48 protein-coding genes, 2 tRNA genes, 2 pseudogenes and 1 riboswitch (2 of these 53 cut by a window edge) are annotated in these 57,284 nt (G+C 61.2%); of the genes and pseudogenes, 36 read left to right on the top strand and 16 right to left on the bottom strand.

Annotation, left to right across the window (positions count from 1 at the left end; all coding sequences use genetic code 11):
* Together SLW74_RS18465 and SLW74_RS18460 are read left to right on the top strand one after the other, a co-directional pair.
* Positions 1 to 519, top strand: the 3' portion of a protein-coding gene (locus SLW74_RS18465) for a hypothetical protein (RefSeq protein ID WP_410929727.1). Its footprint begins 96 nt before the window's first position; the window shows 519 of its 615 coding nt (coding positions 97-615); its start codon lies off the left edge, out of view; it ends in the stop codon at positions 517 to 519.
* A gap of 67 nt (positions 520 to 586) precedes the next feature.
* Positions 587 to 1,399: a hypothetical protein gene (locus SLW74_RS18460; protein ID WP_410929722.1), complete on the top strand. Its 813-nt coding sequence runs from the start codon at positions 587 to 589 to the stop codon at positions 1,397 to 1,399.
* Positions 1,400 to 1,407: 8 nt separating this feature from the next.
* Here the strand turns inward: SLW74_RS18460 and SLW74_RS18455 are convergent, their stop codons facing one another.
* From SLW74_RS18455 to SLW74_RS18440, 4 genes are all read right to left on the bottom strand, one after another.
* The gene (locus SLW74_RS18455; protein ID WP_410929721.1) at positions 1,408 to 2,373 is read right to left on the bottom strand and encodes a metal ABC transporter ATPase; all 966 of its coding nucleotides are present in this window, start codon (positions 2,371 to 2,373) and stop codon (positions 1,408 to 1,410) included.
* A gap of 36 nt (positions 2,374 to 2,409) precedes the next feature.
* Positions 2,410 to 3,219, bottom strand: coding sequence for an aldo/keto reductase (locus SLW74_RS18450; protein ID WP_410929720.1), 810 nt, complete (start codon positions 3,217 to 3,219; stop codon positions 2,410 to 2,412).
* Positions 3,216 to 4,391: an NAD(P)/FAD-dependent oxidoreductase gene (locus SLW74_RS18445; RefSeq protein ID WP_410929719.1), complete on the bottom strand. Its 1,176-nt coding sequence runs from the start codon at positions 4,389 to 4,391 to the stop codon at positions 3,216 to 3,218. The genes SLW74_RS18450 and SLW74_RS18445 overlap by 4 nt, the downstream gene beginning before the upstream one ends.
* A 63-nt stretch (positions 4,392 to 4,454) precedes the next feature.
* Positions 4,455 to 4,787, bottom strand: a complete 333-nt coding sequence (locus tag SLW74_RS18440; RefSeq protein ID WP_065987835.1) for a DMT family transporter — start codon at positions 4,785 to 4,787, stop codon at positions 4,455 to 4,457.
* Positions 4,788 to 4,949: 162 nt separating this feature from the next.
* Between SLW74_RS18440 and waaA the strand changes: the two genes are divergently transcribed.
* Positions 4,950 to 6,224, top strand: a complete 1,275-nt coding sequence (gene waaA, locus SLW74_RS18435) for a lipid IV(A) 3-deoxy-D-manno-octulosonic acid transferase (RefSeq protein WP_410929718.1) — start codon at positions 4,950 to 4,952, stop codon at positions 6,222 to 6,224.
* A gap of 374 nt (positions 6,225 to 6,598) precedes the next feature.
* Here waaA and SLW74_RS18430 read toward each other — a convergent pair whose 3' ends face one another.
* Complete coding sequence (locus SLW74_RS18430; protein ID WP_065987833.1) at positions 6,599 to 8,038, bottom strand: TolC family outer membrane protein; 1,440 nt, start codon at positions 8,036 to 8,038, stop codon at positions 6,599 to 6,601.
* A gap of 182 nt (positions 8,039 to 8,220) precedes the next feature.
* A riboswitch (TPP riboswitch) is annotated at positions 8,221 to 8,325 on the top strand.
* A gap of 171 nt (positions 8,326 to 8,496) precedes the next feature.
* On the opposite strand from SLW74_RS18430, the gene thiC reads away from it, so the two are divergent.
* Positions 8,497 to 10,398 carry a phosphomethylpyrimidine synthase ThiC gene (gene thiC, locus SLW74_RS18425; protein ID WP_410929717.1) on the top strand — a complete coding sequence of 634 codons (1,902 nt, stop codon included), beginning with the start codon at positions 8,497 to 8,499 and terminating at the stop codon, positions 10,396 to 10,398.
* Positions 10,399 to 10,557: 159 nt separating this feature from the next.
* Positions 10,558 to 11,847 (top strand): putative hydroxymethylpyrimidine transporter CytX, encoded by a 1,290-nt coding sequence (gene cytX / locus SLW74_RS18420; RefSeq protein ID WP_410929716.1) that lies wholly within the window; start codon positions 10,558 to 10,560, stop codon positions 11,845 to 11,847.
* Here cytX and SLW74_RS18415 read toward each other — a convergent pair.
* A complete protein-coding gene (locus SLW74_RS18415; protein ID WP_192135369.1) occupies positions 11,816 to 12,562 on the bottom strand; it encodes an RsiV family protein in 747 nt (248 codons plus the stop codon). The genes cytX and SLW74_RS18415 overlap by 32 nt on opposite strands.
* A gap of 219 nt (positions 12,563 to 12,781) precedes the next feature.
* Here SLW74_RS18415 and SLW74_RS18410 point away from each other — a divergent pair, with 219 nt between their 5' ends.
* The 9 genes from SLW74_RS18410 (at position 12,782) to SLW74_RS18370 (ending at position 22,203) form a co-directional block, all read left to right on the top strand.
* Positions 12,782 to 13,399 carry an NUDIX domain-containing protein gene (locus SLW74_RS18410; protein ID WP_065987827.1) on the top strand — a complete coding sequence of 206 codons (618 nt, stop codon included), beginning with the start codon at positions 12,782 to 12,784 and terminating at the stop codon, positions 13,397 to 13,399.
* Positions 13,390 to 13,842 carry a DUF1249 domain-containing protein gene (locus SLW74_RS18405; protein ID WP_065987826.1) on the top strand — a complete coding sequence of 151 codons (453 nt, stop codon included), beginning with the start codon at positions 13,390 to 13,392 and terminating at the stop codon, positions 13,840 to 13,842. Before SLW74_RS18410 ends, SLW74_RS18405 begins: the two co-directional genes overlap by 10 nt.
* A gap of 121 nt (positions 13,843 to 13,963) precedes the next feature.
* Positions 13,964 to 14,773 carry a 3',5'-cyclic-AMP phosphodiesterase gene (gene cpdA, locus SLW74_RS18400; protein WP_410929715.1) on the top strand — a complete coding sequence of 270 codons (810 nt, stop codon included), beginning with the start codon at positions 13,964 to 13,966 and terminating at the stop codon, positions 14,771 to 14,773.
* Positions 14,774 to 14,916: 143 nt separating this feature from the next.
* Positions 14,917 to 15,534 (top strand): YqiA/YcfP family alpha/beta fold hydrolase, encoded by a 618-nt coding sequence (locus SLW74_RS18395; protein WP_410929714.1) that lies wholly within the window; start codon positions 14,917 to 14,919, stop codon positions 15,532 to 15,534.
* A 103-nt stretch (positions 15,535 to 15,637) separates the two neighbouring features.
* On the top strand, positions 15,638 to 17,542 hold the full coding sequence (gene parE, locus SLW74_RS18390; protein ID WP_065987823.1) for a DNA topoisomerase IV subunit B: 1,905 nt from the start codon (positions 15,638 to 15,640) through the stop codon (positions 17,540 to 17,542).
* Positions 17,542 to 18,519, top strand: coding sequence for an esterase-like activity of phytase family protein (locus SLW74_RS18385; protein WP_065987822.1), 978 nt, complete (start codon positions 17,542 to 17,544; stop codon positions 18,517 to 18,519). Before parE ends, SLW74_RS18385 begins: the two co-directional genes overlap by 1 nt.
* A 35-nt stretch (positions 18,520 to 18,554) precedes the next feature.
* Positions 18,555 to 19,037, top strand: coding sequence for a TIGR02281 family clan AA aspartic protease (locus tag SLW74_RS18380; protein WP_296310613.1), 483 nt, complete (start codon positions 18,555 to 18,557; stop codon positions 19,035 to 19,037).
* Between the two features lie 10 nt (positions 19,038 to 19,047).
* Positions 19,048 to 21,315, top strand: coding sequence for a DNA topoisomerase IV subunit A (parC, locus tag SLW74_RS18375; protein WP_410929713.1), 2,268 nt, complete (start codon positions 19,048 to 19,050; stop codon positions 21,313 to 21,315).
* A gap of 180 nt (positions 21,316 to 21,495) precedes the next feature.
* Positions 21,496 to 22,203, top strand: coding sequence for a membrane integrity-associated transporter subunit PqiC (locus SLW74_RS18370; protein WP_065987883.1), 708 nt, complete (start codon positions 21,496 to 21,498; stop codon positions 22,201 to 22,203).
* 54 nt (positions 22,204 to 22,257) lie between these two features.
* Here SLW74_RS18370 and SLW74_RS18365 read toward each other — a convergent pair.
* A pseudogene (locus SLW74_RS18365) lies at positions 22,258 to 22,962 on the bottom strand (histidine kinase); the annotation flags it as partial.
* Positions 22,963 to 23,064: 102 nt separating this feature from the next.
* Positions 23,065 to 23,787: pseudogene (locus tag SLW74_RS18360) on the bottom strand (AhpA/YtjB family protein); the annotation flags it as partial.
* 130 nt (positions 23,788 to 23,917) lie between these two features.
* Here SLW74_RS18360 and serB point away from each other — a divergent pair.
* A complete protein-coding gene (gene serB / locus SLW74_RS18355; protein WP_065987818.1) occupies positions 23,918 to 25,135 on the top strand; it encodes a phosphoserine phosphatase SerB in 1,218 nt (405 codons plus the stop codon).
* 43 nt (positions 25,136 to 25,178) lie between these two features.
* Here the strand turns inward: serB and SLW74_RS18350 are convergent, their stop codons facing one another.
* The 4 genes from SLW74_RS18350 to SLW74_RS18335 all read right to left on the bottom strand — a co-directional run bounded on the left by SLW74_RS18350 (position 25,179) and on the right by SLW74_RS18335 (position 30,568).
* Positions 25,179 to 26,963 carry a molecular chaperone gene (locus SLW74_RS18350; protein WP_369319092.1) on the bottom strand — a complete coding sequence of 595 codons (1,785 nt, stop codon included), beginning with the start codon at positions 26,961 to 26,963 and terminating at the stop codon, positions 25,179 to 25,181.
* A 284-nt stretch (positions 26,964 to 27,247) separates the two neighbouring features.
* Positions 27,248 to 28,117 (bottom strand): archaetidylserine decarboxylase, encoded by an 870-nt coding sequence (gene asd / locus SLW74_RS18345; protein ID WP_192135399.1) that lies wholly within the window; start codon positions 28,115 to 28,117, stop codon positions 27,248 to 27,250.
* Positions 28,118 to 28,170: 53 nt separating this feature from the next.
* A complete protein-coding gene (gene rhdA, locus SLW74_RS18340) occupies positions 28,171 to 28,986 on the bottom strand; it encodes a thiosulfate sulfurtransferase (protein ID WP_410929712.1) in 816 nt (271 codons plus the stop codon).
* A 46-nt stretch (positions 28,987 to 29,032) separates the two neighbouring features.
* Entirely contained in the window at positions 29,033 to 30,568 is a 1,536-nt protein-coding gene (locus SLW74_RS18335; protein WP_410929711.1) for an HDOD domain-containing protein, read from the bottom strand.
* 211 nt (positions 30,569 to 30,779) lie between these two features.
* Between SLW74_RS18335 and motA the strand changes: the two genes are divergently transcribed.
* Together motA and motB are read left to right on the top strand one after the other, a co-directional pair.
* On the top strand, positions 30,780 to 31,631 hold the full coding sequence (gene motA / locus SLW74_RS18330) for a flagellar motor stator protein MotA (protein WP_037015764.1): 852 nt from the start codon (positions 30,780 to 30,782) through the stop codon (positions 31,629 to 31,631).
* Between the two features lie 3 nt (positions 31,632 to 31,634).
* Positions 31,635 to 32,690 carry a flagellar motor protein MotB gene (motB, locus tag SLW74_RS18325; RefSeq protein WP_065987813.1) on the top strand — a complete coding sequence of 352 codons (1,056 nt, stop codon included), beginning with the start codon at positions 31,635 to 31,637 and terminating at the stop codon, positions 32,688 to 32,690.
* Positions 32,691 to 32,824: 134 nt separating this feature from the next.
* Here the strand turns inward: motB and rsgA are convergent, their stop codons facing one another.
* On the bottom strand, positions 32,825 to 33,856 hold the full coding sequence (gene rsgA, locus SLW74_RS18320; protein WP_065987812.1) for a small ribosomal subunit biogenesis GTPase RsgA: 1,032 nt from the start codon (positions 33,854 to 33,856) through the stop codon (positions 32,825 to 32,827).
* A gap of 113 nt (positions 33,857 to 33,969) precedes the next feature.
* On the opposite strand from rsgA, the gene orn reads away from it, so the two are divergent.
* Both orn and SLW74_RS18310 read left to right on the top strand, forming a co-directional pair.
* A complete protein-coding gene (gene orn / locus SLW74_RS18315; protein ID WP_065987811.1) occupies positions 33,970 to 34,506 on the top strand; it encodes an oligoribonuclease in 537 nt (178 codons plus the stop codon).
* Between the two features lie 117 nt (positions 34,507 to 34,623).
* A complete protein-coding gene (locus tag SLW74_RS18310) occupies positions 34,624 to 35,235 on the top strand; it encodes a trimeric intracellular cation channel family protein (RefSeq protein ID WP_065987810.1) in 612 nt (203 codons plus the stop codon).
* A gap of 12 nt (positions 35,236 to 35,247) precedes the next feature.
* Here the strand turns inward: SLW74_RS18310 and queG are convergent, their stop codons facing one another.
* Complete coding sequence (gene queG / locus SLW74_RS18305) at positions 35,248 to 36,366, bottom strand: tRNA epoxyqueuosine(34) reductase QueG (protein WP_410929710.1); 1,119 nt, start codon at positions 36,364 to 36,366, stop codon at positions 35,248 to 35,250.
* Positions 36,367 to 36,428: 62 nt separating this feature from the next.
* Between queG and SLW74_RS18300 the strand changes: the two genes are divergently transcribed.
* The 12 genes from SLW74_RS18300 to SLW74_RS18245 all read left to right on the top strand — a co-directional run bounded on the left by SLW74_RS18300 (position 36,429) and on the right by SLW74_RS18245 (position 51,528).
* The gene (locus SLW74_RS18300) at positions 36,429 to 37,925 is read left to right on the top strand and encodes an NAD(P)H-hydrate dehydratase (RefSeq protein ID WP_410929709.1); all 1,497 of its coding nucleotides are present in this window, start codon (positions 36,429 to 36,431) and stop codon (positions 37,923 to 37,925) included.
* The gene (gene tsaE, locus SLW74_RS18295; protein WP_065987807.1) at positions 37,913 to 38,383 is read left to right on the top strand and encodes a tRNA (adenosine(37)-N6)-threonylcarbamoyltransferase complex ATPase subunit type 1 TsaE; all 471 of its coding nucleotides are present in this window, start codon (positions 37,913 to 37,915) and stop codon (positions 38,381 to 38,383) included. The genes SLW74_RS18300 and tsaE overlap by 13 nt, the downstream gene beginning before the upstream one ends.
* Before the next feature lie 13 nt (positions 38,384 to 38,396).
* On the top strand, positions 38,397 to 39,839 hold the full coding sequence (locus SLW74_RS18290) for an N-acetylmuramoyl-L-alanine amidase (protein ID WP_208600739.1): 1,443 nt from the start codon (positions 38,397 to 38,399) through the stop codon (positions 39,837 to 39,839).
* 26 nt (positions 39,840 to 39,865) lie between these two features.
* Positions 39,866 to 41,821: a DNA mismatch repair endonuclease MutL gene (gene mutL, locus SLW74_RS18285; RefSeq protein ID WP_410929726.1), complete on the top strand. Its 1,956-nt coding sequence runs from the start codon at positions 39,866 to 39,868 to the stop codon at positions 41,819 to 41,821.
* Positions 41,821 to 42,792 (top strand): tRNA (adenosine(37)-N6)-dimethylallyltransferase MiaA, encoded by a 972-nt coding sequence (gene miaA / locus SLW74_RS18280; protein WP_410929708.1) that lies wholly within the window; start codon positions 41,821 to 41,823, stop codon positions 42,790 to 42,792. Before mutL ends, miaA begins: the two co-directional genes overlap by 1 nt.
* 104 nt (positions 42,793 to 42,896) lie before the next feature.
* The gene (gene hfq, locus SLW74_RS18275) at positions 42,897 to 43,157 is read left to right on the top strand and encodes an RNA chaperone Hfq (RefSeq protein ID WP_019691505.1); all 261 of its coding nucleotides are present in this window, start codon (positions 42,897 to 42,899) and stop codon (positions 43,155 to 43,157) included.
* 12 nt (positions 43,158 to 43,169) lie between these two features.
* Entirely contained in the window at positions 43,170 to 44,471 is a 1,302-nt protein-coding gene (gene hflX, locus SLW74_RS18270) for a ribosome rescue GTPase HflX (protein WP_065987803.1), read from the top strand.
* A gap of 96 nt (positions 44,472 to 44,567) precedes the next feature.
* Positions 44,568 to 45,749 carry an FtsH protease activity modulator HflK gene (gene hflK, locus SLW74_RS18265; RefSeq protein WP_410929707.1) on the top strand — a complete coding sequence of 394 codons (1,182 nt, stop codon included), beginning with the start codon at positions 44,568 to 44,570 and terminating at the stop codon, positions 45,747 to 45,749.
* Complete coding sequence (gene hflC / locus SLW74_RS18260; protein ID WP_065987801.1) at positions 45,749 to 46,618, top strand: protease modulator HflC; 870 nt, start codon at positions 45,749 to 45,751, stop codon at positions 46,616 to 46,618. Before hflK ends, hflC begins: the two co-directional genes overlap by 1 nt.
* A 290-nt stretch (positions 46,619 to 46,908) precedes the next feature.
* Entirely contained in the window at positions 46,909 to 48,096 is a 1,188-nt protein-coding gene (locus SLW74_RS18255; protein WP_410929706.1) for an ATP phosphoribosyltransferase regulatory subunit, read from the top strand.
* A gap of 54 nt (positions 48,097 to 48,150) precedes the next feature.
* Positions 48,151 to 49,443 (top strand): adenylosuccinate synthase, encoded by a 1,293-nt coding sequence (locus SLW74_RS18250; protein ID WP_065987799.1) that lies wholly within the window; start codon positions 48,151 to 48,153, stop codon positions 49,441 to 49,443.
* Positions 49,444 to 49,593: 150 nt separating this feature from the next.
* Positions 49,594 to 51,528: a methyl-accepting chemotaxis protein gene (locus SLW74_RS18245; RefSeq protein WP_410929705.1), complete on the top strand. Its 1,935-nt coding sequence runs from the start codon at positions 49,594 to 49,596 to the stop codon at positions 51,526 to 51,528.
* A gap of 73 nt (positions 51,529 to 51,601) precedes the next feature.
* Here the strand turns inward: SLW74_RS18245 and SLW74_RS18240 are convergent.
* Positions 51,602 to 51,688: transfer RNA gene (locus SLW74_RS18240), tRNA-Leu, on the bottom strand.
* 194 nt (positions 51,689 to 51,882) lie between these two features.
* A tRNA-Leu gene (locus tag SLW74_RS18235) sits at positions 51,883 to 51,969 on the bottom strand.
* Between the two features lie 213 nt (positions 51,970 to 52,182).
* On the opposite strand from SLW74_RS18235, the gene rnr reads away from it, so the two are divergent.
* The 5 genes from rnr to SLW74_RS18210 form a co-directional block, all read left to right on the top strand.
* A complete protein-coding gene (gene rnr, locus SLW74_RS18230; protein WP_410929704.1) occupies positions 52,183 to 54,801 on the top strand; it encodes a ribonuclease R in 2,619 nt (872 codons plus the stop codon).
* Positions 54,798 to 55,547: a 23S rRNA (guanosine(2251)-2'-O)-methyltransferase RlmB gene (gene rlmB / locus SLW74_RS18225; RefSeq protein ID WP_037015712.1), complete on the top strand. Its 750-nt coding sequence runs from the start codon at positions 54,798 to 54,800 to the stop codon at positions 55,545 to 55,547. The genes rnr and rlmB overlap by 4 nt, the downstream gene beginning before the upstream one ends.
* A 256-nt stretch (positions 55,548 to 55,803) precedes the next feature.
* The gene (gene rpsF / locus SLW74_RS18220) at positions 55,804 to 56,226 is read left to right on the top strand and encodes a 30S ribosomal protein S6 (protein WP_065987796.1); all 423 of its coding nucleotides are present in this window, start codon (positions 55,804 to 55,806) and stop codon (positions 56,224 to 56,226) included.
* Positions 56,227 to 56,254: 28 nt separating this feature from the next.
* A complete protein-coding gene (gene rpsR / locus SLW74_RS18215) occupies positions 56,255 to 56,485 on the top strand; it encodes a 30S ribosomal protein S18 (protein ID WP_037015707.1) in 231 nt (76 codons plus the stop codon).
* A 38-nt stretch (positions 56,486 to 56,523) separates the two neighbouring features.
* On the top strand, positions 56,524 to 57,284 hold the 5' portion of the coding sequence (locus tag SLW74_RS18210; RefSeq protein WP_065987795.1) for a hypothetical protein. 136 nt of this gene lie beyond the right edge of the window; 761 of the gene's 897 nt are visible here — the first part of the coding sequence; the start codon lies at positions 56,524 to 56,526; its stop codon lies off the right edge, out of view.

Below are 57,284 nucleotides of genomic sequence, written 5' to 3'. Positions count from 1 at the left end.
GACGATGTGGTGGTCAGCTTCAATCTGTGCGTCAAGGCCGCTCTGCTGAAGCCAGAAAGCGTCAACCTGTTTGTGCACGGCTTCAATGCGCCGGACTGTTATTTCTTCGGACTCCCCGCAACCGCTGAAGTACAAAAACTCGCCGCCCAACCGGGGTCACGCTGCTTCACACTGTTGGTGGGATGCGCCGTGCAGCTGTGCCCGCTGCCTGACGTTGCGCTCTATTGGGACCGCATTCCGTTGCCGGCACTGGCTGAGCACTATCCGGTTGATCGCCCCAACGGCAAGCGCTTCGTCGGGCCCTCCACAGGATTCAACGTGCTGGTGCTGCTCGACTGGCTACGCCCCCATGCCGGTTATCGCTACAGACTTTTGACCCTGGGTTTTTCCAATGAAGCCGGCAAGCTCTGGGGCGGCCACGCCTGGGACTATGAGCGCCACTGGCTGCTGGGCGCCGACGTCGAGGTGATCGCCCTCAAGCCCCGAAGCTGGTGGCGCAAGCTGCTATTTAGTAAATGAACGACCCCGTCCGCCGCTTGCGCGCGCGTGTCCAGGCGCATCGCCATTGATCCCGGAGAGTTTGTCAGTGCTGAACATTGCGGTCGCGTTTTTTGGTATCCCGCGCAACTCGGAAATCTGTTTTCCGTCCATCGAGGAAAATGTCCTTGGGCAGTTGCCGAAGGGCAGCAACGTCAAATGCTTTTACCACCTCTACAAGATCGACGAAGTGCACAACCAGCGCTCGGCGGAGAAGGGCGAGCTGAAGGCGCAGAACTACGACGTTTTCCAGTCGATGACGGGGGTTCTCGAATCCACCGACGGCGTGCTCGATCGCTGGGATTTCGAACGGGTCAAGGGGATGGGAGACACCTGGGGCGACGAGTACGTTTCCCTGCGCAACCTGATCTATCAGCTCAACTCCCTGCACACGGTCACGGGCATGATGGAGTCGTTCGATCCGGACTTCGTGGTGTTTGTGCGTCCGGACAACTTCTTCCATTCGCCGCTGCCGGGTTATGTCTTTCATTCGCCGCAGGCCCGGCGGCTGAACGCCTATATCCCGGACTGGCAGTGGTGGGGCGGGCTGAATGATCGTTTCGCCATTTGCGGCCGCGATGTTTACCGGGCCTACGGCAAGCGGATCGAACGCATCTTTGAATTCTGCGAAGCGACAGGCCGCAAACTGCACTCGGAGCGCTTGCTCAAGTACGCGCTGCTCAAGGCGGATGCCCGGGTGTGCACACTGCCAACGACCGCCTCGCGTGTGCGCATCACCGGCGCCTTCGCCGATGAGTCGTTCTCACCGAAGCGCGGGATGGGCAAACGCGAAAACCGCTATTTCCACTTCTTCGCCCGACTGCGCACCTGGCGTGACAAACACCTTGCCGAGAAGAGCTGAGCGGCGGCTTACTTGTGCAGGCCGCTGCGAACCAGCCTGACCAGGCGCCGCGCCTTGATGCGCAGCTTGGTCAGCCCTGACTTGGGCTTCTTCTTCGGCGTCATGCCCTGCTGCACCAGCCAGTCCTTCCAGCGAATCCGCTCCTCGCGCACCACCCAGCCTTCTTGCGGAGCGAAGCTCTCGGCCAGATAAAGACCCCGCGTACCGGCAGGCGAAAGCTTGTCGTTTTTCAGGGTGTAAAGCTTGGGCAGGGGCGAGCCGTTTTCCAGGGGCATCAGGTAGAGATCCGGCTTGCTGCGATTGAGGCGCGCCACCAGCTCGTTGTTTTCCAGGCTTTCATCGACGTGGAAAAGGCTCAGCGGTCGAGCCTCTTTCGGCACTTCCAGGCGCATGTCGTAAATCAGCTGCAACGAGGCGGTCGGTAAATGCACATAAGCGCGGGGCCGCTCGATCAGGGTCAGGCTGCCGCAACGTACAGGGCGTGCCGCCCCGGAAAGCGGTGTGAGGCGAAAGGGCATCGCTTCGCGGTAATGCAGCGCTGCCGCATAGGGCGCAGGCAGCCAGGTTTCATTGAAGCGTCCGCCGAGCCAGCCTTGGGGCGTCTCGATCAGGCATTCCTCAGCGACTTCCTGCACCGCGGTGTGCAACGGCAGGTTGAGCTCGTGGGCGGGAACGTAGCCCGAGATCAGCTTGAGCACCACATCGCCACGGTCCTGACGGCGCTGGCGAACCAGCACCCAGTAATCGCGGTTCTGCCAGCGCAGGGTCAGGCGCACCGAGACGCCGAGATTGGCCAGCTCGGTGGAAAACCGTTCGCTGTCCTCTACGTCGATCTTGCGACGCCGCGCCAGGGTCTGGGTGAAATTCAGCGGCATCCCGACGCTCTGGTAGGTCAGGCCTTCCGGGGTGGCTTCGACGAATATCGGCAGGGTCTTGAAGTTACTGGGGTTCTTTCGGATCAGGGTTCGCGGCATATCGGCTCCTTCTTGCGTTGGGGTCGGCCGTGCGTCTCAGGGCTGACGACGGATCACGGCAGCGGCGGTTGCCACGTTATGGGCCAGATGCAGCGGGTTGATGGTGCCGACGATAGCACCGGTGACGCCGGGATGTTCAAACAGCAACTCGAAACTGGCACGCACAGGATCGACACCGGGGCTCAGGCAAACGTGCCCGCTGGCCAGTGCTTTTTTGACCAGCACCCCTTTGCCGTGTGCAGCAGCGTAGTCGAGGACCGGCTGTTCGCCCTGTTCGTTGAGGTTGTACGTGACCATCGCGCAGTCGCCGCCCTGCAAGGCCAGCAACCCGCCTTCGACGGTCTTGCCGGAGAAGCCGAACCCGCGAATCTTGCCTTCGCGCTTGAGCTCGGCCAGGGTCTGATACACGGCGCATTCGTTGAGCACGTGCAGGTCGTTGCCGTCGGAATGCACCAGCACCAAGTCGATGAAATCCGTTTCCAGGCGCTGCAGGCTGCGTTCCACCGACAGCCGCGTATGTTCGGCGCTGAAATCGTGCCGAGACTGGCCGGCTTCAAATTCCTCACCCACCTTGCTGACGATTACCCAGTCCTGGCGTTGCCCGCGCAGCAGCGGGCCGAGGCGCTCTTCGCTGCGACCGTAGGCCGGGGCGGTGTCGATCAGGTTGATGCCCAGATCCCGCGCCAGCTTAAGCAGCATCTGCGCTTCGCCGTCGTCGGGAATCTTGAAGCCATTGGGGTATTTGACGCCCTGATCGCGGCCCAGCTTCACCGTGCCCAGCCCCAGGGGGGAAACGTTGATGCCGAGGGTGCCGAGCGGTCGATGCAGATCGTGCAGGGTCTTCATGGCAGCAGTTGATCCCAGACAGGCATGGCGAGGGGCGGCTTGGGGAAGTCGGTGTGCGGCGGTTGTGGGGTGGGGTGAATGTCATCCCGGGACAACGAGGCCAGTACGCGATCGGCGAAGTCGGGAGCCAGCGCCAGCTTGGTCGGCCAGCCAACCAGCAAGCGGCCTTGCACGTCGAGAAAGGCGTTGTCGGGGCGAACCAGACCGCTTTGCTGCGGCTCGGCGCGGTCCACGCGCAGGGTGGCGAAACGCGCCTGACTGAGGTCGACCCACGGCAGCAGATTCCCGAGTTCTTTTTTTGCGGCGGCGATCTGCTCGGCGGGGTTGCGGGCAACGCCTTCGGCCTCGGCAATGTTGCCGCCCAGGTACCAGACCCACTGACCGTCGGCCGCCGGATGCGTCGTCACCGTGATCCTTGGTTTCGGCCCGCCACCCAGGCAATGGGCGTACAGCGGTTTAAGCGTCGGGCCTTTGACCAGCACCATGTGCAGCGGCCGGCGTTGCATGGCCGGCTGGCTCACGTTCAGCGCCTTGAGCAGATCAGCCATGCCTTCACCGGCGCTGAGCACCACCCGCTGGGCGTGGATGTCGCGGCCGTCGACGCGCAGTCCGACCAGTTCGCCATCAACCCGCAGCGGCTCGATGTCCTGACCCGCCAGCAGGCTGTCGCCCGCCAGCTCCGTCAGTTTTTTCACCAGGCTGGGGATGTCGATGACCAGCTCGGCCAGGCGGTACACCTTGCCTTTGAAGCGCGGATCCTGAAGCGCAGGCGGCAGGTCGCTGCCCTTGACCTGATCGACGCGCCCGCGCACGGCCTTGCTGGCGAAGAAACTGGTGAGATTGCCGGCGATGGTGCCGGGCGACCACAGGTAGTGGGCTTCCGACAGCAGGCGCACGCCCGACAGGTTCAGCTCGCCTTTGCCTTCCAGCGCTTCGCGCCAGCGGCGGGGCATGTCGGCGATCGCTTCGGAAGCGCCGGACAGCGCGCCGTGCAGGGCGTATTTGGCGCCGCCGTGAATGATCCCCTGGGATTTGAGTGTCTGGCCGCCACCCAGGCTGGCCTTTTCCACCACCACCGTCGAAAAGCCCTGATGCCGCAGTCGCGCGTTGAGCCAGAGACCGGCAACGCCCGCGCCGACAATCAGGACGTCAGTGGAAATAGCAGATGACATGGGCACCTCAAATGGCGAAACGAATGCCGGCATTATAGGGGAAGGCTGTTTTCAGTAACCCCCTTAATGACCGGCCGTCTTCGAGAACAGCTGGATGACCACAACGCCTGCGACGATCAGACCCATGCCGGCAATGGCAGGCAGATCCAGTTTCTGCCCATAAATAAACAACGCGGCGATGCTGACCATGACGATGCCCATGCCCGCCCACACGGCGTATGCCACGCCAACCGGGATGGTGCGCACCACCAGCGTGAGCATCCAGAACGCAATGCCGTAACCGACGATCACCAGCAGCAGCGGGATCGGCGTGCTCAGGCCTTTGACGGCTTTCATGGACACGGTGCCGATGACCTCGGCACAGATGGCGATGGCCAGCAGGTAGTACGCAGGCATGGTGTTACTCCTTTTCGATGGCCGTCATTAAAGCGGCTTACCCGGCACCGAACAACCTGGCGTTTTGGGGAGGCGCGGTGGTCTCAGGTGGACTGTGCCGGGCAAGATATGTGCGAAGCTCGATGGAAATCTGACAGCAATTGGCTGATAAACTCCGCGCCCATGAATAGAACCCTCTACAGCATCCTGTTTCACCTCGGCCTCCCATTGATCGCCCTGCGCCTGTGGCTGCGTTCGCGCAAGGCTCCGGCCTACGCGCAACGGGTCGGTGAGCGCTTCGCCCTGGGGCTGCCTGCCATGCAGCGTGGCGGGATATGGGTGCATGCGGTGTCGGTGGGCGAGAGCATTGCCGCCGCGCCAATGATTCGCGCGTTGCTGGCTCGCTATCCGCAATTGCCCATCACCATCACCTGCATGACGCCGACCGGCTCGGAGCGCATTCAGTCGCTGTTTGCCCACGAGCCGCGCGTCCAGCATTGCTATCTACCCTATGACTTTCCGTGGGCCGCCGGGCGCTTTCTCGATCACATCCAGCCGAAGATCGGCGTGATCATGGAAACCGAGCTGTGGCCCAATCACATTCATCAGTGTGCGAAGCGCGGCATTCCGACGGTGCTGGCGAATGCGCGGTTGTCAGAGCGTTCCGCCTGTGGCTACGGACGCTTCGCCGGGCTGACTCGGCCGATGCTCGCCGAGATGAGCCTGTTTGCCGTACAGACCGAAACCGAGGCCCAGCGTTTTCGTGACCTGGGCGCTCGGCCCGAATGCGTCACGGTGACAGGCTCGATCAAGTTTGACCTGACCATCGATCCGCAATTGCTTGAGCGTGCCGTTCAGCAGCGTGAGCAATGGCAGACCCTGCAGCGTCCGGTCTGGATTGCCGCCAGTACCCATGCGGGCGAAGACGAGGTGGTGTTGGCGGCCCATCGCACGTTGATGGAAACCCATGCCGATGCGCTGTTGATCCTTGTGCCCCGTCACCCCGAGCGGTTCAACAGCGTGTTTGAGCTGAGCCAGCAGCAGGGGTTTGCCAGCGTTCGTCGGTCTACGGCCGAGGCGGTGACGCCGGAAACGTCGGTTCTGGTGGGCGACACCATGGGCGAGTTGCTGTTTCTGTACGCGCTGGCCGACATCGCCTTCGTCGGCGGCAGCCTCGTGCCCAACGGCGGCCATAACCTGCTGGAACCTGCGGCGCTGGATAAACCCGTTCTAAGCGGCCCGCACCTGTTCAACTTCCTCGAAATCGCCGCCATGCTGCGCAGTGCCGGCGCGTTGGAAGAGGTCAGTGACTCGCCCGCACTGGCCGTAGCGGTGAGGGGCTTGATCGACCAGCCCGAGAAAGCAAAGGCAATGGCCGATGCCGGATTGGCCGTGATGAAGGCCAATCAAGGTGCGTTGCAGAGGTTGCTGGATGGGATTGGGCGGTTGTTGAACTGATTGCGCCTGAAATGCCGCCTTCGTGAGCAAGGTGGAGCGCCACCCCGGTCACTCCCACAGGTGCGCTAGTTACCGCACGGCATCGGAGTGTCAGGGCGCCACCAATCCGACTAGTAAAGCTGGCCAACTCCGCAGCTCTGCCTGCTGACTGAGTACCTGTGGGACCGACCGGGGTGGCGCTCCACCTTGCTCGGGAAGAGGCAGGTACATCCGCCAAATCTTCAGCGGCTGGAATATCGTCTTCGTGAGCAAGCTCACTCCCACAAGTACGTCATTCACCACGCTACTGCGCGGTTTCAGGGCACAGGTCACTGACTACGAATCAAGCGCAGTGATTCCCGTTTCAATGCATTACATCCTTTCAGTGAAGCCGCTCACCGCTCCGTCGGCCGTTCGAAGTTCTTCGCCGCTTCTTTCGCCAGATCAGGCGGCAGGAAGTCTTTGTCAGGGTTGTAATCGGCCTTCAGGAAGCGCGACAGATCCTGCAGATCCCCCGGGCTCAGCGTGCCGGCTGCCTGCTTCAGACGCAGGTTGTCGAGGATGTAGTCGTAGCGGGTGTTGTTGTAATCGCGCACCGATGCATACAACTGGCGCTGTGCATCCAGCACGTCGACGATGTTGCGCGTACCCACCTGATAGCCGATTTCCGTGGCCTCCAGGGCGCTCTGGTTGGAGATGATCGACTGTTTGCGCGCCTGGACCTGCTCGACATCGGTGTTCACCGCGCGGTGCAGGTTTCGGGTGTTTTCCACCACCTGGCGGCGCAGACCTTCGCGCTGTTGTTCGCTCTGGCCGAGGCGGGCATAGGCCTCGCGGACTTGAGAACTGGTCAGCCCGCCGCTGTAGATGGGGATATTCACCTGCAGGCCGATGGTGCGTTGCTCGACGCTGCCGTGGAAACTCTGACCGGTGTAATTGGGGTTGGTGAAGCCCAGCGGGTCGTTGTCGCCCTTCTCGTACTGCGCTACCGCATCGACGGTAGGCGCGTGGCCTGCCTTGCGTTGACGCAGGGTTTCTTCAGCGGCGCTGACGGCGTAGTTGCTGGCCAGCAGATTCAGGTTCTGCTGCGTCGCGGTGTCGACCCAGGCTTTCGCGTCGTTGGGCGTAGGTGCGAGCACAGGCAGGGTGTGCACGATGCCTTCGATGGAGTTGTAATCGCGGTTGGTCAGGGTGATCAGCGCCTGAAACGCGTCATCGACCTGGCGTTTGGCGACGATCCGCGCAGCGCGTGCGGTGTCGTAGCTGGCTTGCGCCTGAAGCACGTCGGTCTTGTCCGACAGACCGACGTCGAAGCGTTCATTGGCCTGATCGAGCTGGCGCTTGAGCGCCGCTTCCTCCGCCTTGGTCGAGGCGAGATTGTCCTGTGCGCGAAGCACCGCAAAGTAGTCCTCGGCGCTTTGCAGAATCAGGTTTTGCTCGGTGGCCGAGAGCTGCAGGATGGCCTGCTCGTTGACGTCCTTCGCAGCCTTGAGCTGGAACCAGCGGTCGGCACGGAAGATCGGCTGACTCAGGGTCGCGCGATAGACCGTTCCGCTGCGGCTGATGACGGCGGAGGGTTGGTCAATCGATGTGCGGGTGTCATTGATGTCAGCACCACCGGAGATGTTCGGCAGCAGGCCGGCGCGAGCCTGAGGCACGATTTCCTTCTGCGCGTCATAGCTGGCGCGGGCCGCCGCGAGATCAGCGTTGTTGTTCACCGCTTCCTGATACACGCTGACCAACCCGGTCCTGGTTGGCAGCGGCACGTCTGCTGCCCCGGCCATCGCACTCGAAGCACACGACACGGCAATGGCCAGTGAAAATTTGCGCAGCATAGACATTCCCTAGTAATTCAAGCGGTATGAAGACATTGACGTTGCGTCCGATCCAGATGGCTTTGGCGCCGCGTAGCGAGTGTAGTTCCAGAGGGTAGGGACAACAATCGGGCAAATCAGCCATTTAACGCGCGTTTGAATTCCGCGCTTGGCGTTTGGCCTGCGCCGCGACTAGACTGACGCCGTTCTTGTCGGGGTGCCTTGATATGAGGCTGAGATCGGATAATCCGGATCCCGTTGAACCTGATCAGGTTAGCGCCTGCGTAGGGAACAAGATTTCTCGTCTCCCGGCGAGTCCTCTTGAGCGTCGTCCGGGGTCGTCTTTGTTCAATTTCTGAACAGTCCGCGCCTCTTCGATTCTCAGCATCCATGTCGTCTCAGGGTGCATCCGTCCGTGTTCATCAGGCTCAAGCTCCGACAATTCATTCCGCCGCTGGATGATGTCTGGAGAGCCCGTGATGAGTACAACACTAAAAAACGCCAATCTGAGTGAATCCGCCCAAGTCGATTCGGGGTCGGTTCAACCGTTTACCCGCTCGCAGAAAATCTACGTCCAGGGCTCGCGTCCGGACATCCGTGTGCCCATGCGCGAGATCAGCCTGGACGTTACGCCCACCGGCTTCTCCGGAACAGACAGCGGCGGCGAGATCAACGCGCCGGTCTGTGTGTACGACACTTCCGGCCCCTACACCGACCCCAACGTCATCATCGACGTGCGCAAAGGCCTGGCCGACGTGCGTTCGGCATGGATCGAGTCCCGCGCCGACACCGAACGCCTGCCGGGACTGACCTCCAACTTCGGCCAGCAGCGTCTGGCCGATGCCGAGCTGACCAGGCTGCGTTTCGCCCACGTGCGCAATCCGCGTCGGGCAAAGTCGGGAGCTAACGTCAGCCAGATGCACTACGCGCGTCAGGGCATCATCACCGCCGAGATGGAATACGTCGCCATCCGCGAAAACATGAAGCTGCAGGAAGCCCGCGCCGCCGGCCTGCTCACCCAGCAGCACCCAGGCCAGAGCTTCGGTGCGAGCATTCCGAAAGAGATCACCCCCGAGTTCGTGCGCGAGGAAATCGCCCGCGGTCGCGCGATCATTCCGGCCAACATCAACCACGTTGAGCTGGAACCGATGATCATCGGGCGCAACTTTCTGGTGAAGATCAACGGCAACATCGGCAACAGCGCGCTGGGCTCGTCCATCGAAGAGGAAGTGGCGAAACTGACTTGGGGGATTCGGTGGGGGTCGGACACGGTCATGGACCTGTCCACCGGCAAGCATATTCATGAGACCCGCGAGTGGATCATTCGCAATTCGCCCGTGCCCATCGGCACCGTGCCGATTTATCAGGCGCTGGAAAAAGTCGGTGGCGCCGCCGAAGACCTGACCTGGGAGCTGTTCCGTGACACGCTGATCGAGCAGGCGGAGCAGGGCGTGGACTATTTCACTATTCACGCCGGTGTACTGCTGCGCTACGTGCCGCTGACCGCCAAGCGCGTGACCGGGATCGTCAGCCGTGGCGGCTCGATCATGGCCAAATGGTGCCTGGCCCATCACAAGGAAAACTTCCTTTACACCCACTTCGACGACATCTGCGAAATCATGAAGGCCTACGACGTCAGCTTCTCCCTGGGTGACGGCCTGCGCCCGGGGTCGATTGCCGACGCCAACGACGAGGCGCAGTTCGGTGAGCTGGAGACACTCGGCGAACTGACCAAGATCGCCTGGAAACACAACGTGCAATGCATGATCGAAGGCCCTGGCCACGTGCCGATGCAGTTGATCAAGGAGAACATGGACAAGCAGCTGGAGTGCTGCGACGAGGCGCCGTTCTACACCCTCGGCCCACTGACCACCGACATTGCACCGGGTTACGACCACATCACGTCGGGCATCGGCGCGGCCATGATCGGCTGGTTCGGCTGCGCGATGCTGTGCTACGTCACGCCCAAGGAACACTTGGGGTTGCCGAACAAGGACGACGTGAAGACCGGGATCATTACCTACAAGATCGCTGCCCATGCCGCGGATCTTGCGAAGGGGCATCCCGGTGCGCAGATTCGTGACAACGCCCTGAGCAAGGCGCGTTTTGAATTCCGCTGGGAAGACCAGTTCAACCTCGGGCTGGACCCGGATACCGCGCGCGCCTATCACGACGAGACGCTGCCGAAAGACTCGGCGAAGGTCGCGCATTTCTGCTCCATGTGCGGGCCGAAATTCTGCTCGATGAAGATCACCCAGGAAGTGCGTGAGTACGCCGCCAACCAGAAGATCAGCGCGGTGGACGTGTCGGTGGACGAAGGCATGCGCGAGCAGGCGGCGCGGTTCAGGCAGGAAGGCAGTCAGCTTTATAAAAAGGTTTGATCTGCATGCGCTTAGTCAGCGCCGCGTGATCGTTCCCACGCTCCGCGTGGTAATGCCGCCTCTGACGCTCTGCGTCATTCAGGACGCAGAGCGTCCCGGTAGGCGTGCCCACGCAGAGCGTGGGAACGATCAACTATTAGTTTCTTCGGGACAACAAACGTGAACACACCCGGCACCTATTCCCCCGACGCCCCCGTACCCGCCGCCAAGCGGGTTTTTGGCGGGCGCGATCTATTCTCTCTGTGGTTTTCCCTCGGCATCGGCCTCATGGTCCTGCAAACCGGCGCATTGCTGGCGCCGGGGCTGGGCATGTCCGGCTCGATGCTGGCGATTCTCCTCGGCACGCTGGTCGGCGTCTTGCTGCTCGCTGCTGTTGGCGTCGTTGGCAGTGACACCGGGCTGTCGTCGATGGCGGCGCTCAAGCTCAGCCTGGGCAGCAAGGGAGCAGGCGTTCCGGCGATTCTCAATCTGCTGCAACTGGTAGGCTGGGGCTCGTTTGAAATCATCGTCATGCGCGACGCCGCCAGCCTGCTGGGCGCGGGGGCTTTCTCCGAAGGGAGCCTTTGGGCGAGTCCGATGCCCTGGACCTTCGTGTTCGGCGCCCTCGCGACCTTGCTCGCCGTGAGCGGTCCGTTGGCCTTCGTCCGGCAGATCCTGCGCAAATGGGGCATCTGGCTGCTCTTGGCGGCGTGCGCCTGGCTGACCTTCAACTTGTTCAGCAAGGCTGATTTGACGGCGCTGTGGTCACGCGCGGGCGACAATTCGATGCCATTTGCCGTCGGCTTCGACATTGCCATCGCCATGCCGCTGTCGTGGCTGCCGCTGATTGCGGACTACTCACGGTTCGGCAAGCGCGCCACCGGTGTGTTCGGTGGCACATCGCTGGGCTTCTTCATCGGCAATTTCTGGCTGATGTCCCTTGGCGTGGCGTACACCCTGGCCTTCGCGCCAAGTGGTGAAGCCAACGCGCTGCTGCTGGCGCTGGCGGGCGCGGGGATGGGCATTCCGTTGCTGCTTATCCTGCTGGACGAATCGGAAAACGCATTCGCCGACATTCACAGTGCAGCCGTGTCGAGCGGCCTTCTGCTCAAGGCCAAAGTCGAACACCTGTCGCTGGCGATCGGCATCATCTGCACACTGATCGCCTGCTTTGCGCCACTCGCCCAATACCAGAACTTCCTGCTGATGATCGCTTCGGTGTTCGCGCCACTGTTCGGCGTGGTACTGGTGGATCACTTCATCCTGCGCCGCCGCTCTCACGGAGTTGCGACAGCGGGCTTGCGCTGGATGACGCTACTGGCGTGGATCGGCGGGATCTGCACCTACCATCTGCTGGCGAATCTGTATCCGGACATCGGCGCGACGCTGCCCGCGCTCGTTGTCGCCGGCATGCTGCAGCTGGTACTTAGTAAAGCGATCAGCTCCGGCCAGGAAACAGCTCAGGCTTGATGATGCCGTTCAACTGCGGATACGGAATCTTCAGCTCGATGTGGCCCATGGCATAGGGGGCGATGGTTGTCACCGGGTACTTGAGGATCACCGCACCGTACGTCAGAGCAATGTTGGAAGTTTGCTTGAATGCCCACATGTTCTGGAACTCGGTGTCCTTGTCCAGCTTGCTGCTGATCAGCCAGGCCTGATGAGCGAGGCGGGCCTTGTCCCAGAAGGCAGCTTCCTGACCCGGCACCAGCATGTCCGCGAGTGTCAGCACGCGGTGCTGCTGGCGAGAATAGTTGATGAACGCGCGGCCCGGATTACCCTGGCCGCTGCCGGAATCGACGTAGCTGGACAGCTCCACGACCACGATTCCGTCATGCTGCTCACGTACCTTGGCTTGCAGGTAGCTGCTGTTGCGCGCCGGCGCGCGGCTCAGGTATTGCTCCTGATACGCCTTCAGCGTCGGCGGCACCGGACCATCGCTGTCGCTGCGGGTCAGTTGCAGCAGCGTGCGCTGGACGATCTCGTCAAGTTTCGGCTCATCGGGGAAATGCACGGTGTCGATGTTCACCAGCGGGCAATCATCGGTGGTGCAGCCGGGCTTCATCAGCTCGGAGGCGTCGCGCTGAACGGTCAGCGGACTGCGCAGATTGGGTTGGAACAGGCTTTGGCAGGCGCCCAAAATCAGGGCCACGCAGGCCAGTGAAATGATCTTCAGAAAAGACATGTTGATCCTTGGCATCGGCATAAGGGGGCGTCACGTGGTAGGTAACGGCAAGGTCCTTCGACTGTGGGTGGCGCAATCAGTTCGCCATCGGGCGGATTAGAGTGCTTTCCCCGGCAGTCGTCTACCCCGGTGACCGGTTTTGCGAATTCAAAGGGCTGCATCCCGCACCACAGCGCGTTAGGATGGGCCCGGACACAGTGCTCAAGCAGTGAGAAATGTATGACGGATAGCAACAGATCGACACCGACAAAGCACGAAATTACACACCGTGAGACCTGCTTCAAAGGGTTTTACCAGCTCGACCGTCTTCAATTGCGCCACGAGTTGTTCGCGGGCGGCATGGGCCCGGAAATCAAACGTGAGCTGTTCGTTCGCCACGATGCAGTGTGCGTGCTGCCCTACGACGCCAAACGCGATGAAGTCGTGCTCATCGAGCAGTTCCGCGTCGGCGTCATTGGCAAGCATGAGAACCCCTGGCTGATCGAAATGGTCGCCGGCCTGATCGATAAAAAAGAGGAGCCCGAAGAGGTTGCTCACCGCGAGGCACAAGAGGAAGCTGGGCTGACGTTCAACGCCCTTTGGCCGATCACCAAATACTTTCCATCGCCGGGCGGCAGCAACGAGTTCGTGCATCTGTACCTGGGCAAATGCGACAGCGAGGGGGCAGGTGGGCTGCACGGGCTGGTAGAAGAGGCCGAAGACATCCGGGTTTCGGTCTGGTCATTCGACGACGCGATGCAAGCCGTCAGGGACGGGCGCATCGTCAACGCCGCAACTATTATTGCAATGCAATGGCTGGCGCTTAACCGCGCCGAAGTAAGGGGGCTATGGTCGTGAATCTTCTGCGCGAGCGCTATCGTGTTGACCTCGCCGGGCTGCAAGCCGCCTGCGAGGCGAACTACGCGCGCTTGATGCGTTTGCTGCCCGATATGCGCAATCAACAGCGCTCACGCCGGGTCGCCGTGACCCAGGGCGATCAAATGCTGGGCGTGCTGGCGGTCGAGGTCATCCTCGATTGCCCGTACACCACCACGCTCCAAGTCCGTCAGGAACACAGCCTGCCGTGGTTGCCGGTGCCCGTCCTCGAAGTGCAGGTCTACCACGACGCGCGCATGGCCGAAGTCATCGGCGCCGAGCACGCGCGTCGTTTCCAGGGTATCTATCCCTATCCCAATGCCGACATGCACCAGCCTGACGAAAAGGCCCAGCTCAACGTGTTTCTGGGTGAATGGCTGAGCCATTGCCTGGCGTGCGGGCATGAGTTTGAGGCGGTACGCTGAGACGGCGCGACTTATCGGCTGGACCTTCTGCACGCAGATGAGAACCAGGCCCTCTTTCCAGGTTTGCCGCCGCACCGATCTCACACCATAATCCGGCCACATCCGCTTAAGGAGATGGCCATTGTCGAGCCCATCCTCTCATTCCTCATCCGTGCTGGTCGTCCAATTGACCGACAGCCATCTGTTCGCCGAAGCGGACGGCACGCTGCTGGGCATGCCCACGCGCGCCAGTCTCGATGCGGTGGTCGAGCGTGTCCTCATCGAGCAGCCGGCGATTGATCTGGTGCTGGCGACGGGGGACTTGTCTCAGGACGGCACGGTTGAGTCGTATCAGGCATTCCGCGAGGCAAGTGAGCGCCTGAATGCGCCCGCGCGCTGGATTCCGGGGAATCACGACGAGCTGAGGGAGATGGCGATTGCCGCGCAGAACAGCGACTTTCTCGAACCGGTCGTCGACGTCGGCAACTGGCGGGTCACGATGCTGGATTCTGCTGTTTCCGGGTCCGTCCCCGGTTATCTGCAAGACGGCCAGCTTCAGTTGCTCGCCCAGGCCTTGAGCGAGGCGCCGGAGCGGCATCATCTGGTGTGTCTGCATCATCATCCGCTGCCCATCGGGGCGGCATGGATGGAACCCATCGGTTTGCGCAATCCCGAGGCGCTTTTTTCGGTCCTGGATCGATTTCCTCAGGTGCGTGCGGTGCTGTGGGGTCATGTGCATCAGGAATTCGATCAGCTTCGTGACGGCGTGCGGCTAATGGCTTCGCCATCGACCTGCATTCAATTCGCGCCGAACAGCGTGGATTTCGGTCTTGATGACCTTGCGCCCGGCTATCGCTGGCTGCGCCTGCACGAGGATGGGCGGGTCGAAACCGGTGTTTCGCGTATCGAGCCCGACCTGTTCGACGTCGACATCAACGGCGCGGGCTACTGAAAGACATTTCCTCAATTTGCCGCGATTCGTCAACAGGTGAGTCATCGCGCAGTTGACCCTGTAAACTGCGTGGCTTTGCCTTGATGGGCGGCGACAGGCCAGCCCGTCCGGGATGTATCGATTGCCGTTTGGGAGGCAACTGCGTGAACCAGGATCAATCGACGCTTCTTTATATTCACGGCCTGAACAGCTCGGCCAGGTCGCAGAAAGCCACACAGCTGACGACGCTGATGGCGCGTCTGGGTTTGAGCGATTACGTGCGCGTGCCCGAACTGCATCATCATCCGCGTCAGGCGCTGACCCAGTTGGAGGCCGCAATCAAGGAGCTCGGTCGGCCGCTGCTGGTCGGCAGCTCGCTCGGCGGCTACTATGCGACTCACTTGGCTGAGCGCCACGGCCTCAAGGCTGTGCTGATCAACCCGGCGGTCAATCCGCATCAGCTCTTCGATGGTTTTCTCGGCACCCAACAAAACCTTTATACCGGCGAGAGCTGGGAGCTGACGCACGACCACGTGAAGGCGCTGGCCGAGCTGGAAGTGCCTGCTCCGCAGGACCCGCAGCGTATTCAGGTGTGGCTGCAGACGGGCGACGAGACGCTGGATTACCGCCGCGCCCAAAGTTTCTATCGGGCTTGTGCATTGCGCATCGAAGCGGGTGGCGACCATGGGTTTCAGGGTTTCGCTGCAAAGATGCCAGCGCTGTTGAGCTTCGCCGGGTTCGCTCCAGCGCTGCTGCAGGGCGTCGATCTGAGCGGGCTCTGACCTGAGCCGTCGCTGCGACACACGTGTAGAACAGTCTTGTAAAAACATTCTTGTAAAACAGTAGCACTCCGAAATTTCATGAACGACTTGATGACGAGACCCCATGGCCAATCCCAGCGCTAGCTCTTATAACGCAGACGCCATCGAAGTCCTCTCGGGCCTCGACCCGGTCCGCAAACGGCCGGGCATGTACACCGACACCTCACGCCCCAACCACCTGGCGCAGGAAGTCATCGACAACAGCGTCGACGAAGCGCTGGCAGGTCACGCCCGGTCCGTGCAGGTCATTCTGCACGCCGACAATTCGCTGGAAGTCTCCGACGATGGTCGCGGCATGCCCGTGGACATCCACCCCGAAGAAGGCGTGTCGGGCGTCGAGCTAATCCTCACCAAGCTCCACGCCGGCGGCAAGTTCTCCAACAAGAACTACCAGTTCTCCGGCGGCCTGCACGGCGTCGGGATTTCCGTGGTCAACGCGCTCTCGACCGAGGTACGGGTACGGGTCAAGCGCGATGGCAACGAATATGAAATGACCTTTGCCGATGGCTACAAAGCCAGCGAACTGGCGGTGATTGGCACCGTTGGCAAGCGAAACACCGGCACCAGCGTGTATTTCGCGCCGGACCCCAAATACTTCGACACCCCGAAATTTTCTGTCAGCCGCCTCAAGCACGTGCTCAAGGCCAAGGCCGTTCTGTGCCCGGGCCTGCTGGTCAGCTTCGAGGACAAAGGCACCGGCGAGAAGGTCGAGTGGCATTACGAGGATGGGCTGCGCTCGTATCTGCAGGATTCGGTGTCCGACTTTCTGCGCCTGCCCGACGAGCCGTTCTGCGGCGTATTCGCAGGCAATAAAGAGGCTGTCGACTGGGCGCTGCTGTGGTTGCCCGAGGGCGGCGACAGCGTTCAGGAGAGTTACGTCAACCTGATTCCGACGGCTCAGGGCGGCACCCACGTTAACGGCCTGCGGCAGGGCCTGCTGGACGCGATGCGTGACTTCTGCGAGTTCCGTAATCTGCTGCCCCGCGGCGTGAAGCTGGCACCCGAAGACGTCTGGGAGCGCATCGCTTTCGTGCTGTCGATGAAGATGCAAGAGCCGCAATTCTCCGGCCAGACCAAAGAGCGGCTGTCGTCCCGTGAGGCGGCGGCGTTTGTTGCCGGTGTGGTCAAGGATGCTTTCAGCCTGTGGCTCAATGCGCACCCGGAAATGGGAATGCAGCTGGCCGAACTGGCGATCAACAATGCCGGTCGTCGTCTCAAAGCGAGCAAGAAGGTCGAGCGCAAACGCATCACCTCAGGCCCTGCACTGCCGGGCAAACTGGCCGATTGCGCGGGGCAGGATCCGATGCGCTCCGAGCTGTTTCTGGTCGAGGGTGACTCCGCCGGCGGCTCCGCCAAACAGGCCCGGGACAAGGAATTTCAGGCCATCCTGCCGTTGCGCGGGAAGATCCTGAACACTTGGGAAGTCGACGGCGGCGAAGTGCTCGCCAGCCAGGAAGTGCACAACATTGCCGTGGCGATCGGGGTTGATCCGGGCGCTGCGGACATGAGCCAGCTGCGCTACGGCAAAATCTGCATCCTCGCCGACGCCGACTCCGACGGTTTGCACATCGCCACGCTGCTGTGCGCCTTGTTCGTCCAGCATTTCCGCCCGCTGGTGGATGCAGGTCACGTCTACGTCGCCATGCCGCCGCTGTACCGTATCGACTTGGGTAAAGACATTTATTACGCCCTGGACGAAGCCGAGCGCGACGGCATTCTCGACCGGCTCGTGGCTGAGAAGAAACGCGGCAAGCCGCAGGTCACCCGATTCAAAGGCCTGGGTGAAATGAACCCGCCGCAGCTGCGCGAAACCACCATGGACCCGAATACCCGCCGACTGGTGCAGCTGACCCTGGATGACTTTGAGGCGACGTCGGAAATGATGGACATGCTGCTGGCCAAGAAACGCGCAGGCGACCGCAAGAGCTGGCTCGAATCCAAAGGCAATCTGGCCGAGGTGCTGGTCTGATGCGGGGCTGGTTTGCAGCGCTGTTATTGATCGCCACGCCCGTTTTCGCCGCGCCATTGCCCGAGCTCAAGCTGCTGTCAGAGCATCCGGTGGACGACATGATCGGCGGCAACCTGTCCGGGCTCGCGTCCTGCAACGGCGTGCTGTGGACCGTTTCGGACCGCGACGACACCCTGCTTTACAGCCTTGACACCTCGGCAACGGTCTGGAAAGCCAAGGCCCAGACGCTGGAAATCCCACCGATTCCGGACAGCGGGCTGTCTGCGACCCTGCGTGGCATGGCCAAGGCTTCGGCGCTGATCCGTGGCGGCGACCTGGATTTTGAAGGCGTGAGTTGCGACGCAGCGGGCAACCGTTACCTCGTCAGTGAAGCCTACGCCGCCGTGCTGAAAGTGCCGGTTGACGGTGCGCCGGTCTGGCTGGAGCTGCCCAGGAAGGTCGTCGAAGAAGCGCAGTCGGCCGGGATGCTGCAGCATTTCAACGCCATATTCGAAGGGATCGCGGTCAATCCGGCAGGCGATCAACTATGGCTCGCCGCCGAGCGTGACAAGCGCGGCCTGTTGACCGCAAAGCTCGGCAAGGACGGCTGGGCCTGTGACGCCAGCTGCATTCTGCGAGTCGAGTCCGGCAACGATATTTTGCCGCCCGAGCTGGGTGGCAAGGCCGTCTCCAAGGACTTTTCCGACATCTCGCTGTACAAGGGCAAGCTGTTCACCCTGGAGCGCGCGGCTTACCGAATCTGCCGTCGGACCTTGACGACAGGTCAGTTGGAAACGTGCTGGTCGTTCGCCAAAGAGGCGCTCCAGCCCAACCGGCTGTATGACCAGAAATACGGCCTGACCGAAGCGCTGATCGTCGACGAAAAAGGCGCTTGGGTCGGCACCGACAACAACTTCGGTGTCCGCGCCGATGGCGAAAAACGTCCCGTCGTCTGGCGCTTTGCCGCGCCCGAGGGTGGCTGGAGCGGCAAGCCTTGACCCAGTCACCCCCCGGCAAACGCGCCGGGCGGCTGATGCTGATCATCGCCTGGGCGGCGGCGCTGTTTCTGGCGACGCGGTTTTTTGGCGAGTGGGAGCAGCGTCAGGAAAATCCGAATACCATCGTCGCCTCCGAGCATGGAGACGGCTATGTCGAGGTGAAGCTGGTGGGTAATCGTGACGGCCATTTTGTCATGACCGGGCAGATCAATACCCGTCCGGTGCAGTTCATGCTCGACACCGGCGCAACCAACGTCGCCGTGCCGGAGAACGTCGCGCAGGCGCTGCGCCTCGAGCGGGGCGAGCGCGTACAGGTGAGTACGGCCAACGGACGCACCGACGCGTTCCGGACCACGCTGCAACGGTTACAGATTGGCGACATCGTCCTGAACAACGTGCGCGCCCTGGTGGTGCCCGGTCTGGACGGTGAACAGGTGCTGCTGGGCATGAGCGCCGTGAAACAACTCGAATTCACACAGCGCGGCGGCACATTGCTGCTGCGCCAGACGACAAAATGATGAGGCCCGCATGAGCGACTCCCTTGACCTCAGCCTGGATGGCGTAGAACGCCGATCGCTGGCTGACTTCACCGAACAGGCCTATCTCAACTATTCCATGTACGTGATCATGGACCGGGCGCTGCCGCACATCGGCGACGGCCTGAAGCCTGTGCAGCGACGCATCGTCTACGCGATGAGCGAGCTGGGCCTGGACGCTGACGCCAAGCACAAAAAATCGGCGCGTACCGTCGGTGACGTGCTCGGCAAGTTTCACCCCCACGGCGACTCGGCCTGCTACGAAGCCATGGTGCTGATGGCACAACCCTTCAGCTATCGCTACACACTCGTCGACGGCCAGGGTAACTGGGGTGCGCCGGACGATCCCAAGTCGTTCGCCGCCATGCGCTACACCGAAGCGCGTCTGTCCCGTTACTCCGAAGTGCTGCTCAGTGAATTGGGTCAGGGCACGGCGGATTGGGGACCGAATTTCGACGGCACCCTCGACGAGCCGCTGGTGTTGCCGGCGCGTTTGCCGAACATTCTGCTCAACGGCACCACCGGCATCGCTGTCGGCATGGCCACCGACGTACCGCCGCACAACCTGCGGGAGGTCGCGACAGCCTGCGTGCGGTTGCTCGATGAGCCGAAAGCCACGGTCGAGCAGCTGTGTGAGCACATTCAGGGCCCGGACTACCCGACCGAAGCGGAAATCATCACGCCCCGCGCCGACCTGCTGAAAATGTACGAAACCGGCAAGGGCTCGGTGCGTATGCGCGCCGTGTACCACATCGAAGACGGCGACATCATCGTTACCGCGCTGCCGCATCAGGTGTCCGGTGCCAAGGTGCTGGAGCAGATCGCGGCGATGATGCAGGCCAAACCGTCCAAAGCGCCGCAGATCGCTGACCTGCGTGACGAATCCGACCACGAAAACCCGTGCCGGATCGTGATCATCCCGGGCGCCCGTAAGAACTTCGACCACGATGCGCTGATGCAGCACCTGTTCGCGACCACCGAGCTGGAGTCGAGCTACAGGGTCAACATCAACATCATTGGCCTGGACGGCAAGCCGCAGCTGAAAAACCTGCGCGCATTGCTGGTCGAGTGGTTGGAGTTCCGGGTACAGACCGTGCGTCGTCGCCTGCAATTCCGCCTCGACAAGGTTGAGCGTCGCTTGCACCTGTTGGATGGTTTGTTGATCGCTTATCTCAATCTGGATGAAGTGATTCACATCATCCGCACCGAGGAGCACCCGAAAGCCGCGCTGATCGCGCGTTTCGCCCTGAGCGAAATCCAGGCCGATTACATTCTCGACACCCGTTTGCGTCAGTTGGCGCGACTGGAAGAAATGAAGTTGCGTGCCGAGCAGGATGAATTGCTCAAGGAACAAGCCAAGCTGCAAGCCCTGTTGGGCAGCGAGGCCAAGCTGAAGAAACTGGTACGCACCGAGCTGATCAAGGATGCCGAAACCTATGGCGACGACCGTCGTTCGCCTATCGTCGAGCGCACCGAAGCCAAAGCCCTGACCGAACACGATCTGCTGCCGAACGAGAAAGTGACGGTCGTGCTGTCGGAAAAAGGCTGGGTTCGTTCCGCCAAAGGTCATGAAATCGATGCCACCGGGCTCTCTTATAAGGCCGGGGATGGCTTCAAGGCCCTGGCGCCGGGTCGTTCCAACCAGTTTGCGGTGTTTATCGACTCCACTGGTCGCAGTTATTCGGTGCCGTCGCACACCTTGCCATCGGCCCGTGGGCAAGGCGAACCGCTGACCGGGCGTCTGACGCCGCCGCCCGGTGCGACATTCGAATGCGTGCTGTTACCCGAGGATGACGCGCTGTACGTGGTTGCGTCCGATGCCGGCTACGGTTTCGTGGTCAAGGGTGAAGACCTGCAGGCCAAGAACAAAGCAGGCAAGGCGCTGTTGAGCTTGCCGGCCGGGGCCAAGGTGATCCTGCCGCGTCCGGTGCCGGATCGTGAGCACAACTGGCTCGCCGCCGTGACCACCGAAGGTCGCTTGCTGGTGTTCAAAATCAGCGATCTGCCGCAATTGGGCAAGGGCAAAGGCAACAAGATCATTGGCATTCCGGGCGAGCGCGTTGCCAGTCGGGAAGAGTTTGTGACCGACCTGGCCGTCGTCCCGGACGGCGCCACGCTGGTGCTGCAGGCGGGCAAGCGCAATCTGTCGCTCAAGCCCGACGATCTGGAGCACTACAAAGGCGAACGCGGACGACGGGGCAACAAGCTGCCGCGGGGATTCCAGCGCGTCGATGCGCTATTGGTAGAAACCGCTGGCTAAGGCGGTTGGTTCGGCGGTCGCTCTTCGTTTCGTCACGAGAGCGACGCAGAATCGCTGGAGTCAACGCGCATATTCACGGATGATATGACGTCCTCCGGCGCCGCTATGGCGGAATGCCTTCATGTTTTCAAAGTATTCAACAGCGTGGACGCGTTACACGGCGTTCACTTGGACGGGATGATGAATTTTCTACGTGTTCCCTGTGTTCTGTTGTTGACCGGCGTTCTGGGTTTGGCCGGTTGCAGCGTTCATCAGCCCACGTCGCTCTATCAGCTGGACAGCGGCGACCCTGGGCAACCGAAACACACCAACGGGGTCGCAGTCTTGCTGGGCCCTGTGGCGATTGCTGACTATCTGCAACGTGAAACATTACTGCAGCGTCAGCCGGATGGCAGCCTCAAGGCCTCCACCGACGGTCGCTGGGCCGGCAGCCTGTCTGCCGATATCGATCAACTGCTTCTGCGCCAGTTGGCCTGGAAGCTCGACAGCCAACGCGTAGTGATGGCGCCTGCCGCGGCCAATTTCACGCCCGATGTGCAGGTGGTGCTGTCCATCACTCGTTTGGATTCCGGCGAGAAGCAGCCGGCGGTACTGGATGCCCAGTGGCGCTTGCTCGACCGCCGCGGCAATGTGCGCGACAGCAAGCTGGTTCACCTGGAAGAGCCCCATGCAGGCTCATCAGCTGCGCAGGTCAAGGCTCAAGGGATTTTGCTGCAGCGCCTGGCGGATAAGCTGAGTGTCGCGGTCAAGCCCATCGCGAGTCAGCCCTATGTGGCGGACGTGCCCAAAAAGGCCTCGGCGCCGGCGAAAACCCGCACTGATCAGGACAAGCCGAAGATCCCGATGGCATCACCCATCCGCACCGATCTGGAAGTGTTCCGCTTCTGAGAGTGACGGCCACAAAAAAGCCCGCAGCGATGCGGGCTTTTTTGTGGGTGACGCTTAGACCTTGCGTGCCTCGTGCATGCGCGCCAGTTGGCGCTCCAGCATCGATGGATACGGCTCCATCAGACGCTCCACACAGCTGGCACCTTCAGGGCTCGCAATCGGGCGAATACGCGCACGCTGGCGGATGGTCGGGTCTTCGCTGATCTTGCGCTCCACCAGCAGCAGATTGCGGCTGTGCTGCGACAGCGCCAAGGCGTCCTGCGCGGTTTCGGTCAGCAGCAGATCGATCTGGTTCATGCCATGCAGGCCTTCGCCCAGCGTCAGGCCCAGCTGCAGTTGCAGGGTGATGCCGCTGTCGGCGACTTCGATCTGCAACGCATGGCTCAACGCACGCAGCAACTCGCCGCAGCAGATCGCATTGGTCAGGTAGTCATCGCCGCTGTCCTGGGTGCTGAAAACCATCAGCGAACTGCCGTCGTTCAGGGTGTGTAGCTCGCTGTCGTAGAGCGAAGCGGCCTGATCGATGCAGTCTCGGTAGCGCTCGAGCAGCTCGGTCAGGCGCGTTCGCGGCAGACGGCGCAGCTGCTCCTGTGAACCCAGCTGTACCGCGAGCACTGCGCTGTATTGCGGTTGCGATGGCACGACCGGAAGGATCGGACGCGGGGCGGGTTTTGGCGTGGCGGGAGAGTGATCACGAAGGTCCGCAAACGGATCCTCCTCATCTTCTTCATCTTCCTCGGCAGCGATACGTCGTGCCGGAATCACTGTGGCGCGCGGTTTGGGTGTGTCGTCGAAGTCAGGGTCGCTCAGGTCGCTGCTGTCGAACTCCGGCGAAGCGTCTTCCTCGTCCTCGACCTGTGCAGGCTCGGGAATGGGCGCCGGTTCCGGTTCTGGCGGCGCGTACGAAGTCTTCAACTGACGCGCCAGATCGCCGATCTCATCCTGACGATCAGTGGCCGGCGTGTACGGATCGATGTAGCGCAACCACATGCGCAGTTGCAGCATTGGCGTGGAAATATGCCGCCCAAGGCGCAGGCTCAAGGCCAACGCGAGTGCCAGCAGGATACCGGCCAGAATCGCCATGCTCTGCAAGCTGATGGTCAGCGGCTGTTGGAACTGCGCCATGTCCAGGCTAATGCGCAGCGTGCCGGCGACCACGTCCTGAAAGGTGATCTTGATCTCGTAGAGACCTTCAGCCTCGCCCAGCAAGCCGTTTTTCGGACGCTGCCCGGCTTCGGCAAGGATGCGGTTGTCGGGGCTATAGATAGCCGCGTGGGCCACCAGCGGGTTTTTCACCAGGTTGCCCAGCAGCACATTGAGGCTGAGGATGTCGTTGGACACCAGCAGTTCGGTGGCGGACGTGGCGGTCTGCGTGGTCAGGGCTTGCCCCAGTGCGTCAGCCTGCTCGTGCATGGCTTGCTTGAATTGCAAACCCATGACGCAGGCGTAGATCACCAGAGCCAGCGCGACGAGGATCACGTTGTGGCTGGCGATACGCAAAGCAATCGGTACACGTCGATGACGCAATGCCCGGAAGATCAGCACGAAGAAATTATCGGTTTTTACAGGCGTGGGCCGGTTCACTGAGCACGGCTCTCTTGGTGAAGTTGGGGCGCAGTATAGCGAGCGACCCTGTGGCGGCAAAGCGCTGGCTGTGCCCGGCGGTCACTGAAAGTGCGTAGAATGCGGTTTTTTTCAACTGCGGGGGTGCGCCTTGCGCGAAATCGTCCTGATAAACATCACCGGTGAAGACCGTCCGGGCCTCACTGCGGCTATCACCGGTGTGCTGGCCCAAGGCGGCGTGAACATTCTCGACATCGGTCAGGCGGTGATTCACGACGCGCTGTCGTTCGGCCTTCTGGTCGAGATTCCCGACACAGAAGCAGGCGCGGCCGTGCGCCAGAACGTGCAGGCGACAGTCGACCAGTTGGGGCAGCACGTGCGTTTCACTGACGTGTCCGAAGCTGACTATCAGCACTGGGTCGACGGTCAGGGCAAGGCGCGGCACATCGTGACGCTGTTGACGCGCAAGGTCACCGCCGAGCAGCTGCAAACGGTCAGTGCGATCACTGCCAAATATGGCTTGAATATCGACCGCATCGATCGCCTTTCCGGGCGCATGCCGCTCGACATGCCCACCGAGAAGAGTAAAGGCTGCATCGAGTTTTCCGTGCGCGGCGAGCCGGTCGATCCTCAGCAGATGCAGGCTGAATTTCTTCATGTTGCTCAGGAGCTGAACGTCGATATCGCGTTCCAGCAGGACTCACTGTTCCGCCGCAACCGCCGTCTGGCGGTGTTCGACATGGATTCCACGCTGATCGAAGCCGAGGTCATCGATGAACTGGCCAAAGCCCACGGCGTCGGCGAGCGCGTGTCGGAGATCACCGAGCGCGCCATGCGTGGCGAACTGGACTTCCGCGCCAGCTTCAAAGAGCGGCTTGCGCTGCTTCAAGGTCTGGATGTGAAGGTGCTGGATGAGATCGGCGCTTCACTGCGTTTGACGGAAGGCGCTGAAACGCTGTTTGCCGAACTCAAGCGGCTGGGCTACAAGACGGCGATCCTGTCGGGCGGCTTCACGTATTTTGCGCGTCAGCTGCAGGCCAAACTGGGCATTGACTACATCTTCGCCAACGAGCTGGAAGTGGTGGACGGCAAGTGCACGGGTAATGCGATCGAGCCAATCGTCGACGCCCAACGCAAGGCCGATCTGCTGCGCGAACTCGCCAGCAAGGAAGGGTTGAGTCTGGAGCAGACCATTGCAGTGGGCGACGGCGCCAACGACCTCCCAATGCTCGCCATCGCCGGCCTGGGTGTGGCGTTCCGCGCCAAACCGCTGGTCAAGCAATCGGCGAAGCAGGCCATCTCGACGCTGGGTCTGGATGGCGTACTGTATTTGCTGGGGTTCCGCGACCGGGAAGGGCGCAGCGCTTAACACGCATGGACGTTGAGGCATCTGCAACGGATGCCTCGATGGCTCAGAGTACTGTCCACAGCGAGTCGAATTCCTGCTCCGGGCCGTCGTCGTCTGGCGTCGCAGCCTTTTTCGGTCCTTCAATAATCTGATATTCAAACTGGTTGTAGCTGCCCGTCGTCGCCCGACGATTGCTCAGGCTCGCGCGTCGCTGTTCGCCGCTGGTATTGATCAGCACCTTGGAACCGTCCTCGAACGGCAGGCGCGGAGCGATGACCGTCGCGGGTACGTCAATCGCACGAACTTCCGGCAGCAGCAGGGCGCGCAGAAACTGACTGCTCTGTTCGGCGCGCGTGAGCTGCATGCCGCACGCCTGGGCAAAGGGCGCAATCAGTTCCACGCCCATCTGCATGCCACCGCCACGAACCTGCCGCACCCAGCGCACCACTGCGATGCTCCAGCCGTGACCGTGGTCCTGGATGCCAATCATCTCGCCGGCCTGCAACTGGTCCGGCACTTCTTTCGGCCAGGCCAGGCAGTAGCCGCCCGGGCTGTGATTGACAATGTGCAGCGCGTAAGTAGGGAAGCTCTTTTGCCCGTCGGACGCCGCATTGGTTTCAGCGTCGTCACGTTTGTATTCGATTTCCTCGAACGGCAGCATGCTGTTCGAGGTGCCATCGCGTTGCGCGTCTGCAGTCTGCGCCCACGGATCATGCTTGACCGGCTTCAAAGGCTGCAGCGTGTAGTCGACGACTCTGGACAGCGTCGACATTTGCAGCAGGTCGCTGAAGGACTGCTGACCGCCGACGTAATAATGCAGAGCGCTCATGCCCACGCAGACGGTCAGGGTGCCTTGCCCCGGGGTGCGCTGAAACGCACGTTCCGACACGTCGCCCCACGCGGCTGCCAGGTGCTGCAGGACGTCGATGGACAAACCCGCCGGCACTTTCAGGGCTGACTTCGAACGTTCTTCAACCGGTGTTTCGGTGTAGCGCTCCAGGGCAGCCGACAAACCACGGGGGTCGATGCCGAGCAAATTTGGCCGCTGATCTTCGTCGTACAGTGCGGCATAGCGTGGCGCTGTGTCCGTACCTGGAGACACCGCGTACAGGCTGTTGCTGTCCAGCGGCTGCTGCAGGGTGACCATCGCGCTCCACGCATCCAGCGCCTCGGCGAGTTTGCCGATGTTGTGCTGGCGCATCTGATTGCAGCGCGAACACCCCATCAGCAGCGCAACGATGTACGTCTGTTCAACGCTCATCGCCTGAGTGTTGTGGGCGAGGCTGTCGGCAACCGGCACGTTCTGCAATTGATGCTGGCGGGCGATCTGATAAATCTGATGCATCTCCAGCCACAAGCCGTCCTGCACCGGGCAGTAAAGTTGGTTGGCGCGGATAAGCGGGCCGTTCAGGCAGCTGAGCGCGCGCTGAAGGGCGGTGGTCAGCAGGCCGATGCGGTCTTTTCCGAGCTTGACCGCGACCCGCGCGATGATCTGTTTGTAACCAATGGCCAAGTGGTTTTGCAGGGCCTGGCACAGGTTGGCAACCTTGCGCGGACGCTCTTCGAGAACAACCGACTGGTTCAGGAAGTGACGCTCCAGATGCTTGCACACGAAAAAGACTTCCGGGCGAAGCAATTCGAGGAGCTGCATGCGGTTGTCGCTTGGGGTGAGCAACTGGTTCAGCTCGCCCAGCCCCTGATAGAGCTGGCGCGCCATTTCGCCGAGATTGGCCTTGGGCAGGGTGGCGATCCAGCGCTTCATGTCTTTGGGCGTCGCGTCACAGAACGACAGGCTCGACTGCGTCGGCACAGGTGCGCGCAACAACAGTGGGAGACTTAAATTACTCATGTGACAGGCAAACTCCGACAACTACAGGCCTGAACGGCGGCGTCCAACTCCGGGGCAAGCACCCTCGCCGGGCGAAAAGAGCACGTTTACGTCGATTGAAAGCGACGTTTCCTAAAGCGCTGACAACTGGACTCTAGCAGCATCCTGCAACGTCGCAGCCTGGGCCCAGGGTCATGCGGCCTGGCTCAACCATCCCTGACGAAGCGTAATGCTGCGCGACGCCTTGGTGCCGTTAGCGCCAGAAAAACAGCATCACGCTCTCAGGGGACTAGCTTACGCAAGAATCAGGCCTGCAATGGCAAAGCGAGGCCCTGACCCATTTGCACCGGCGAACCGGCCGCCAGCAGTTCGGACCATTTCACCTGATTTGGGCCAAACAGCACGATGGCCGTGGAGCCCAGCTTGAACCGACCCAGCTCGGCGCCTTTTTCCAGATGAATGGGCGCGCGCGCGGCTTCGTCGTAACGAAAAGTCTTGAGCTCGCGCTTGGGCGGCGTTACCAGACCTGCCCAGACGGTTTCGATCGAGGCGACGATCATGGCGCCCACCAGCACGACGGCCATCGGACCGCGCTCGGTGTCGAAGAGGCAAACAACGCGCTCGTTACGGGCGAACAGCTCCGGCACGTTTTCCGCCGTCGTCTGGTTCACCGAGAACAGCCGGCCCGGTACGTAAACCATTTCGCGCAGGGTGCCGGCGAGCGGCATGTGAACGCGGTGATAGTCCTTCGGCGACAGGTAAACGGTCGCGAACTCGCCACCCATGAAGGGCGCGGACAGGCGCGCATCGCCGCCCAGCAATTCAAGCACGCTGTAGCTGTGGCCCTTGGCCTGGAAAATCCGGCCGTGTTCGATTGGGCCCAGTTGACTGACCGCGCCGTCGGCAGGGGAAAGAATCGCGCCCGGGGTTGAGTCCAATGGACGCGCGCCCGGCTTGAGGGCGCGGGTGAAGAAGTCATTGAAGTGCTGATACCCGGTGATGTCCTCGACCTGAGCCTGGGACATGTCGACCTGATAGCGGCGCGCGAACCATTGAGTGAAGGCATTTTTGAACCAGCGCACGCGGCATTCGGCCACACAGCCTGCCAGTTGCGACAGCAAATGGTGGGGAAGCAGATACTGGAAAAGGATAAACAGACGCTGTTTCATCAAGATTCCTAAAAACGTTGAAAGAGGGGAATGCGGATCGACGCCCTGTCGGGCCGATTTCAAGTCTCGACCGGGGTGTCCGGGTGGTTGCCCCATTCGCCCCAGGAGCCGGCGTAGCCCTTGACCCTCGGGTAACCCAGTGCCTTGGCCACCAGATAGGTGAAGCCCGAGCGATGATGGGTCTGGCAGTGGGTAATGATTTCTTTCTCCGGAGTGATGCCCAAGTCTTCAAGGATCTTCGGCATGTCCTTGCGGATGCGCAGGTGGCGCGCCTGATCCATGCCGGCGGTCCATTCGAAGTTCACGGCGCCGGGAATGTGACCTCCCTTCGCAGCGACGACTTTTTCGCCAGAGTACTCGGTCGGCGCGCGCGCGTCCCAGATCGCCAGGTCAGCAGCGCCCAGGCGGCTTTGCAGGTATTCGCGGGTGGCCGTGGGCTCGTCGTGCAGGGTCAGCGAAACCGGACCGCCAACGGCTTTCGGCACCTCGGTCGACAGCGGCAGGCCTTCGGCTTGCCAGGCGAGCAGGCCACCGTCGATATAGTGATACTTTTTGTGTCCGATGACGTCGAGCAGCCAGATGAACCGGCCGGCCCAGCCGCCGCCTTCGTCGTCATACACCACGTATACCGCGTCGGGGTTGTGGCCCAGTTCGCCGAACAGCGCTTCCAGTTGCGTGTGCGAGGGCAGCAGCCCCGGCGCTGGTGGCAGGCCCAGTTGCGTACGCTTCGGATCGACGAATCGTGCTCCCGGGATGTGCCCGGCCTCATAGCGGGCCGGGCTGGTCAGGTCGACCAGAATGAGCTCTGGCGCGCTGAGGCGTGCTTGCAGGTCTGCGGGCTCGATGACCAGCGGCAAGCTTGAAAAGGCAGACATCTAGCGTCTCCGGATCGCGAAAAGGTTGCGAATTGTAGCTCAGCCGTCAGCCATTGCGATGGCTAAAGGCAGTAAGCGCTTTCTCGATGCACTGACCGGTTTTTCCGAAAGCCTGGACGGACATCTCGGAAAACGGGCCACCGCCCTGATCGGCCATTACCATCATCACTACGCGTCCGTTGCTGGCCAGTGAGCGGATCAGCAGGTTCTCGCCGCTGAACAAATTGCGCAGTTGTGGCGGCAGCAGCGCCGAAAACTGAGCGTTGTTGGCCGGCGTCAGGCGTAATTGCGTGGGCTGGGCGAGCAGGCGTTGCAGCACGGTGCTGTCTTTGTAAGGCACTAGCAACGCCGCGGCCGACTTGTCCACACCCGCAATCTGATGCACACGCAGGCTGTCGGTCTTGCGATCGGTCATCAGCAACACCACCCGCTGCATGCCCGCCGCTACCAGAGCGTCCCGGGCGCAGGTGGTCAGGTGTATCGCGTTGATGAAAATGCCGGGCTCTTTCAGCAGATCCGCGCAGTGCTTGCGCCACAGTTGCAGGGCGTCGGGCGAGGGTGGCGGGGCGGGCAGCAAGCCTTTATGTATCCTTCGTGCATGCCACGGCCAGAGCAACGCCTGCGCGGGGTGCCAGATATCCGGGCCGGAATGCTGGCGAGCGCTGGCGGCCGCGCTCTGGTGAACCTGCTGCTGGAGATCATCCAGTGGCTGCTGCAGATACAGGCTGGTCAGCAGCTGCCAGCGCAGGTTGTGCGGCGTGTCCCAAGCCTGGTGCGCCGACAGCGCAAGACCGTTGGCCAGCAGGATGGTATTGGCAGGCTGGTTGAGCCAGCGGCGCAGCGGCAAGTCGGCGTCGAGTTGCTGTTGCTGCTTGACCGGGTCGTCGTTGCTGTGGGCGATGCGCAGCACTCTCACCAGATTGCGTTGCTGAGAGGTCAGCAGTGCGTAGCCCTGGGTCACCCAGATCGGCAGGCGCCAGTGCTGTGCCAGGGCCTGACACAGATGCACCAAGCGCACGCCAAACAGAGCGTTTTCCACAGCCTTCGCGCACTCTCCCTTGTGGATAACCCGCAACTCCCACTCTTCCAGCAGCTTGGGATGCGCCAAGGCCATCGGCCAGAGCGGCGACAGAAACAGCAGGCTGCCCAGATGGATGTCCTGCCACAGCCGCGCCAGTTGATTGGCGAACAGGCCGTAAGCCTGCTGCATGGCGTGCTGACTGATCAGCTGTAGCTGACGGAGCGCCACCGGAATATCCCGTGCATCGACACTGGGCAGTCGCGCCAACAGCGCTTCGGTGCGCGCCAGGCCCAATCGGTTGATCGCGACTTCAAGGCTCTCCGCAGGCTGGGCGGTGGCGGGGCTGTTCAGGTTGGCGTCACGCAAAACGTTGAGCACCAGCGCCGGGCTGTCCTGCATGAGATCGGCAATATCGCGCAGCGAGCGGCGGCTATCGGTCAAGGCCGCCTGCACGCGTTTATACGCCACCCCGGGCACCGGCAGGGCGATGCCGTCGAGTTGTTTTATCCATTGATCCAGGGTGCGCGGGACAGGTAGCGAAGAAGCTTTATCTGATTGCATTCACAACACCCGTACGGCTGGGAGGTTAGATCGATGTCGGATACTGGCATCATGCTGGCCCTCGTGGCGCAACGTCCGTTGCGACGCACCGGTCAGCATTTTCCTGTGATCTGACTATAGTCTGGCGCATTCATGCCGATAAGCAGGACAAGAGTTTCAAGCGCTTCTCGCACAATGACCATGAACCCGACTCAGTAAGTATTTTCTACCTATGGCAAAAATTATCGGCATCATCGTCGTTTTCGCGAGCGTTCTCGGCGGATACGTCCTGTCCCACGGTCAGATCGCAGCGTTGATCCAGCCTTTCGAGGTCATGATCATCGGCGGTGCGGCGCTGGGTGCATTCCTGCAAGCCAACCCGGGCTATATGACCATGCTGGTCATCAAGAAGTCCTTGAAGATGTTCAGCACCCGGTTCACCCATGGCTACTACCTCGAAGTGCTGGGCCTGGTCTACGAGATCCTCAACAAGAGCCGTCGCGAAGGCATGATGGCCATCGAAGGCGACATCGAGGAGCCCGAGAACAGCCCGATTTTCGCCAAATACCCTGGCGTGCTCAAAGACACCCGCATGATTGCTTTCATCTGCGATTACCTGCGCATCATGTCTTCCGGCAACATGGCGCCCCACGAGTTGGAAGGCTTGTTCGACATGGAATTGCTGAGCATGAAAGAAGAGCTCGAGCATCCTTCCCACGCCGTGACCGGTGTCGCCGATGCCATGCCAGGTTTCGGTATCGTTGCTGCGGTACTGGGTATCGTGGTGACCATGGCCTCCCTGGGTTCCGGCGACAAAGCGGCGATCGGCATGCACGTCGGCGCGGCGCTGGTCGGTACCTTCTTCGGTATTCTCGCGGCGTACGGTTTCTTCGGCCCGTTGGCCACTTCCCTGGCCCACGATGCCAAGGAAGAAATGAACGTCTATGAATCGATCAAAGCTTCCCTCGTAGCGTCCGCGTCCGGCGTGCCGCCTTCGCTGGCCGTGGAGTTCGGTCGCAAGGTTCTGTATCCGGCCCATCGCCCCAGCTTCAGCGAGCTGGAACAAGCTGTCCGCGGTCGTTGATCCATGGAAAATAATCAGCCGATCATCATAAAGCGCGTCAAGCGCTATGGCGGAGGGCATCACGGCGGCGCCTGGAAAATCGCATTTGCCGACTTCGCGACGGCGATGATGGCGTTCTTCCTGGTGCTGTGGCTGATGTCGTCTGCCACGCCGGAGCAACTGCTCGCCATCGCCGGTTACTTCAAGGACCCGGTCGGGTTTTCCGACAGCGGCTCGCCCTACGTCATTGACCTGGGCGGTTCGCCGGAAATGTCCCCGGACCAGACGCTGAACCCGGAGGTGCAATCCACGCCTTCGCCGGATCGTGTGCCGGTCGACGCGGATCAGCAGGACGCCGCCGCCGAGCAGGTCGAGCAGGACCGTCTGGAAATGTTGCTGCAAGAGTTGCAGAACAAGATCAACGAGAATCCGCAACTGGCGAAGTTCAAGGACCAGATTCTGTTCGAGATCACCCAGGACGGCTTGCGTATCCAGATCACGGACGCCGAAAACCGCCCGATGTTCGACATCGGCAGTGCGAAGTTAAAACCGTATTTCGAAGACATCTTGCTGGCCATGGCCGACACCATTAAAGCGGTGCCGAACAAAGTCAGCATCAGTGGTCACACCGATGCGACCCCTTTTGTTGGCAACAACGGCTTCGGCAACTGGGAGCTGTCGTCCGGTCGAGCGAACGCTGCTCGTCGCGCGCTGCTCGCGGGTGGGTATCCGGATCAGCAGGTGGCGCGCGTGGTGGGTTATGCGTCTTCGGCACTGTACGACAAAGAGCACCCGCAAAATCCGATCAACCGTCGCATCGACATTGTGGTGATGACCAAGAAAGCGCAGCAGCGGATCGAAGGCGCGCAGAATTCAGGCGAAGCACCGCAAACCCCGGATGCGCCTGGAGCCGCTGCGCCATTGCCGGCACCTGGCGCTACCGCACCGGCCAATCAGCCGGGGGCGTCAATTTCCACACCGGCAGTTGATCCCCAGGCTTATGCCCAACCCCACGAGATTCGGCAGAAGCTGAACATCTTCGATCAGGGCCAGCTTAAGATCGACGAAACCAAGAACTGATGCCTGTGTAGCAGACGCAAAAACGCCGCGATGATCGCGGCGTTTTTGTTTGCGCAGTTCAAGCGCTGGGATCGCAGTCAGTAGGACCGGCTTCAGCCGTGAAGGCCTAAATCGAATTGACCACTACCGCTGAATCAATAACTGCTTTCCGGCAAGCTGGCGATGATCGAGCGATAGCTGTTCATGCGCTGTTGCTGCACGCGGCCGTCTGCAAGGCCCTGCAATAAGGCACAACCGGGTTCGCGGTCGTGTTTGCAGTCGCGGAAGCGGCATCGGCCGAGCAGGTCGTTGAACTCGATGAAACCCGCTTCGACGTCGGCGCGGCTGACGTGACCGAGGCCGAATTCACGAATGCCCGGTGAGTCGATCAGGTCGCCGCCGCGCGGAAAGTGGAACAGGCGCGCGGTGGTCGTGGTGTGCGTGCCTTGGCCCGAATACTCCGACAATGGCCCGACGCGCGTGCCGACTTCCGGCAGCAGGCTGTTGACCAGCGAGGATTTGCCCACGCCGGACTGACCGACGAACACACTGATGTGGCCATCCAGCTGGTCCTGCAACTGCTGCATGCCATCGCCGTGGTGGGCCGACACTTCCAGCACGGGATAACCCAGCGTGCGGTACACCGCCAGCAGCGCATTGAGCGCCGGGGCGTTCTGATCGTCGATCAAGTCAAACTTGTTCAACAGCAACAGCGGGCGAATCCCCGCATGCTCAGCGGCCACCAGGTAGCGGTCGATCAGATTGGCATGGGGTTCGGGCATCGGTGCGAAAACGATGACGATCAAGTCAACGTTGGCGGCGACCGGCTTGAGCTGGCCTCGGCTGTCCGGGCGGCTCAGTTCTGTATCGCGGGGCAACTGCGCAACGATGACGCCGATGCCCTGATTACCCGCGCGCCACACGACTCGGTCGCCGGTGACCAGCGCTGGCAGGTTGGCGCGCAAGTGACAGCGGAAAACCTGACCCTGCAGCTCGCCGTCCTGCGCTTCGACTTCTACCTGCACGCCAAAGTGCGCGATGACAAGGCCCGTTTGCTCGGGACCGAGATCGCCGCCTTCCAGCGTTTCGAGAGCGGTTGATTCACGTTTGGCGGCACGCGCGGCGCGTTCGCCCTGAATCTTTTCGATGCGCCAGTTCTGGCGGCGGTTGAGTTGGCGTTTGGCCATGGGTGTTCAGTGTTCCGTTTGAAGACGCATAAAGGTGCTGATTTGATAAAGCGCGGGCGAGTCTAGCACGCCCGGGTGGGCTAAACTGCGCGCCAACGCTGAGGAGCCGACATATGCAGAACAAACAGAATCTTATCTGGATCGACCTGGAAATGACCGGTCTGGACCCTGATAACGACGTCATCATCGAGATGGCAACCATCATCACTGACAGCGAGCTCAACACCCTGGCCGAAGGCCCGGTCATCGCGGTGCATCAGAGCGATGAGCTGCTGAACGGCATGGACGAATGGAACACCCGCCAGCACGGCGGTTCCGGCCTGACCCAGCGCGTGCGCGAAAGCAAAATCTCCAACGACGAAGCCGAGGCCATGACGCTTGAGTTCATCAAGCAGTGGGTGCCCGAACGCAGCTCGCCCATCTGCGGCAACAGCATCTGCCAGGACCGTCGCTTCCTGTACAAGCGCATGCCGACGCTGGAAAACTATTTCCACTACCGCAACCTCGACGTCTCGACCCTCAAGGAACTGGCTGCACGCTGGTCCCCTGACCTCAAGTTCAAGAAGGGCAGCACGCACCTGGCGCTGGACGATATCCGTGAGTCGATCGCCGAGCTGCGTTTCTACCGCGAGCACTTCATCAAGTCGTGACAGCAGGGCGCCGGCGGCCAATCGCAGTCGCCTGGAGAGAGCGCTAAACCAAACGCTCTCTTTTGGTGCCCCGGTCGAGTGGTTAGACTGCGCCCCTTTCTCGCAGGGACTGCCGCCATGTTGTTGATGCTCTACCTGATCGCCATTACGGCCGAAGCCATGACCGGCGCGCTGTCCGCAGGCCGTCGCGGCATGGACTGGTTCGGTGTGGTGCTGATCGCCTGCATCACGGCGCTGGGCGGCGGTTCGGTTCGCGACGTGCTGCTGGGGCATTACCCGCTGACGTGGGTCAAGCACCCGGAATACCTGATCCTTACCAGCATTGCAGCGCTGGTGACCATCTTCATCGCACCGCTGATGCGCCATCTGCGCTCGCTGTTTCTGGTGCTCGATGCACTGGGATTGGTGGCGTTTACCCTGATCGGCTGCATGACCGCGCTGGACATGGGCTTGAGCATGACCGTTGCCGCCGTGAGCGGGGTGATCACCGGCGTGTTTGGGGGAATCCTGCGGGACATTTTCTGCAACGACATCCCCCTGATCTTCCGTCGCGAGCTGTATGCCAGCGTATCGTTCGCCGCCGCGTGGTGCTTTTTGCTGTGCCAGTACGCCGGATTGCCGGTGGAGCAGGGCACGCTGATCACGCTGTTTGGCGGATTGTTACTGCGGCTGCTGGCGATCAAGTTTCGCTGGGAAATGCCGAAGTTTGTTTACAAGGACGGGCACTGAACCGGCGCGTAATTACAACAAGCGCCCTGGGGCCCTGGCTTCATGCTGCCCCAACGCCCATTCCACATGCTCGCGCACCATCTCTGACGGATGCTCCCGCCGCGCTTTCAGCGCTTCGATCACGGGGATGGTAGACGGCGCGTTACCCAGCCCCACGGCCAGATTTCTCAACCACCGCTCATACCCGGCGCGCCGCAACGGTGAGCCTTCGGTGTTGCTCAGGAAGGTGGTCTCATCCCACAAAAACAGCGTGGTCAATTCGGCGTTATCAAGGCCGTGACGGGGTTTGAAGTCCGTTTGATCGGTCGGCCGTGCGAAGCGATTCCACGGGCAGACGATCTGGCAGTCATCGCAGCCGAACACCCGATTGCCGATCAACGCACGCAGGTCTTCGGGGATCGACGTCTTCAGCTCGATGGTCAGGTAGGAAATACACTTTCGCGCATCCAGCACGTAGGGTCCGACGAAGGCGTTGGTCGGACACACGTCCAGGCAGGCCGTGCAGCGCCCGCAATGCTCGGTGGCGTTTGGGGCGTCTACCGGCAGCGGCAGGTCGACGAACAGCTCGCTGAGAAAGAAATAACTGCCGGCCTTGCGATTGAGCACCAGAGTGTTCTTGCCGATCCAGCCCAGCCCGGCCTGCTCGGCAATGGCCTTCTCCAGCACCGGCGCGCTGTCGACGAACGCGCGAAACCCGAATGGCCCGATCGCCTGTTGAATGCGCTCCGCCAGTTGCTGCACGCGCTTGCGGATCAGCTTGTGATAATCACGGCCCAGTGCGTACCGCGAGACGTAGGCTTTCTCGGGCTGACCCAGCAACTGAGCCATCTGCGTATCGCCGGGCAGATAGTCCATGCGCAGCGACACCACGCGCAGCGTTCCCGGCACCAACTCGTCCGGATGCGAACGTTTGCTGCCATGCGCTGCCATATAGTCCATCTCGCCGTGGTACCCGGCGTCGAGCCAGCGCTCCAGGTGCTGCTCGTGCTCGGCCAGGTCCAGCCCCGAGATTCCGACTTGCTGAAAGCCAAGCTCGCGCCCCCAACCCTTGATCGATTGGGCAAGGTCGGTCAGCCCGGCTGCCGTTAGAGGCTCTGGAGCTGTGGATGGGTCTACAGTTATCGCGGACATGCAAAGAGGACACCGGGGCGCAGGTGCGTATAATTCTGCCAGACATCGGAGCCCAAAGACGCATGTTGCACAGCAAACCCCCATTTCCCGACGCACTGTACAGCGCCGCTCAGGTGCGCGACCTCGACGCACGCCTGATTGCTGCCGGCACGCCCGGCTTTGAGCTGATGCAGCGCGCTGCCCATGCTGCATGGCGGGCAATACGTCGTCGCTGGCCCGAGGGCAGGCAGCTGACAGTGATGACCGGTCGCGGCAACAACGCCGGCGACGGCTACCTCGTGGCTGCGCTGGCCCGGCGTGCCGGCTGGCACGTTCACGTGCTGGCTGTGGGTGACTGCGCAGCGCTGGGCGGCGACGCTCGATCCGCTTATGAAGAAGCGGTTGCCGCCAAGGTCGATATTCAGCCCTGGCAACAGCAGGCGCTGGCCGGCATCGTTGTCGACGCGCTGCTGGGCACAGGGCTGACGGGGGACGTGCGCGATCCTTACGCGGCGGCCATTGAAGCCATCAACGACAGTGGATTGCCCGTAGTGGCCGTCGATCTCCCTTCAGGGCTCTGCGCCGACACCGGCCGAACACTGGGCGTCGCCGTCCGCGCCGATCTGACCGTCACCTTCATTGGCCTCAAGGTCGGGCTGTTCACTGGCGATGCGCCCGAACTGGTCGGCGAGCTGGTGTTCGATGACTTGCAGGCGGACGCCGAGATCATTCGGCAAACCCCCGTCAGCGTCAAACGGCTGGACACCTTCAATCTGCCCACCCTGGCGCCTCGCTCACGCGTCGCACACAAGGGCATGTTTGGTCGCGTGCTGGTGGTGGGCGGCGATCGAGGTTTCGGCGGCGCAGCATTGCTCGCCACCGAAAGCACGCTGCGCACCGGCGCCGGCATGGTCACGCTGGCCACGCGGCCGGAACATATCAGCGCCGCGCTGACGCGATTCCCTGAAGTGATGAGCGCCGGCATCAGCTCGGCCAACCAGCTCCTCGCCTTGATTGAGCCTGCGTCGGTGCTGGTGGTGGGTCCGGGGCTCGGCCAGCACAGTTGGGGAAAAAGCCTGTTGTCTGCGGCCGCGAACGCGCCGTTGCCGCAGGTCTGGGATGCCGACGCGCTGAACGAGCTGGCGACCGGTGCCGTGCAATTGCCCGATGGCAGCGTGATCACCCCGCATCCTGGCGAAGCCGCGCGCCTGCTGGGCACCGACACGAAACACATTCAAGCCGATCGTCCGGCTGCGGCGCGGGCGCTGGCCAGGAAATTCAATGCTGTATGCGTGTTAAAAGGCAGCGGCAGCCTGATCGCCAACCCGGCAGGTGACCTCTCACTGGCCGATCACGGCCATCCGGCGATGGCGACCGGCGGGCTGGGCGATGTCTTGTCCGGTGTCATCGGCGCGCTGATGGCGCAAAAGATGAGCGCCTATGACGCTGCTTGTCTGGGCGTCTGGCTGCACGCCTTCGCTGGTGAGCAATGCGGCGCCGGCGGGCGAGGGCTGGCTGCCGCTGATCTGATTCCTGTTATTCGCCAGCTTCTGGAGGAGCACCAACCGTGTCTGAGTTAACCCTGGCGCTCATGGGTGAAGAGGCCATGACCCACTTCGGCGCACGTATTGCCCAAGTGACTGAAAGCAATGGGATTATTTTTCTGGAGGGCGATCTGGGGGCGGGCAAGACCACGCTGTCCCGAGGGATCATTCGCGGCCTGGGGCATACCGGCGCGGTAAAAAGTCCGACGTTTACGCTGGTAGAACCTTACGAAATTGGGAGAAACCGCGCGTATCACTTTGATCTCTACCGACTTGTTGATCCAGAAGAGCTAGAATTCCTCGGCATCCGGGACTATTTCGAAGGCGATGCCCTTTGTCTTATCGAATGGCCCAATCTTGGTGCAGGCTTTTTGCCAAAGCCTGACCTGATCATTACCATAAGGCCGCTCGACGAAGGTCGAGCGTTGACGTTGAGCCCAAAAAGCTCGCGTGGCGAGATGTGGTGTGCCGCTTTGGCGCCTTCGTTTAAATAGACATTCAATAGATATGGGGTTTGGTATGCGCATGCGCGCGCTGGTTACTGTGATTGGACTGCTGCTGGCGACACTGGCTGTCGACGCGTTGGCCGCTTCACAGGTACGAAGTGTCCGCTTATGGCGTGCCCCGGATAACACGCGGCTGGTTTTCGACCTGTCTGGCCCTGTTCAGCACAGTGTCTTCACGCTGCAGTCCCCTGATCGTCTGGTCATCGACATCAACGGCGCCACCCTGGGTGGGCCGCTGAACGTGCCGACGGCCAACACGCCGATCACCAGCATGCGCTCGGCGCAACGCACGCCTGACGACCTGCGTGTGGTCATCGACCTGAAGAAGGCCGTGACGCCGAAGAGCTTCACCCTCGCGCCGAACCAGCAATACGGCAACCGTCTGGTGGTCGACCTGTACGACAACGCCGCCGATGCCAATCCGCCGCCGTCGGTTGCCGATACCCCGGCCACCACCGCGCCTGCGACGCCCGCAGTGGTGCCGGTCAGCCCGTCCAAGCCTGAAATCAAGCTTACCCCTGTGCCAAACGGCAAGCGCGACATCGTTGTCGTCATCGATGCCGGTCACGGCGGAGAAGATCCGGGTGCGTCTGGCGGTCGCGGTGAGAAAGAAAAGAACGTCGTGCTCGCGATTGCCAAGGAGCTTCAGCGCCAGATCAACGGCGAAAAGGGCTACCGCGCCGAGCTGACCCGTACGGGCGACTACTTCATCCCGCTGCGTAAGCGCACGGAAATTGCCCGCGCCAAAGGTGCTGATCTGTTCGTGTCCATTCATGCCGACGCGGCGCCTTCTTCGGCGGCCTTCGGCGCTTCGGTGTTTGCCCTGTCGGAACGCGGCGCGACCTCCGAAACAGCACGCTGGCTGGCGGACAGTGAAAACCGTTCCGACTTGATCGGTGGCGCCGGGGCCGTAAGTCTCGATGACAAAGACCGCATGCTCGCGGGTGTACTGCTCGATTTGTCGATGACCGCATCACTGACTTCAAGCCTGAACGTCGGCCAGAAGGTCCTGACCAACATCGGCCGCGTAACCTCGCTGCACAAGTCCCGCGTCGAGCAGGCCGGCTTCATGGTGCTGAAGTCGCCGGACATTCCGTCGATTCTGGTCGAGACCGGCTTCATCTCCAACGCGGCCGAAGCGAACAAGCTGCAAGGCACCAGCCACCAGCAGGCCCTGGCGCGCTCCATCACGGCGGGCGTGAAGCAGTTCTTCCAGCAGAATCCGCCGCAAGGCACGTACATCGCCTGGCTGCGGGATAACGGCAAGCTGGCCATGGGCGCGCGCGAGCATACGGTGCGTCCCGGCGAGTCGTTGAGCATGATCGCGGCGCGCTACGACATGACCATGCCGATGCTTCGTACAGCCAATCATCTGAGCTCTGACGAGCTGAAAGTCGGGCAGGAGCTGAGAATCCCCAGCGCAGAACTGGCAGGTGAGCCGTGACTGACCTGTTGCTCGGTGATCAAGAGCTGGATGTCAGCGTAAGCCCCGATTTACCTGCGGCCGAGGCTGCGCGTATCCAGCTGCTGAGCCCGCGGCTCGCCAACCAGATTGCTGCGGGCGAGGTCGTCGAGCGCCCGGCTTCGGTGATCAAGGAACTGCTCGAAAACAGCCTTGATTCCGGCGCGCGCCGTATTGATGTCGACGTCGAGCAAGCCGGCATCAAACTGTTGCGGGTTCGCGACGACGGCGGCGGCATCTCCTCGGATGATCTGCCCCTGGCACTGGCCCGACATGCCACCAGCAAGATCCGCGACCTGGAAGACCTTGAGCGAGTCATGAGCCTTGGCTTCCGGGGCGAAGCGCTGGCGTCGATCAGTTCCGTGGCGCGCCTGACGTTGACGTCTCGCACGCGCGACGCCGATCAGGCCTGGCAGGTCGAGACCGAAGGCCGCGACATGGTTTCCCGTGTTCAGCCCGCTGCGCACCCCGTCGGCACCTCCGTGGAAGTGCGTGACCTGTTTTTCAACACCCCTGCACGACGCAAGTTTCTTAAGGCCGAGAAAACCGAGTTCGATCACCTCCAGGAGGTAATCAAGCGCATGGCGCTGGCTCGGTTCGATGTGGCCTTTCATTTGCGCCATAACGGCAAGACTGTCCTGAGCCTGCATGAAGCCCACGATGACGTCGCGCGCGCGCGTCGGGTTTCGGCTATTTGCGGCCCCGGGTTTCTGGAGCAGGCGCTGCCGATCGAGGTCGAGCGCAACGGTTTGAGGTTGTGGGGATGGGTGGGGCTGCCGACGTTCTCCCGCAGTCAGGCCGATCTGCAGTATTTCTTCGTCAATGGCCGTGCAGTGCGCGACAAACTGGTTGCCCACGCTGTGCGTCAGGCTTACCGCGACGTGCTGTTCAACGGCCGGCATCCGACCTTCGTGCTGTTTTTCGAAGTCGATCCGGCGGTCGTCGACGTCAACGTCCACCCGACCAAGCACGAAGTGCGGTTCCGCGACGGGCGCATGGTTCACGATTTCCTCTACGGCACGCTGCATCGCGCCCTCGGCGATGTACGACCTGAAGATCAGCTCGCGGGCACCACCTCGGTTACCGCGCTGGTGCGGCCAAGCGGGCCGGATGCCGGCGAGTTCGGGCCCCAGGGCGAAATGCGCCTGGCCAATAACGTGCTCGAAACGCCACAAGGTCAGGCGTGGAACCCGCCGGCCGGATCCGCGCCAGGCTCTGGCAGTGGTGCGGGTTACCAGTATCAGTACACGCCGCGGCCGTCGTCGGTGCTTCCGGCTGAAGAGGCACGTGCCGCTTACAGCGAATTCTTTGCCCCTCTGCCCGGCGTGCGGGCGTCGGCGAGCGCAGGCAGCGTGTCGCTTCCCGAATCCCAGGGCGATGTTCCGCCGCTGGGTTATGCACTCGCTCAGCTCAAAGGCATTTATATCCTCGCGGAAAACGCCCACGGCCTGGTGCTGGTGGACATGCACGCGGCCCATGAGCGAATCATGTACGAGCGCTTGAAGATCGCCATGGCCAGCGAAGGCCTGAGCGGTCAGCCGCTGCTGGTGCCGGAGTCCATTGCCGTCAGCCAGCGCGAAGTCGACTGCGCCGAGGAACACATGGTGACCTTCCAGCAGCTGGGCTTCGAGTTGCAGCGCCTTGGGCCGGAGACTCTCGCTATCCGGCAGATCCCTGCGCTGCTGAAACAGGCTGAGGCGAATCGACTGGTGCACGACGTGCTGGGCGATCTGATGGAGTACGGCACCAGCGATCGCGTTCAGGCGCACATGAATGAGCTGCTCGGCACCATGGCGTGCCACGGTGCGATCCGCGCCAATCGCCGGCTGGCCATCCCGGAAATGAACGGGCTGCTGCGTGACATGGAAAACACCGAGCGCAGCGGTCAATGCAACCATGGACGGCCCACCTGGACCCAGCTGGGTCTGGATGATCTGGACAAATTATTCCTGCGCGGTCGCTGATGAGTGCTCTTCCTCCGGCCATCTTTCTGATGGGGCCGACCGCCGCCGGGAAAACCGATCTCGCCATCGAGCTGACCAAAGTGCTTCCGTGTGAGCTGATCAGCGTGGATTCCGCGCTGGTGTACCGCGGCATGGACATCGGCACTGCCAAGCCATCAAAAGCGCTGCTGGAGACGTATCCGCACCGTCTCATCGATATCCTCGACCCGAGCCAGAGCTACTCTGCGGCGGATTTTCGAACCGATGCCTTGCACGCCATGGCGGAAATTACCGCCCGGGGAAAAATTCCCCTGCTGGTGGGCGGCACGATGTTGTATTTCAAAGCTCTACTGGAGGGCCTGGCCGATATGCCTGCGGCTGACGCCGAGATTCGTGCGCAGATTGAGGCGCAAGCGGCCAGTCAGGGCTGGCAGTCGTTGCATGATGAGCTGGCGAGCATCGATCCGGTGTCGGCGGCGAGAATTCACCCCAACGATCCCCAGCGGCTGGTTCGCGCGCTGGAAGTCTTTCGGGTCAGCGGCATGAGCATGACCGCGCACCGGGAACAACAAAGTGCGCAAAGTGCTCAAGCGAGCGCTTCGGGGCGTCATCAATTGCCCTATACTGTCGCAAATCTCGCGATCGCACCGACGGATCGCAAGGTGCTCCACGACCGAATTGCTGTGCGTTTCAGGCAAATGCTTGATGAAGGATTCGTTGAAGAAGTCGTAGCGCTACGTTCGAGGGGTGATCTGAACTCGAATTCACCGTCTATTAGAGCTGTAGGGTATCGCCAGGTCTGGGATCATCTGGACGGCAAGCTGACTCGGGACCAGATGCAGGAGCGCGGCATCATTGCCACGCGCCAGCTGGCCAAGAGGCAGTTCACCTGGTTACGCAGCTGGCAGAATTTGCACTGGTTGGACAGCCTGGCTTGCGACAATCTGCCACGCGCCTTGAAATACCTGGGGTCGGTCTCCATATTGAGCTGAGTCCTTGCAATAGCCGTCTATCCTTGGGGGATAGCCTTCGGGAGGTAGCGGCCCAAGCCAATGTTTTCGAATTTATTCTATTGATCCTTAAAGGAGTGCGGCACATGTCAAAAGGGCATTCGCTACAAGACCCTTACCTGAACACTTTGCGTAAAGAGAAGGTTGGGGTTTCGATCTATCTGGTAAACGGTATCAAGCTGCAAGGCACTATCGAATCCTTTGACCAGTTCGTTATTTTGCTGAAGAACACTGTCAGCCAAATGGTCTACAAACACGCCATCTCGACTGTCGTTCCCGTCCGCCCGATTCGTCTGCCTAGCGCTACCGAATCCGAGCAGGCTGACGCCGAGCCAGGTAACGCCTGATAGGAGTCTGCTTTGTTCTTTGAGCGCCACAGTGGTGGTGAGCGGGCGATCCTCGTTCACTTGGATGGTCAGGACCCTGAGGCGCGCGAAGATCCGCAGGAGTTCAGGGAGCTGGCGCTGTCGGCCGGCGCCGACATTGTCTCGTTCGTCAACGTGCCAAGGCATCGGCCAACGGCCAAGTATCTGGTAGGCAGCGGCAAGGTCGAGGAATTGCGCGACCTGGTCAAAACCGAAAAGTCAGATATCGTCATCTTCAATCATGTCCTTACACCCAGTCAGGAACGTAACCTCGAACGTGTTTTCGAGTGTCGCGTGCTTGACCGTACGGGCCTGATTCTCGACATCTTCGCCCAACGGGCGCGCACCCATGAAGGCAAGCTGCAGGTCGAACTGGCCCAGCTTGAGCACATGAGTACGCGGCTGGTCCGTGGCTGGACTCACCTTGAGCGTCAGGGTGGCGGTATCGGTCTGCGCGGTCCGGGTGAAACCCAGCTCGAAACGGACCGGCGCCTGTTGCGTGTGCGCCTGCGTCAGATCAAGGGCCGGCTTGAAAAAGTTCGCAGTCAGCGTGATCAGGCCCGTCGTGGCCGGTCCCGCGCCGACATCCCTACGGTTTCGATCGTCGGCTATACCAACGCCGGCAAGTCAACGCTGTTCAATGCGGTGACCGACTCCGACGTCTACGCGGCCGATCAGCTGTTCGCGACCCTTGATCCGACCCTGCGCCGCCTTGAAGTCAAAGACCTTGGGCCGATTGTGCTGGCTGATACGGTGGGTTTCATCCGTCATTTGCCGCACAAGCTGGTCGAGGCCTTTCGGGCTACGCTCGAAGAGTCGAGCAACTCCGATCTGCTGCTGCATGTGATTGACGCTCATGAGCCCGATCGCCTTGAGCAGATCGAGCAGGTCATGGTGGTGCTGGGCGAGATTGGGGCCCAGGACTTGCCGATGCTTGAGGTGTATAACAAACTCGATCTGCTCGAAGGGGTTGAGCCGCAGATCCAGCGCGATGCCGATGGCAAGCCGCAGCGGGTCTGGGTTTCTGCCCGTGATGGACGCGGTCTGGACTTGCTCAAGCAAGCCATTGCCGAAGTGTTGGGCAATGACCTCTTCGTGGGGACGCTGCGCCTCACGCAGGAGTTCGCCCGGTTGCGTGCCCAGTTTTTCAACCTGGGTGCGGTGCAGAGCGAAGAGCACGACGAAGAAGGTCAGAGTCTTTTGGCTGTTCGGTTACCCCGAGTTGAATTCAATCGCCTGGTGAGTCGCGAAGGACTGCAGCCGCTGGAATTCATCGAGCAACACACTTTGCAATAAAAGCCTGACAAAGCGGTTGTACCGCTTCGACGGGCATTCTGTAGCATTGGTCGGCGCGCCGTGGGCGCGTCTTTGCTTTATCAGATGGAGAGCGCTATGGCTTGGAATGAGCCGGGTGGCAACTCGAATAATCAGGATCCTTGGGGTGGTAAGCGCAAGGGCGGCGACCGCAAGGGGCCACCGGATCTCGACGAGGCCTTCCGTAAGCTGCAGGAAAGCCTGAATGGGTTGTTCGGTGGTGGCAAGAAACGCAGTGGCGATGGCGGCGGCAACGGCGGTGGATCGAGCAAGGGCGGTGGCCTCGGCCTGCTCGGCATCGGTCTGGTCGTGCTGCTCGCCATCTGGCTGTACAACGCAATCTATGTGGTCGACGAGCAGGAGCAGGCTGTTGTGCTGCGCTTCGGCAAGTACTACGAAACTGTCGGGCCGGGTCTGAATATCTATTTCCCGCCGTTTGATCGCAAGTACCTCGAAAACGTGACGCGTGAACGTGCGTACAGCAAGCAGGGCCAGATGCTCACCGAAGACGAGAACATCGTCGAAGTGCCGCTGACTGTGCAGTACAAGATCACCAATCTGCAGGATTTTGTGCTGAACGTTGATCAGCCTGAAGTCAGCCTGCAGCATGCGACCGAAAGTGCCTTGCGTCATGTGGTGGGTTCGACCGCCATGGACCAGGTGCTGACTGAAGGTCGTGAGTTGATGGCCAGCGAAATCAAGGAGCGGCTGCAACGCTTCCTCGATACCTATCGCACCGGCATCACCGTGACTCAGGTCAACGTGCAGAGCGCTGCGGCGCCGCGCGAAGTCCAGGAAGCGTTCGATGACGTGATCCGCGCCCGTGAAGACGAACAGCGCTCACGTAACCAGGCTGAAACCTACGCCAACGGTGTGATCCCGGAAGCGCGCGGTCAGGCTCAGCGTATTGTCGAAGACGCCAACGGCTATCGCGATGAAGTGGTTTCTCGGGCCAAGGGTGAGGCGGATCGTTTTACCAAGCTGGTCGCCGAGTACCGCAAGGCACCGGAAGTCACGCGTGAACGTCTGTATCTGGACACCATGCAGGAAGTCTTCAGCAACACCAGCAAGGTACTTGTGACCGGCGACAAAGGTCAGAACAACCTGCTTTATCTGCCGTTGGACAAAATGATTGATAGCAGCCGTAACGGTTCCAGCTCGTCTGCCACGGGCGGCGCTGCTGCTGCACCGGCAGATCCGGGCTCACGGGCAGCGGACATGCAACAGCAACGTGACACGCGCACTAGGGAGACTCGCTGATGAGCAATAAATCTCTGGTTGCCCTGATTGTCTGCGTCGTGTTGGCCGTGGTCGCATGGAACAGCTTCTACATCGTCGCTCAGACCGAGCGCGCGGTGCTGCTGCAATTCGGTCGCGTGGTTCAGGCGGATGTTTCGCCAGGCCTGCACGTGAAGATTCCTTACGTGAATCAGGTGCGCAAGTTCGATGGTCGCTTGATGACCCTCGATGCGCCGACTCAGCGTTTCCTGACGCTGGAAAAGAAAGCCGTGATGGTCGATGCCTACGCCAAATGGCGCGTGAAGGACGCTGAGCGTTTCTACACCGCGACATCCGGCCTGAAGCAGATCGCCGATGAGCGTCTCTCCCGTCGTCTCGAATCCGGTCTGCGTGACCAGTTCGGCAAGCGCACGCTGCACGAGGTGGTTTCGGGTGAGCGTGACGCACTGATGGCTGACATCACTGCGTCTCTGAACACCATGGCCGGCAAAGAGCTGGGCATCGAAGTTGTCGATGTTCGAGTCAAGGCCATCGACCTGCCGAAGGAAGTGAACCGCAGCGTGTTCGAGCGTATGAGCACCGAGCGTGAGCGTGAGGCCCGTGAGCACCGCGCCAAGGGTAACGAGCTGGCGGAAGGCATCCGTGCCGACGCCGATCGTCAGCGCCGCGTTCTGTTGGCTGAAGCGTATCGGGAGTCTGAAGAGGCACGCGGTGATGGTGATGCTCAAGCGGCTGCGATCTACTCCAAGGCCTACGGTCAGGATCAGGAGTTCTACGCGTTTTACCGTAGCCTGCGCGCCTACCGTGAAAGCTTCGCCAACAAAAGCGACGTGATGGTGCTGGACCCAAGCAGCGAGTTCTTCCGCTATTTGCAAAAAGCCAAGCCGTAATCGCATCAGCACCTGATCACTCCGCCGGGCGGCAAAACTGCCCGTCGGGGTGATCGCGCGACAAAACGTGTGTATGATGCGGCAGCCGGGAAATTCCCGGCTTTTTTGCGTCTGCACGATTGATTGGCCGTGGCGTGTTCCGTGCGCGGCAGTTTTTTCGAGGACGGTGTTCGCGATAGTGCGGCGCATCGGGCAGGGGACATTCCCTTGCCCTGCGTCCGCAGAATGCTGTCTGCTTCACTCAAGGCTTGCCCAAGGGCCGGCCGCCCGGATCATAGGGGAAAGGCGTAATGGCAACGGTTGACCGCTGGCTGCTGCCGGATGGCATCGAAGAAGTACTGCCGCCGGAAGCTGCGCGTATTGAAGTCGCGCGTCGTCAGGTGCTGGATCTGTTTCAGAGCTGGGGCTACGAATTTGTCGTGACCCCGCACATCGAATACCTCGAATCACTGCTCACCGGTGCGGGCCAGGATCTGGATCTGCGCACCTTCAAAGTGGTCGACCCGCAATCGGGCCGGCAGATGGGTTTCCGCGCGGACATCACGCCACAGGTCGCCCGCATCGACGCCCACACCCTGCGTCGCGAAGGCCCAAGCCGCCTCTGCTACGCCGGCAGCGTGCTGCATGCCCAGCCGCGTGCATTGTCGTCCTCGCGCAGCCCGATCCAGTTGGGTGCCGAGCTGTACGGCGACGCGAGCCCGAGCAGTGACGTCGAAGTCATCAGCCTCATGCTGGCGATGCTGCAATTGGCGGATGTGCCAGACGTCCATATGGACCTGGGGCACGTCGGGATTTACCGCGGTCTTGCCCGCGCTGCCGGATTGTCCGGCGAAGTCGAGCAACAGCTGTTTGATGCACTCCAGCGCAAAGCCATCGACGAGGTCATTGGATTGACCGAAGGTCTGCCGGCCGACCTGGCCAGCATGTTGCGTGCTCTGGTGGATCTGTGTGGCGACCGTACGGTATTGGCGCAGGCCCGCGACCGTCTGGCGAATGCGCCGGCGGCGGTCATTGAGGCGCTGGATGATCTGCAGGAAATCGCCGAACGTCTCTCGGCCCGATTCCCTGAGCTACCGTTGTACTTTGACCTCGGCGAATTGCGCGGCTACCACTACCACACTGGCGTGGTGTTTGCGGTCTTCGTCCCGGGTGTTGGCCAGTCGATCGCCCAGGGCGGTCGGTACGATGACATTGGTGCCGACTTCGGTCGCGCGCGACCGGCGACGGGTTTTTCCACCGATTTGAAAACCCTGGTGACACGCGGCCAGGCGCAGATCGAGCTACCGTCTGGCGGTATCTGGATGCCGGACAGCACTGATGCGGCGCTGTGGCAAACGGTCTGCCAGTTGCGCGCTGAAGGTCAGCGTGTGGTTCAGGCGTTGCCAGGCCAACCGGTTTCAGCAGCGCTAGACGCCGACTGTGATCGGCAATTGATTCAGCAGGGCGAGCGTTGGCAGGTAATGCCGCTGGCCTCTTAAGTTTCCCCGCCGGCCGCTGCCGGCACCAAGTTTGCGCGAATGAGGACAAGTGTTATGGGTAAGAATGTCGTAGTCCTGGGCACCCAATGGGGTGATGAGGGCAAAGGCAAGATCGTTGATCTGCTGACCGAACATGCAACCGCGGTAGTGCGCTATCAAGGTGGCCACAACGCTGGCCACACACTGGTGATCGACGGCGAAAAAACCGTCCTCCACCTGATTCCGTCCGGCGTCCTGCGCGAAGGCGTACAGTGCCTGATCGGCAACGGTGTGGTCGTCGCGCCTGATGCGCTCATGCGCGAAATCACCAAACTGGAAGATAAAGGCATTCCGGTGCGCGAGCGTCTGCGCATCAGCCCGTCCTGCCCGCTGATCCTGTCCTATCACGTGGCCCTTGATCAGGCCCGCGAAAAGGCTCGTGGCGAGCACAAGATCGGCACCACAGGTCGTGGCATCGGCCCGGCTTACGAAGACAAGGTTGCGCGTCGTGGTCTGCGCATCGGTGATCTGTTCCACCGCGAGCGCTTCGCCGCCAAGCTGGGCGAGCTGCTGGATTACCACAACTTCGTTCTGGTCAACTACTACAAAGAGCCGGCGATCGACTTCCAGAAGACGCTCGACGAGTGCATGGAATACGCCGAACTGCTCAAGCCGATGATGCTCGACGTGACCGCAACGCTGCACGAAATGCGTCGCGCCGGCAAAGACATCATGTTCGAAGGCGCTCAGGGTTCGCTGCTGGACATCGACCACGGTACCTACCCGTACGTCACCAGTTCGAACACCACTGCCGGCGGCATCGCTACCGGTTCGGGCATGGGGCCGATGTACCTGGATTACATCTTGGGCATCACCAAGGCCTACACCACTCGCGTGGGTTCGGGTCCGTTCCCGACGGAGCTGTTCGACGACGTTGGCGCGTTCCTGGCCAAGCGCGGCCACGAGTTCGGGGCAACCACCGGCCGTGCGCGTCGCTGTGGCTGGTTCGACGCCGTTATCCTGCGTCGCGCCATCGACGTTAACAGCATCTCGGGCATCTGCCTGACCAAGCTGGACGTGCTTGACGGTCTCGAGACCATCAACATCTGCGTGGGTTACAAGAACGAGAACGGTGCAGTGATCGACGCCCCGACCGACGCCGATAGCTATATCGGCCTGGAGCCGGTGTACGAAGAAGTGCCGGGCTGGTCAGAATCGACCCTGGGTGCCAAGACCCTGGAAGAGCTGCCTGCCAATGCTCGCGCTTACATCAAGCGTCTTGAAGAGCTGGTCGGCGCACCGATCGACATTATTTCGACGGGCCCTGACCGCAACGAGACGATCGTTCTGCGTCATCCGTTCGACTGATAAGTCGTTGAAGCGCAAATAAAGGGTCGCCTCGGTGGCCCTTTGTTTTGCCCGCTGGAAACTACTCGCCACTGCGGCACGACCCTTGCTGTGATTCCGCTTATAAAACGATGCCATCATTTTGATGGCGTGTGTGGCGAGGGATCTCCTGTGTCGGCCGTTAATTCTCTTCTTCGCAGCCGCTTGCTGCGGCCCGTATTCATTGCTCTTGGTATCGCCCTTCTGGTGCAAGTGCTGGTTGCCGTCGCCCTCACTCGGAGCACCGTCACTGCGCTCGAAGCTGAGCTGGCGGCACGGCTGGGTGTAGATTCGCAACACTTGACCGGCGAGCTGGAGCAGGCGAGCCGTGACGTAACGTCCAGTCTGGACAGTCTTTCGCAAAATACTCGTCAGCGCCTGAGTGCCGGCCTCTCGACGCGCCTTAAAGATGAGCAGGCGCAACTGCGTGCGACGCTGGAGAAAGACCTTCGGGATTCGGCGACGGACATGGCCGAGCTGCTGGCAGCTGTCGCGCCACGGGCGATGTGGGATGGCGATACGCCGACGCTGTCGGAGTTCGCGCGCCGGGCGCAACGTAATCCGAACGTGCTTTTTGTGGTCTACGACGATGCCCAGGGCGAGCACCTAACGCGTTATCTGAACCGCGAGAACGAATCGATCAAGGCCCTGTTGGCGAAAGGCGAGGGTGAGCGCGCCATGGACAAGGTCCTGAACGCGGCGCAGAAAGACCCTTCGGTTTACTACGTTGAAGCGTCCATCAGCCCCAATGGCGTCGAGATCGGCAAGGTCCGCATGGGCGTGTCAACCACCTCGGTAGAAGAGAATCTGGCGGCGCTGGACAAGCGCTTCGCTGCGCTGATCGGCAGCGGTGATCAACTGGTCTCCGAAAGCTTGGGCGGCGCTGCGGCCGAGAGCTCTGCCGCATTGCGCTCGCGTCTGCAAACGGCGCAATCGTCGGCCGCTGCGATGGCAACCAATACCAGTTCTGCCGTACAGGAAGCTGCGTCCACCTTGCGCTGGAGGATCGGCGTCGGGCTGTCCCTGGTGGGGCTCGGCGTGCTGGTGGTGTTGGCGATTGTGCTGGGGCGTCGCGTGGTGCTGCGCTTGCAGTTGCTCAACCGTGCGCTGGATGATCTGGCGGCAGGTGAAGGCGATCTGACCAAGCGCGTCAAACTCAACAGCAACGATGAGATAGGCGACATGGCTGCGGCCGTGAACCGCTTTGTCGATAAGTTGCAGCCGATCGTCCGGGAGGCGGGGGATGTGGCGCAGCAGACTGGCGTCGAGATTGGCGCCATGAGCAAACGCAATGCAGGAGCTGGCGCGGCAGCTGAATTGCAGCGCGATGAGGTGGCTGCCAGCCTTCAAGCGTTGGCACAGATGGCTGACGAGGCGCAGGCCGAGAGCCAGGCCATGCAGGCGGCGTTGCGGCAGGTGGTGGATATTCGTCAAGCGACTGATGAGAACACGCGCACCTCCAATCAGGTCGGCAGTTTGATCGAGGCGCTGGCCGGGCAGGTGGACACCGGCGCCCAGGTCATCGAGCGGCTGGCGCAGCAAAGCCAGCAGATTGAAGTGGTTTTGGAAGTGATCCATGGCATCGCCGAGCAGACCAATCTGCTTGCCCTTAATGCTGCCATTGAGGCCGCGCGCGCCGGTGAGACCGGTCGAGGTTTCGCCGTTGTCGCCGATGAAGTGCGCGCGTTGGCGAGCAAGACGCAAAGCTCGACGGGCGATATCCAGGAGCACATCGCCAAGCTGCAATCCGGGGCGCGCGAAGCAGTGGCAACGATTGGTCTTGCCGGCCGTCAGGCCAAGGAAGGGCTCGCGGTGCTGAAGGACAGCGCTCGGCTGCAGCAATCGGTGCAGGTGTCTGTCGAGCAGGTGCATGCGGCGATTGGCCTGGCGACCCGAGCGGCAGAGCATCAGGCTCAGGGCGCGCAAGCGGTGCGGGGGCGGGTAGAGGTTATTCACGCCCAGGCCGAGAAGGCTGCCCAGGCGGTGGTGGAAACGACCGCCAGCGGCAAGACGCTGGACAGGCTTGCCGCGCAGCTGAAGGCTAGTCTGGGGCAATTTCGAGCGTAGTTTCGCTCTAGGGGGGACAATTGCAGCTCCCCAGAAAGCACAAAACCGAGCACTCGGCTCGGTTTTGTTTGTTTGGTGCCCAGAAGAAGACTCGAACTTCCACGACCTTGCGGTCACCAGCACCTGAAGCTGGCGTGTCTACCAATTTCACCATCTGGGCATGGCGCTGATTTAATTAGATTTTTCGCGGGAGTGCAACTGAATTTTTGAATTTATTGGGGAGACGGCAGGATGATTCATTTGCAGCGAGGACGGGGCAGGGTGAAGTGATCTACGCTAACGGCTGTTTTGCCACACTTGACTTTTCAAACCGCAAAATGCACAAAACCGAGCCTAAGCTCGGTTTCGTTGAATTGGTGCCCAGAAGAAGACTCGAACTTCCACGACCTTGCGGTCACCAGCACCTGAAGCTGGCGTGTCTACCAATTTCACCATCTGGGCAGTTCGTTGATTTCATTCGATATTTCGTTTGATTTCAACTACAACTTGGCAGTGCCGTCGTTGTGGGGCGCATCTTACGGAGGAGATTGAAGGCTGTAAAGCCCCCGTGCAAAAATAATTTGAAATAGCGAAAAGTCCCAGCAAACGCTGTCTTCGCGTTTCAATCTGGTATATGCCAAACTAATTACATACAGATAAGGTGAATTCATTCTAATGGCCGATTGGCAGTCCCTCGATCCCGAGGCCGCTCGTGAAGCGGAAAAATACGAAAACCCCATCCCTAGCCGTGAGCTGATTCTGGCTCACCTCTCCGAGCGCGGATCGCCCGCAGCCCGCGAGCAGTTGGTGGAAGAATTTGGCCTGACGACTGAAGATCAGATCGAGGCCCTGCGACGTCGGCTCCGTGCCATGGAGCGCGACGCGCAACTGATTTACACCCGGCGCGGCACGTACGCGCCGGTCGACAAGCTGGACCTCATCCTGGGTCGCATCAGCGGTCACCGTGACGGCTTCGGCTTCCTGGTCCCGGATGACGGCTCTGACGACCTGTTCATGAGCCCTGCGCAAATGCGCCTGGTGTTCGATGGTGACCGTGCATTGGCGCGTGTCTCGGGCCTGGACCGTCGCGGTCGCCGCGAAGGCGTCATCGTCGAGGTCATCTCCCGCGCCCATGAAACCGTAGTGGGCCGCTACTTCGAAGAAAGCGGCATCGGTTTCGTCCAGCCGGACAACCCAAAAATCCAGCAAGAAGTGCTGATTACCCCGGGCCGTAACAACGGCGCCAAGGTCGGTCAGTTCGTCGAGGTGAAAATCACCCACTGGCCAACCCCGCGTTTTCAGCCGCAAGGCGACGTGGTTGAGGTTGTGGGTAATTACATGGCGCCAGGCATGGAGATCGATGTCGCGCTGCGTACCTACGACATTCCTCATGTCTGGCCCGAGGCTGTGCTGAAAGAAGCCGCCAAATTGAAGCCGGAAGTGGAGGAGAAGGACAAGGAAAACCGCGTCGATCTGCGTCATCTTCCATTCGTCACCATCGACGGTGAAGACGCCCGCGACTTCGACGATGCCGTTTTCTGCGAAGCCAAGCCCGGCAAGCTGCGCTTGTTCTCCGGCGGCTGGAAGCTTTACGTGGCCATCGCCGACGTATCAAGCTACGTGAAGCTCGGCTCGGCGCTCGACGCGGAGTCTCAGGTGCGCGGCAACTCGGTGTATTTCCCCGAGCGCGTGATCCCGATGCTGCCTGAGCAGCTGTCCAATGGGCTGTGCTCGCTGAATCCGCTGGTTGATCGTCTGGCAATGGTTTGCGAGATGACCATCTCCAAAACCGGCGAAATGACTGACTACGTGTTCTACGAAGCCGTGATCCACTCCCATGCACGCCTGACCTACAACAAGGTCAGCTCGATGCTGGAACACCCGAAAGCCGCCGAAGCCAAGCAGCTGCGTGAGCAGTATGGCGACGTCGTACCGCATCTGAAGCAGCTTTATGCGTTGTACAAAGTGCTTCTGGGCGCCCGGCATGTTCGCGGTGCCATCGATTTTGAAACCCAGGAAACCCGGATTATTTTCGGTTCCGAGCGCAAAATCGCCGAGATCCGTCCGACCACTCGCAACGATGCGCACAAGCTGATTGAAGAGTGCATGCTCGCGGCGAACGTGGCGACTGCAGCGTTTCTCAAGAAGCACGAAATTCCCGCACTGTACCGCGTACACGACGGCCCGCCGCCTGAGCGCCTGGAAAAGCTGCGTGCCTTCCTTGGCGAGTTGGGTCTTTCCCTGCACAAGGGCAAAGACGGCCCGACGCCGAAGGATTACCAGGCGCTGCTCGAAACCATCAAGGACCGTCCGGATTACCACCTGATCCAGACTGTCATGCTGCGTTCGTTGAGCCAGGCGGTATACAGCTCCGATAACCATGGCCACTTCGGCTTGAATTACGAGGCGTACACTCACTTCACCTCGCCGATTCGTCGCTACCCGGACTTGCTGACTCACCGCGCGATCCGCAGTGTGATCCGCTCCAAGCAGGAAACCCCGCACGTTCGCCGTGCCGGTGCTCCCGCCATTCCGAAGGCCCGTATTTACCCGTACGACGAAGCGATGCTCGAGCAGTTGGGCGAGCAGTGCTCGATGAGCGAGCGCCGTGCCGATGAGGCGACACGCGACGTCACGAACTGGCTGAAATGCGAGTTCATGAAAGACCGCGTTGGCGAGTCGTTCCCGGGTGTGATCACGGCTGTTACCGGCTTTGGTCTGTTCGTCGAGCTGACCGATATCTACGTCGAAGGCCTGGTTCACGTCACCGCATTGCCGGGTGACTACTACCACTTCGATCCGGTCCATCATCGCCTGGCCGGCGAGCGCACAGGCCGTAGCTTCCGTCTGGGCGATACCGTTGAAGTGCGCGTGATGCGCGTTGATCTTGACGAGCGCAAGATCGACTTTGAAATGTCCGAAAAGACCACCAGCGCGCCGATCGGCCGCAAGCGTCGAACGTCCGAGCCTGTGGCGGCGGAGAAGGGCAAGGACTCCAAGGAGTCGTCGTCTGCTTCCAAGTCCGGTCGTCGCACCGCGAAAGAGCCTGTCGCCGAAGCCTACCGGCCGGGTGATGCGGCTGCCAAGAATGCGGAAGTACGCAAAAGCCGTGAGATGAAGAAAGCGCTGCTGACTGAAGCCAAGGGTGGTAGCAAGGCATCGTCGGGAAAGTCGACGAGTGACTCTGCTGGCGCTTCCGGTAAAACCAGCAAACATCGCAAGGGGTCGTCCAAATCGGCCTCGACCTCTGCTTCAGGCAGTGGCAGTGTGCGCAAACCTAAGGCGAAGTCATGAGTCAGCTGGAAAAAATCTACGGTGTTCATGCCGTAGAGGCGTTGTTGCGTCATCACCCGAAGCGGGTCAAGCAGATCTGGCTGGCTGAAGGGCGCAGCGATCCGCGGGTTCAGGTGCTTATCGAGCTCGCCGCGCAGAACCGCGTGTCGGTGGGGCAGGCCGAGCGCCGCGAGATGGATGCATGGGTCGAGGGTGTTCACCAGGGCGTAGTGGCGGATGTCAGTCCGAGCCAGGTCTGGGGCGAGGCGATGCTCGACGAGCTCCTCGACCGCACTGAAGGTCCGCCACTGATCCTGGTGCTTGATGGCGTTACTGACCCCCATAACCTCGGCGCCTGCCTGCGAACTGCCGACGCAGCCGGTGCTCTGGCGGTGATCGTGCCCAAGGATAAGTCTGCGACATTGACGCCGACCGTTCGAAAAGTGGCATGCGGTGCGGCGGAGGTGATCCCTCTGGTGGCCGTGACCAACTTGGCACGCACGCTGGAAAAACTCCAGCAACGTGGTCTGTGGGTCGTCGGCACTGCGGGCGAGGCCGAGCAGGAGTTGTATCAGCAGGACCTGACCGGCCCGACCATCCTGATCATGGGTGCCGAAGGCAAAGGCATGCGCCGCCTGACCCGCGAGCATTGCGACTATCTGGTGCGCCTGCCGATGGCTGGGAGCGTGAGCAGTCTAAACGTCTCGGTTGCCACAGGCGTCTGCCTGTTCGAAGCCCTGCGTCAGCGCGCTGCTGCCAAGAAGTAGTCAGCCAAGAGTGGCAAGCTCCAGGCCTCAAGCTGCAAGCCGGTTACGCTTCAGCTTGTAGCTTGTAGCTTGTAGCTCAGCGTCATTGTTCAAATATTCACCAATCTCCTTGCGCCCCTCTGACCCCTTCTCTACAATTGCGCCCCTTGCTGTCATGGCAGGCGCTCATGTGCCTGTCCCTGTGCAAGATAAACCAGTGTTATTCACTCCTTGTCTGACCGCTTTGGCGGCAGGCTACAACCCGTAAGGAGCATTCATGCGTCATTACGAAATCATCTTTCTGGTTCACCCGGACCAGAGCGAGCAAGTCGGCGGCATGGTAGAGCGTTACACCAAGCTGATCGAAGAAGACGGCGGCAAGATCCACCGTCTGGAAGATTGGGGCCGTCGTCAACTGGCCTATGCAATCAACAATGTTCACAAGGCTCACTACGTGATGCTGAACGTTGAGTGCACTGGCAAGGCTCTGGCCGAGCTGGAAGACAACTTCCGTTACAACGATGCCGTGATCCGTAACCTTGTCATCCGTCGCGACGAAGCTGTTACTGGCCAGTCCGAAATGCTCAAGGCTGAAGAAAACCGCAGTGAGCGCCGTGAGCGTCGCGACCGTCCTGAGCACTCCGACGCCGATGGCGCCGATGGTGATGACAGCGACAACAGCGATAACGCTGACGAGTAATCCACGGACCTTTTGAGGAGCCCATTACATGGCACGTTTCTTCCGTCGTCGTAAATTCTGCCGCTTCACAGCTGAAAATGTGAAGGAGATCGATTACAAAGATCTCAACACCCTGAAAGCCTACGTATCTGAAACCGGCAAGATCGTTCCTAGCCGCATTACTGGTACCAAAGCTCGTTATCAGCGTCAGCTGGCTACCGCTATCAAGCGCGCCCGCTTCCTGGCCCTGTTGGCCTACACCGACAGCCACGGCCGCTGAGACCAGGTAGTCGACAAACGCAGTAAGGGATAGATCGCATGCGCGCCATGGCTGAATTCATCATGCGCGGCCGCATGCAGGCCACTCTCGTAGTGGTTGGATGTGCGGCATTGCCGCTGTTGTTCTGGTTGAGTGCTGCCGCAGGTTGCCTTGTGCTCCTGCGACGCGGGATGAGTGACGCCTTGGGCGTCCTTGCCTGGGCTCTGCTGCCGGCGTTGGTCTGGTGGTATTTCGGTGAACCTCGCACCCTGATGGTGTTGCTGGGTTCCTGGGGGCTGGCCGCCGTGTTGCGTGCCAGCGAGTCCTGGGTCCGCGTGCTGCTGGTCAGCGTGGCGGTTGGATTGTTGTATGCAGTGGTTCTGGGCGCGGTGTTTCGCGAGCCCATCGAAGCCATGGCGGGGGAGCTGCAAAAGCTCCTGCCCCACGTCTTCGGTGATGTCTACCAGCAGATGTCGGTAGAAGAGCGAGCGCGTCTGGGTGCACTGATTACACCGGTCCTCAATGGCCTGATTGCAGCGTTGTTGCAGATCGTCAGCGTGGTATGCCTGCTCCTTGGGCGGTACTGGCAGGCGTTGTTGTATAACCCGGGCGGTTTCGGACGCGAGTTTCGCAGCCTGAAACTCCCGCGGGCACCGATGCTGGTGCTGCTGGTGTGCATGTTGGTGGGGCCGAACTTCGGTCCTCAACTGGCGATGCTGACACCGTTGTGCAGCGTGCCGCTCATGTTCGCGGGCCTGGCCCTGATTCACGGTCTGGTCGCTGCAAAGCGCCTGACACGGTTCTGGCTGGTGGGGTTGTA

The organism is Pseudomonas sp. W5-36, assembly GCF_046540455.1.
Classification (GTDB): domain Bacteria; phylum Pseudomonadota; class Gammaproteobacteria; order Pseudomonadales; family Pseudomonadaceae; genus Aquipseudomonas; species Aquipseudomonas graminis_B.
This window is presented reverse-complemented; position numbering and strand designations above follow the sequence as displayed.

What these genes read in the sequence shown, in the direction of transcription:
- rsgA (WP_065987812.1), bottom strand. Translation starts at nt 33,856, where the DNA reads ATGGCCAAACGCCAACTCAACCGCCGCCAGAACTGGCGCATCGAAAAG.
- SLW74_RS18430 (WP_065987833.1), bottom strand. Translation starts at nt 8,038, where the DNA reads ATGCTGCGCAAATTTTCACTGGCCATTGCCGTGTCGTGTGCTTCGAGT.
- SLW74_RS18450 (WP_410929720.1), bottom strand. Translation starts at nt 3,219, where the DNA reads ATGAAGACCCTGCACGATCTGCATCGACCGCTCGGCACCCTCGGCATC.
- SLW74_RS18290 (WP_208600739.1), top strand. Translation starts at nt 38,397, where the DNA reads ATGGGGTTTGGTATGCGCATGCGCGCGCTGGTTACTGTGATTGGACTG.
- parE (WP_065987823.1), top strand. Translation starts at nt 15,638, where the DNA reads ATGGCCAATCCCAGCGCTAGCTCTTATAACGCAGACGCCATCGAAGTC.
- SLW74_RS18440 (WP_065987835.1), bottom strand. Translation starts at nt 4,787, where the DNA reads ATGCCTGCGTACTACCTGCTGGCCATCGCCATCTGTGCCGAGGTCATC.
- SLW74_RS18370 (WP_065987883.1), top strand. Translation starts at nt 21,496, where the DNA reads ATGAATTTTCTACGTGTTCCCTGTGTTCTGTTGTTGACCGGCGTTCTG.
- queG (WP_410929710.1), bottom strand. Translation starts at nt 36,366, where the DNA reads ATGTCCGCGATAACTGTAGACCCATCCACAGCTCCAGAGCCTCTAACG.
- SLW74_RS18255 (WP_410929706.1), top strand. Translation starts at nt 46,909, where the DNA reads ATGGCAACGGTTGACCGCTGGCTGCTGCCGGATGGCATCGAAGAAGTA.
- SLW74_RS18350 (WP_369319092.1), bottom strand. Translation starts at nt 26,963, where the DNA reads ATGAGTAATTTAAGTCTCCCACTGTTGTTGCGCGCACCTGTGCCGACG.
- SLW74_RS18385 (WP_065987822.1), top strand. Translation starts at nt 17,542, where the DNA reads ATGCGGGGCTGGTTTGCAGCGCTGTTATTGATCGCCACGCCCGTTTTC.
- SLW74_RS18335 (WP_410929711.1), bottom strand. Translation starts at nt 30,568, where the DNA reads ATGCAATCAGATAAAGCTTCTTCGCTACCTGTCCCGCGCACCCTGGAT.
- orn (WP_065987811.1), top strand. Translation starts at nt 33,970, where the DNA reads ATGCAGAACAAACAGAATCTTATCTGGATCGACCTGGAAATGACCGGT.
- SLW74_RS18300 (WP_410929709.1), top strand. Translation starts at nt 36,429, where the DNA reads ATGTTGCACAGCAAACCCCCATTTCCCGACGCACTGTACAGCGCCGCT.
- hfq (WP_019691505.1), top strand. Translation starts at nt 42,897, where the DNA reads ATGTCAAAAGGGCATTCGCTACAAGACCCTTACCTGAACACTTTGCGT.
- motA (WP_037015764.1), top strand. Translation starts at nt 30,780, where the DNA reads ATGGCAAAAATTATCGGCATCATCGTCGTTTTCGCGAGCGTTCTCGGC.
- hflC (WP_065987801.1), top strand. Translation starts at nt 45,749, where the DNA reads ATGAGCAATAAATCTCTGGTTGCCCTGATTGTCTGCGTCGTGTTGGCC.
- SLW74_RS18415 (WP_192135369.1), bottom strand. Translation starts at nt 12,562, where the DNA reads ATGTCTTTTCTGAAGATCATTTCACTGGCCTGCGTGGCCCTGATTTTG.
- rhdA (WP_410929712.1), bottom strand. Translation starts at nt 28,986, where the DNA reads ATGTCTGCCTTTTCAAGCTTGCCGCTGGTCATCGAGCCCGCAGACCTG.
- waaA (WP_410929718.1), top strand. Translation starts at nt 4,950, where the DNA reads ATGAATAGAACCCTCTACAGCATCCTGTTTCACCTCGGCCTCCCATTG.
- rlmB (WP_037015712.1), top strand. Translation starts at nt 54,798, where the DNA reads ATGAGTCAGCTGGAAAAAATCTACGGTGTTCATGCCGTAGAGGCGTTG.
- SLW74_RS18250 (WP_065987799.1), top strand. Translation starts at nt 48,151, where the DNA reads ATGGGTAAGAATGTCGTAGTCCTGGGCACCCAATGGGGTGATGAGGGC.
- rpsF (WP_065987796.1), top strand. Translation starts at nt 55,804, where the DNA reads ATGCGTCATTACGAAATCATCTTTCTGGTTCACCCGGACCAGAGCGAG.
- rnr (WP_410929704.1), top strand. Translation starts at nt 52,183, where the DNA reads ATGGCCGATTGGCAGTCCCTCGATCCCGAGGCCGCTCGTGAAGCGGAA.
- motB (WP_065987813.1), top strand. Translation starts at nt 31,635, where the DNA reads ATGGAAAATAATCAGCCGATCATCATAAAGCGCGTCAAGCGCTATGGC.
- SLW74_RS18380 (WP_296310613.1), top strand. Translation starts at nt 18,555, where the DNA reads ATGCTGATCATCGCCTGGGCGGCGGCGCTGTTTCTGGCGACGCGGTTT.
- SLW74_RS18455 (WP_410929721.1), bottom strand. Translation starts at nt 2,373, where the DNA reads ATGCCGCGAACCCTGATCCGAAAGAACCCCAGTAACTTCAAGACCCTG.
- SLW74_RS18405 (WP_065987826.1), top strand. Translation starts at nt 13,390, where the DNA reads ATGGTCGTGAATCTTCTGCGCGAGCGCTATCGTGTTGACCTCGCCGGG.
- SLW74_RS18445 (WP_410929719.1), bottom strand. Translation starts at nt 4,391, where the DNA reads ATGTCATCTGCTATTTCCACTGACGTCCTGATTGTCGGCGCGGGCGTT.
- thiC (WP_410929717.1), top strand. Translation starts at nt 8,497, where the DNA reads ATGAGTACAACACTAAAAAACGCCAATCTGAGTGAATCCGCCCAAGTC.
- SLW74_RS18410 (WP_065987827.1), top strand. Translation starts at nt 12,782, where the DNA reads ATGACGGATAGCAACAGATCGACACCGACAAAGCACGAAATTACACAC.
- rpsR (WP_037015707.1), top strand. Translation starts at nt 56,255, where the DNA reads ATGGCACGTTTCTTCCGTCGTCGTAAATTCTGCCGCTTCACAGCTGAA.
- miaA (WP_410929708.1), top strand. Translation starts at nt 41,821, where the DNA reads ATGAGTGCTCTTCCTCCGGCCATCTTTCTGATGGGGCCGACCGCCGCC.
- parC (WP_410929713.1), top strand. Translation starts at nt 19,048, where the DNA reads ATGAGCGACTCCCTTGACCTCAGCCTGGATGGCGTAGAACGCCGATCG.
- SLW74_RS18310 (WP_065987810.1), top strand. Translation starts at nt 34,624, where the DNA reads ATGTTGTTGATGCTCTACCTGATCGCCATTACGGCCGAAGCCATGACC.
- hflK (WP_410929707.1), top strand. Translation starts at nt 44,568, where the DNA reads ATGGCTTGGAATGAGCCGGGTGGCAACTCGAATAATCAGGATCCTTGG.